Genomic DNA, 56,468 nt, shown 5'->3' on the forward strand with positions numbered 1-56,468 from the left:
TACACTGCATACGCAGAGCAAGTGTACCAATGGCAATTACCTGTAAGTCATTTTTTCGGAAAACAGAGATGAGAGGACCTGCGAAAAGAAAACCTGTAATACTGATAAAAATGAGTACCACAGTAGATACTTTTACACAGAACCAGAACGCTTCTCTTACACGGCTGAATTTTTTCGCTCCATAATTAAAACCGCATACCGGCTGAAAGCCCTGTCCAAAGCCAATTAATGCGGAAATAGCAAATTGAGAAATTCGGGACACAATGGACATAGCAGCAATGGCGGCGTCTCCATAAGGATTGGCAGCCAGATTTAAAGCCAGAATGGAGATACTTCCCAATCCCTGACGAAACAGAGAAGGAAGTCCGCCCTGGGCAATGATTTTTAAATTGGATTTTAAATATTTCATGGATTTTAGTTTCAGAGGAATACATCCTGATATTTTTATTCCCCAAAGGAGCAGAAGGAAACTGATAAACTGGCTTAAAATTGTTGCCAGAGCAGCTCCGGAAACTCCCATATTGAATTTGAAAATAAAAAGAGGGTCCAGAAAGATATTTAAAATGCCGCCGGCAGTAATGCCAATCATGGCGTAAAAAGCATTTCCCTGAAAACGAAGCTGATTATTTAAAACAAGCTGCGCTGTCATATAAGGGGCACCCAGCAAAATAATACCCAGATAATCTTTTGTATAAGGCAAAATTGTAGGGGTAGACCCTAAGAGCAGAGACAGTGGCTCTAAAAAAAGAAGACCTAAAATAGTTACGCAAAGTCCGCATAAAAATGCAGAGAAAAAACCAATCCCTGCAAGTTGTTCCGCTCTTTGGGTATCTTTAGCTCCCAGCCTTCTGGAGATGGAATTTCCGGAACCATGTCCGAAGAAAAATCCAAGAGCCTGTATAATTGCCATGACAGGGAATACAATGCCTACGGACGCAGTGGCGCTGGTTCCCAGTCTTGATACAAAAAAGGTATCGGCAATATTATAAATAGAAGTAATCAGCATACTGATTATGGTAGGAACTGCCATTTTTCCAATGAGTGAGGGAATAGGGGCAGTTGTCATCATTTGAAACTTTTCTTCTTGTATAATTTTATGCTTCAACATTATGCTCCTTCCTGTTTTGAAACGTAAGCTTGTTTTTATTATAGGCTTTTTTAAAGGAGCGGACAAGAGGAAAGTTAAGAACGGAGATAGGTGCGCATAGTCTTTAAGGCGTGTTTTTCCAGACGGCTGACCTGTGCCTGAGAAATACCGATTTCACTGGCTACTTCCATCTGCGTTTTTCCTTCGTAAAAGCGCATGGTAACAATATGCTGTTCTCTGTCATCTAGTTTTTTTAAAGCTTCTTTTAAAGAAATATTTTCAATCCAGTTATCTTCTTTGTTTTTCTTGTCACTGATTTGGTCCATCACGTAGAGTGTGTCTCCTCCTTCTGTATAGACTGGTTCGTATAAACTCACCGGACTTTGAATTGCATCAAGGGCATATACAATTTCCTCTTTATCAATACCGATTTCCTCGGCAATTTCGTTGATAGTAGGTTCTTTTAAATTTTGTTTTACATAGTTTTCTTTTGCATAGATGGCTTTGTAAGCAGTATCCCGAAGGGAACGGCTGACACGAATAGCGTTGTTGTCTCTTAAATAACGCCGTATTTCGCCGATAATCATGGGAACAGCATAAGTTGAAAATTTTACATTTAAGGTGGTGTCAAAGTTATCAATGGCTTTAATCAGTCCCACGCAGCCAATCTGAAATAAATCATCTGCATTTTCATTGCTGCTGGAAAATCGCTTGATAACGCTTAAAACCAGCCGCAGATTACCTTTAATGTATTGTTCTCTCGCTTCAGGGTCACCTTCTTTGATACGCACAAATAATGCGTCTTTTTCTTCATTTGTGAGAATAGGAAGACGTGAAGTATTTACGCCGCAAATTTCCACTTTATTAAGTGCCATAGCAAGAATCCTCCAATCATGTAATAAAAATACTGCTATGAAAAGCATTCTCCATGAAGCACCACAATATACGATAAAAGGGGAAATTTAATAAAGTTTTAGACCTTGACATTAAGAAACTGCTTTTTTGAAATAATACACGAATAAGCTAATTGAATAAATAGTATGGGCATAGTAAAATAGGTGTATCAGAAGACGTGAAATAGGAAAGAAATAGGAAAAAGGAGGAAAAGCAAATGAAGGGGAAACATATACTTTTCGCAGCAGCAGGGATTGCAGTATTGTTGTGTGCCGGATGCAAAGGGGAAGAAGGGAACAGTTCTTCTGTTGGAAATGCTCCGGAAAGTTTCTTGAAAGAGGTATTTACCACTGATTTTGAAGAACGATATACAGAATTTCAAAAGGATAATGATACAGAAAAGTATTACAATACATTTTCAGATTACGCTTCCAAGGCCTGTATAGAAGCTATGAGTGGTGACAGAATGCCGTTAAAATATGATAAGAAAGCAGATGAGGAGTCTGCGCAGACAACGGTTTCTGAAGTGAAATGTGAAGTGAATGAAGACGGTGAAGGGGAATTTGAAGTGTTTTTGAGCTATGAGAACGATGAGGCAAAAAAAGAGAAAGCCACGGGCCAAATCACCGTCATACAGGAAGATGGAAAAGAGAAGGTAGACTCCTTTTTTCTGAGTAATATTGTTGAAGTGAAGTAAAAGTGTAATTATCTGCCGGTTGGTTTAAAGGCTGAACCGGCAGATGTATTTTTTGAACGGTTACAAATTTTATTAAGAATTGTAAAAAAGGTATTGACAATTTGTCAAAAATCAGTATATAATAGCAAGGCAGTCAGCGATAAGCTGACAGGAAACGGGATCTTAGCTCAGCTGGGAGAGCATCTGCCTTACAAGCAGAGGGTCACAGGTTCGAGCCCTGTAGGTCCCATTTCTTTTGCAAAAGCAAAGGAAAAAAGATGGCGAGATAGCTCAGTTGGCTAGAGCATACGGTTCATACCCGTAGTGTCGAGGGTTCGAATCCCCCTCTCGCTACTTGTCGAAAGACAAAACATAAAATGGGATCTTAGCTCAGCTGGGAGAGCATCTGCCTTACAAGCAGAGGGTCACAGGTTCGAGCCCTGTAGGTCCCATTCTTTTGCGAAAACAAAGGAAAAAAGATGGCGAGATAGCTCAGTTGGCTAGAGCATACGGTTCATACCCGTAGTGTCGAGGGTTCGAATCCCCCTCTCGCTACTTTGTCGAAAGACAAAACATAAAATGGGATCTTAGCTCAGCTGGGAGAGCATCTGCCTTACAAGCAGAGGGTCACAGGTTCGAGCCCTGTAGGTCCCATTTCTTTTGCAAAAGCAGAGGAAGAAAGATGGCGAGATAGCTCAGTTGGCTAGAGCATACGGTTCATACCCGTAGTGTCGAGGGTTCGAATCCCCCTCTCGCTACTAAAAGAATAGTTTGCAGGAAATAGGCTGTGGCTCAGAAAGAGTCATGGCTTTATTATTTCATAGGAAATTGCGTCCTATGAAATAATAAATGCTCCACAAAGATCGCACTTCGCACTGCTGCGTAATCTTTTTTTATCAAAATGTGGTTTTCAGTAAATGGAGTTTGTGATAAAATAACAAAAAGCATTATTTTCTTTTTATTATCTATGAAGCAAAACTTTTAAAATTTTGTTTATCTAATCACAATTCTGTATTCGGGAAATTCATGCTTTTATCCACAACAACAAAGGCAGGAGCTTCCCTAAATAGAGAACCTCCTGAAAAACAAACTCGAAAAAACAAAAAGGAGGTTTTTATGACGGAAAAACTATTGCAGTGGCATCCGGCATTTTTTGCCGGTATTCAGATTGAATTTGGGGAGGAAGCAAAATATCTGGAATTTAAATCGGAATATGTACTTGGAACAAAGCCTATGATGATTGATGTGTTAATTAAAAAGAAAGAGGCACAAATACTGAAAAGAAGCATAGGGAAAATTTTCAGGAAATACAATATCGTAGAATACAAAAGCCCTGATGATTATTTATGTATTGATGATTTCTATAAAGGATATGCCTATACATATTTTTATAAGGCAGACAGAACACCTGTAAACTCAATTTTATTGGAAGAGTTGACGATTTCTTTTGTGTGTCAGAAATACCCGCGGGAACTTTTTAGACATTTGGCAAAGGAAAGAAAACTACAAATTGAGAGAATGTATGCAGGAATTTGACCAATCGCTTGGAAAGTACAAAAGATGCGGAAGAATTACTTAAAGATTATAAAAAACATAAGAAAAACTTATTATATGAGTCCGTGATGGACATTATTGTGCGGGCAAACGAAGAAAAATTTGAGGAGGCGAAAAAGATGTGTAAGGCATTAGAAGAATTAATGAAAGATGAGCTGGAAGCAAAAAAGACAGAGGGTAAGGAAATTGGAAAAGAAATCGGAGAAGAGCGTGTCAATGAACTTACTTTAAAGCTTTCTAAGCTGGGAAGAATAGAGGATATTATAAAAGCAGCTTCGGACAGAAGTTATCAGGAGCGTTTGTTTAAAGAATTTGGATTATAAGAAAATTGAAATATTTATCTATTTTATGAAGAAACGGAACATAAAATAGATAAATATTCTTTAGAGTTGTTTATAATTTTCTGGTTTTTTGAATACAGGCTCTTACAGCATCCATAACAGCGTTTCGCATTCCTTCTTTTTCCAAAATATTTACACCTTCAATGGTAGTTCCGGCGGGAGAACATACCATGTCTTTTAACTCACCGGGATGTTTTTTTGTTTCCAATACCATTTTTGCACTTCCAAGAACTGCCTGAGCGGCAAAAGCATAAGCCTGTTTTCTAGGCATTCCTTCTGCTACAGCACCATCTGCTAAAGCTTCAATGAACATGAAAACAAAGGCAGGGGAGCTTCCGCTGACAGCGCCCACAATGTCAAGGATAGGTTCTGTAACAATATCAGCCTGTCCAAAAGACTTTAAAAGTGTAAGGACATTTTCAAGCTCCTCATTTGACACCAGATTATCAGGGCATACACCTGTGACACCTTCACCTACAAGAGCAGGAGTGTTGGGCATGGTACGAATGATTTTTTTCTCATTTCCTAAATGTTCTTTCAGCCATTCCAGATTTTTTCCGGCAATAACAGAGATGATTACCTGTTCATTTGTTAAAATATCTTTTATCTGAAGAGCCACATCTGCGCAAAACTGTGGTTTTACTGCAAGAAAAAGATAATCAGCAGCTTTTGCGACTTTAAGATTATCTGTAGTACAGGAAATTCCCAAAGTAGTTTGAATTTTTTCAGCAGAACTTTGTGTTTTTACAGAAGCAAAAATATCTTCGGGTTTTGCCAGCCCTTTATTTAAAATGCCACCTATAATAGCAGAAGCCATATTGCCGCATCCTATAAAACCTAATTTCATGGTTAAAATCCTCCTTTTTCATCTATTATGCAGTTTTTTTATGTTATTTTCAAGTATTGCTTTCGTGACTGTGCTATATTAAAATGAAAAGAAGAAAAGCAGAGGAGACAAAAATTATGAGTAAAGAACTTTTTAGTGTTTATCATTGCAAAGCATGTAATAAAATTGAAGTGAGTCAATATATTTCAAAAGAACAAATGGAAGAATTAGGATTTACAGAAGAAGAATTAAAACCTATTTGTCCTTTTACCGGAAGTTCTGATTTAGAAGAATTAGGACATATGCCGGAAGATGATTTACGTCATTTTGCTTACACAGATATTGAGGGTGTTAAGAGATATTTTAAAGAAAGAGAAGGAAAGTAACAGGATTTTTCCTCAATCATAAAATAATATTGTACCCGCAGATGTGCGTGCACATTCTGCGGTAATTTTATATTTTATGGGAGGAAATATGAGGAAGGAAGTAAGTGTTTTATTTGCAATTGTGCTGGGGATTAGCACAATATTTACCGGCTGCGGTAAAGAAAAGAAGGAAGAAGCGGAATTGACACCTGTAACTCTTAACGAGGTTGCCCATTCTATATTTTACGCACCACAATATGTTGCTGTAGAGGAAGGATACTTCGTGAAAGAGGGTATTAAACTTGAATTGGTCACAGGATTTGGTGCAGATAAAGTAATGGCAGCGGTTCTTTCAGGTGATGCGGATATTGGGTTTATGGGCTCTGAGGCAAGTATTTACGCCTATCAGCAGGGCGCACAGGATCCGGTGATAAATTTTGCACAGCTTACACAGAGGGCAGGAAACTTTTTGGTGGCTAGAGAAAAAATGCCTGATTTTAAATGGGAGGATTTGAAAGGCACAGATATACTGGGAGGAAGAAAAGGTGGCGTACATATATTAATGTAAATTTGGAGAGTATTGTAATTTTATGTAACTGGGTGGATGGGATGAATAGTGCGAAAGAATTTCAGACATTGAAATAAAAAATATCCTGAAATCAAAAGAGGAGCCAGATTTCTCCGGCTCCTCCAAGTATGTGTCCGCAAACACATACCCCAATTGCTATTAATAATATACTATAATAACGAAAAATATGCAATAGATTAGATTGAATTTTTTAATATTGTCATCCGCGAAAACAAGTCTGGATGAACGGTGATTGCAGCTACGGCAGAACTAACCTGCCCCTCATATTCTTTAGTTATTTTTTCAAATTCTCTTATAAATGCTTTGATTTCAGTTTTGGACACCTTCAACAACTTTAAGAAATAACATATAAGAATGATATAATCTCCTATAGTCTTAAAATTTATGTATGGTAATCCCATTTCTGACATTAGACATTGCTTCATAGGTTTCGATGGATCCATTTTTCTAAAACGTGTATCATAAACAACATCATTATGTGCGATAGCATTTCTTAAATCTTTTAATGCATATACATATTTATAGACTAACGTACAATTGGTATCGCTGGACAAATTCAAACCAATATTTCTTGAAATTTTTTTTCTGACATCTTGTGTTAAGCAGGAAAGAAGATATCCAAAATCTCCCATTGTCAAAATTTCAAAGATTGCCCAGATTGGGACTTCATTATAATTCACAGTATTATAAAAATGTGTAATTTTCGGATTTTCTTTTCGGTATGCCGCTGCAATAGAATTTTGAATAGAACCCTGTAAATTCAATTTATTGTTCTGAAATTTTTTCTTAATGTCTTTCGAAGTTCCTGGTAAAGCATTTTTGTAACTGCTGACGGCTTTGTCATACATATCATAAATGCTGTTTGAATTAATCTCTGCCATAATGGTATTAAGGGCAATGTTTTTAAGAGCAGTTTCAATCAACATCATTTTACCGTATAACAATGATTTCAATTTTGTGTCGTATTGGATCGTAGCATTAATTTCATTGTATGAGGTAAAAGGGATTCTACGATTGGACGAAACAAAAAAACGGTATCCCTTATATCCGTGAAAATATCCTGTATTAATTAATTGTTGCTTTTGTGAACTGCCTGAAATAGCAATTCCATTATTCCGAAGATGACGCATTAGTGCATCTGTTGATTTATAATTTGACATAAATTCTCCTGTTTAACATTTAAAACTATTAATTGTGATACAATCGATTTTTAGCCTGTAATAAAGCGAATGTTTTCCTTCAGTTCATCGCTAAATTCTTCTAAATCGTTCATAGTGATTGCACCTTCATTTAAAAGTGAAACAATGTTAGAGATGCAATTAGAACGACTCATTCTTAACTGTACACCTGTATCTTTTTTATCGTTGCGAATTCGCTCTTCTAAAGCCCAGAATTTTTCAGAAGGAGTTCCTTTACCATTTAGCAATTCAATATATTCTTTATTCAACTTATCCATATAGGCTTCTTGCCAATCTGCAATTTTCTCTCTGAACAAAGCCCAATCCTTTTTAGTAAATCCGTATTCCGACATTGTCATGTTCCTCCACTTTGGCATAAGTAAATTATAGTATAAGCATTTTAGTTTCACAATACTTGTATTTAGAAAAAATATATTTGATATTTGATTTTGTATGATTGAGAATTACAATTCAAAATTGAATTTTAAAACGTCGAATGCTATAATCTTCTTATAATTCTCATTATGAGAAGTTGGACGGAATCGAGCATTGTATCGACGGTGAGATACCGTTTGATATTCCAGAATCTTGGGTATGGGTACGTTTCTTTTCAGTAATAGATATAGCAACAAACCTTGTTCGCCCTGATACATACGCTGATTATATGCATATCGCTCCAGACAATATTGAAAAAGCAACAGGAGTCCTTCTGGAATGTCGCACAGTACAGCAAGATAAGGTAGTAAGCCCAAATCACATGTTTTATAAGGGGCAAATTATTTATTCAAAAATTCGTCCGCTATTACGAAAAGCTGTAATTGCTCCGTTTGACGGATTATGTAGTGCAGATATGTATCCGTTAAATACATCAGTAAATAAAGAATATCTTTTGAGATATATACTGTCCGATACTTTCAACTTGCAAGTAGCAACTACGATGTCAAGCCGAGTTAAAATGCCTAAAATAAATCAGGATGAATTGAGTAATATACTAATTCCTATCCCGCCGATACAGGAACAAGAGCGTATCATAAGTAGAGTTAAAGAATTATTCGATAAGATCACGCTGATTTAGCGTAGAATTGTATAATATCTGGCGAAAGGAGGTCTTTCACCATGATAGAAAAAGAAAAATTTGAAAGACATTTGAGGGGGACGAACCTCTCGGAAAACACGATTTCATCGTATCAGTTTGCCATCAAACAGTATGGAGGGCAATACGATGATGTTACCCAGAAAAAGCTACGAGAGTACAAGGTATGGCTGATCGAGAATTACAAGCCCAAGACAGTTAATCTCAGACTTCGAGCTATCAACTGCTACTTAGAGTGCATTGGCAAAGAAAAATGGAAACTGCCATTTGTCCGTGTGCAACAGAAAACTTTTTTGGAAAATGTCATTAGTGAAGCAGACTACAAATACTTCAAATCTTGTCTGAAGAATGACGATGAAATGTTCTGGTATTTCGTAATCCGCTTCCTTGCCGCCACCGGAGCTAGAGTCAGCGAACTGATTCAGATTAAGGCTGAACATGTTAAGTTAGGGCATCTTGACCTGTACTCCAAAGGCGGTAAATTACGCAGAATTTACATCCCCAAAGAATTACAAAACGAGGCTCTTTCTTGGTTGGCTAAAAAGCAACAAGAAAGCGGCTTCATTTTTTTGAACAAGTATGGGGAACGTATTACCACCCGTGGCATCTCTGGACAGTTGAAGAAGCTGGCAGTGAAATATGGTATCAATCCTGTGGTTGTGTATCCACACTCATTCCGTCACAGATTTGCCAAGAGTTTCCTTGACCGCTGTAATGATATAGCATTTCTTGCTGATCTTATGGGACATGAAAGCATCGAAACTACCCGTATTTACCTCAGAAAAACAGCTACAGAACAGAGAGAAATTGTTGATACAATCGTAGATTGGTAAAAAGGAAGGCATACACTTCAACAACCCGAAGTGTATGCCTTGTTCCTTATAGATGTTCAATTTTGCTCATTGCACAAGAAATCTGATTTACGATTCTTTTCTGCTCTTGCAATGGCGGAAGTGGAAATATAAAATGTTTGAGCTTTTCAGCATTTATATTAGATTGTCCTATTGCATCGCTTCTGACATTTTGACAATAAATCCAGTAATACTGTGACTGCATAACATAATTAAGATAATCACTGTCGATTAAAAGTGGGTGCAAACGCACTAAATATCCGGCATAAATAGCTGGAATTTCACTTTTATAAATTGCTACCTTACCAACTAACTCTTTGCTGTTGGTTCGATTGAATAGCAAATCGTTATACTCTAACGGATATTTTTCGATTTCTTTCGAGTCGGATGTGTAAACTAATTTATCCAACACGATTCGTCCGTTTTGTAAATTTCCCATTCTTAACACAGCAATTTTTCCGGTCAGAGAAGATTTCTGTGAGGAACCATATTGGATATTGGTACACACTTCTCCAACCGATGTCCATGCCCAGCTGTCTGGAATATCAAACGGTATCTCACCGTCGATACAATGCTCGATTCCGTCCAACTTCTCATAATGAGAAAATTCAGAAATTCAGCTTATCAATGCGACCGAATATCTTGCTAACTTCATCAACAATTCGCTGTTGCTCATTTAGCGGCGGAAGCGGTAAGAAAAAAGTTTTCATTTTTTCCTGCGAAATATTAACCTGTGAAGCTGCCATTCCTGTCATGGCGTCAACAACAAAATATTGCATTGCAGGACTACTTAATGCAGTCATTACATAATGTGGATTCACAAAATTACGCAGATATGATAATCGGACAGTCTTGTCCGATAGAATCAAATTTTCAGGCTCTCCATCTACAACACAAATAACTCCCGTTCTATTTCGAGGGCCAGCTCTGGTGATAAGCAGATCTCCATGATGTATTACCATAGATTTCTGTAAATTGAAATCCGGGGGTAAGACTTTGTTCTCTTCAGCTAGGAAGTACCCGTCCTGAATTGCGGTAGTTTTTATAACTCCCCATTCGCCAATAGTCCGAGGGCGATTCTCACACTGAGGGCTTTTTCCTGCATCCGTGGACGTAAGTATTGTAGACAATCTAATCCATTCCCAAGAATCTGGTAGTTCAAAAGGAATAAGATCATCAATATTTTCTTCCTTAAAATCACACTTTTCATAATGAGAATTATCCCTTCTGAAAATGACGGACTCGTGCTTGTCCTTCTTGATTTTACCTTCGGCAATTAACTCTTGCTTCTCCGCACGAATACGTTCCAGAAGAACGGAAGCTGGCTCATCACCAGGATCTTGTGGAACGAGTTTTCCTTGGATTGCTTCCTGTAGAATAGATTTTTTGAGTAGATTCGGAAATGCAGAATCTAGAGAAACTCGTTTGCTTTCCTCACAACCATATTTTTCAACAAGCGGTAATATAGTTTTAATTTTAGATACTATACGCACTTGCTCTTGCAACGGTGGCAAAGGAATGAAGCATTCTTTAAGGAGTGTATAGTGACGTGCGTATCCTCTATTCCTAAGTGTTTCTGCAGCGTAAAGCATCCAGTAATAAATATACTCGGAATTACACGACAGTATTTTGTGGAACTTTGTTCCATCTGCACCAATAACAAACTCAAAATCAATATACTTAACATTTCGGGTGTGATCACCAAACATTACCAATGGCAAAACATCTATTTTCTTGGATACATCATTACAATACCCGTCTATAAGATCTTTGCCTTGACTTACAACAGGGATCTTCCCAGTAGGGAGAACTTCTTTTGATTGGATTTGATTGTTTTTATTGCCAATGGGCATTGAAATTGTTTCAATCTTTGCCCACTCCCAACTCTCAGGAATCTCAAACGGTACTTCATCCGCAATGCACACCGATTCATTCTTTCCGACTTTCTCATAAGGCAAATTATCAGAATCGTATTGTAAATACAATCATAAAAAATGCAACATACTTTGAACATCACTTATCATAAAAAATATTATTCTCAGCATTTTTTCCTTCCCATATTATTAAGAGCAAGATCCACCCCGTATTACAATATCGCCATTCTACCATATAAGTAATATTTTCGGAGTTTTATCTTGCTGGGGAACTGTTGCCTCCCCATACCCACTTTTTTATTAGCTACACCGGCGGTGTACGCAACAAAATATCATAATTAACATAATTCTATTTTGAGGTATTCAGTAAGTAACTGGATGTCTTTTTCTTTTTGAAAATACACATGGTGATGCGAACAAATTCTTTTGTAAGCCAATTATATAAGCAAGGGTATGGGGAATTGTCACTCCCCATCAAGAGAACACCCATAAGGTGAACGGGGGCGGAAACGCGATAACGTTAAACATGGGTGGATCTTGCTCTTATAAATTTTTTTCTTTGTACCCTGTAAAATGAGCCTTTTTCCTTTCGTTATATGAGGAGATATCAAAAGAGAATTTTTATAAAGCATAAAATCTCTTTGGGAAAGCCGGCATCCGTCTCCTTAATTTTTCAGAAAGGTAAAAGAAAATATGAAATTTGAATATATGATGGAAACGGAAAAGATACTTCCCTATTATCAGTTCCCTAAATTTTTATTAGAGCTACCACTCTCTCAAAATGCAAAATTACTTTATATGTTGTTATATGACAGAGCCAGAATTTCACAGAAAAACCATTGGCTCAATGAAGACGGATATGTATATTTCGTCTTTCCAATTACAGAAATTTCTTTAAGATGGGGAAAATGTTGTACTTCTGTAAAAGCTGCCATGAAGGAATTAGATGAGTATGGATTGTTGATTCGCAGTTCCGGAGGATTTTCAAAACCAAATCATTTATATATGCGAATCCCCTGTATAGAGTTGATTTCTGAACCGGATGTAAAGCAGACAGACGAAAATACAACTTCCATGAGGATGAAAAGCTGTCCTTCATTCAGTCGGAAAACAGCCTCTTCCATGGTCGGAAATGTGCCACCTAGTAAAGTAAAAGAAAAATATAATTTTAGTAATAAGATTGGAGTAAATTACGAATATGAGGAGGGCGATAGTCTATGATAAAGCAGGAAAACACATATTTAGGTGCAGATGGATTAGCATATTGCAAGATTTGTGGAGAACCTGTAGAGGCATATTTTCCTCCAGACAGTATTCTTGGTATGAAAAAACATTTCAGACAATGTGCATGTATCCGTCAAAAACGTGAAGCAGAAGAAAAGGCATATAAAGAAAGAGAACATTGCGAATTAGTGGAGAGAAATAGAAAAATCTGTTTTGAAGAATCACGAATGTATGATTGGAATTTTGAACGGGCAGAAAATACGGCTACTATAGAGAAGGCAAAAGAATACACAGCAAACTGGCATGATATGAAGAAAAAACAAATTGGTTTTCTCTTGTGGGGACCAATAGGAACAGGAAAGAGTTACATAGCTGGTTGCATTGCTAACGCACTTTTGAATCAGGAAATTACTGTGAAGATGACAAATTTTAATACGATTATTGATGAAATGTTTCCATTGGAGGATAAAACAGAATATATCAATGCTTTGGCACGATATGAACTTTTAATTTTGGATGATCTTGGTACAGAACGAAGTTCTGAGTATGCTCTAGGAATCGTGTTCAGCGTAATTGACCGAAGATACCGCTCCGGCAGACCATTGATTGTAACCACCAATCTTTTGATAAAACAATTAAAAGAAGAAACGAACATAGAAAAGAAACGAATTTATGATCGTATTTTGGAAATATGTGTTCCGTTATATGTCGGCGGTTCTAGTTATCGGAGCGATATTGCCCATGAAAAAATGGGAAAAATGAAAACCTTTTTTGCTACTGCCGAATCAAGTCAGACTGAAAATATTATAGAGCAGACAGGCACAAAAACAATCTGATATTTATATCTTAGTATAGACATCAGAAATAGAAAGAGTGTGATAACTCTGCAGAAACCTACATATTACTTGTGGCGAACAGATTATACATCTTCAGAAGACTTTGAGGCAGATAAGGAGAAATATAGGAAAATAGGTTTTCGGGTTGTCACGTTTGCGGATGGGCAGCCAGATAAAAATATACATAATGGAATAAAAGCGTTGATTCGGAATCATATAAAAGAAATCAATCAGTAATTTTTCTGGGGCGGGAGTGTTTTCCCGCTCTTATTATTTTGTTAAAAAATCATGTGTTTCTCGTTTACGAAAAGGATTTTTCGATATATAATTATATTACATTATTACACAAAAAACATTTCAGAAAGGATAAAAATATGAATGTAGGTTATGTGCGTCTTTCCAGAGATGATGACAAACGAAATTATGTTTCCATAGAAAATCAGAAGTTAATTATCAATCAGTATGCATCTGACCATGGAATGGCTATTGACCGATGGTATGAAGATGACGGAGTATCAGGCTATATTTTTGACAGACCGGGATTTCAGCAGATGATGGCTGATCTGGATAAAGATATTGATACCGTATATGTGAAAGATTTCTCTCGTCTTGGCAGACATAATGCGAAGGTTCTTTTGCTTTTGGATGAATTTCAGGAACGGGGAAAACATCTCATTGTCATTGATGATAATTACGATTCTTTCGATTCCAGCGACGACACCATTGGAATTAAAACATGGTTCAATGAGCGTTATGTAAAGGATACCAGTAAGAAAATCAAAATAGCGATCGGAGCCAGACAAAAAGAAGGCACTCTTATGACAAAACCACCTTTCGGATATTGTCGGGATGAAAAAGACAAAAGTATCATCAAAATCGTTCCCAAAGAGGCAGAATTTATAAAAATGGTTTATGACCTTTATATTTCTGGCTCCGGTTATCGTAAAATAGCAAATTATCTGACTGATCAGGGCATTCCAACGCCTTCTATGGTACAGCGGGAACGGGAAATAGAGGAAGGCCTCGTGAGTAAAAAGAAAGTTGCCACCAGTTGGTCTGACAGTATGGTGAAAGAATTATTAGATAATGATTTTTACATTGGAACCTTTCGTTTGAGAAAACGTGCCAGAAATACAGTACATGGCAAGGATAAACGTGTTCCAAAAGAAGAACAGTGTATTTTTGAAGATCATCATCCGGCAATTATTGATAAAGCAACTTTTTCTCTTGTACAGGAATTAAAGGAAAAGCGTAATCGCACAAACTATCGTGGAAGCAGGGGAGAATGGATTGGTTCAGAAATTCCCAATCCGTTTGGAAGCTGTTTGTTTTGTAAAGATTGTGGAAGTCGTCTGACACCGATTAAGCGTCAAACCTCCAGCAGAGAACGGAAATATTATATTTGTACCACCTATAATACAAAAGGCAGACGATATTGTGAAAAAGCACATCTGATTGAAGAAAATGATTTGATGGAAGATGTGCTGAATTATATTAAGATGTGCAGAGAGGCGCTTTGTGAAGTGATTTCCACGTACGATATGAGGGATTTTGAGGCAGAAAAGAAAACGCTGGCAGAAAAACGACAGGACATTCAGGAAGAAATTCAAAATCGAAAAAATCAGTTGAAGGTACTTTTGACACAGAAGATAAAAGATTTATCTGTGGCATCTGAAAATGAAGCTTTGATCCACGAAACCTATGATTCCATGCAGAAAGATTTACTGGCGCAGATTCATGGACTGGAGATGCAGGAAAAGGAACTGAACGAAACTACTATAGAAACACCGGATGTAAAGGATAAATTGAGAAACGCGTTGGATGTCGTTGATAAAATTATTGCCGGAGGATCGCTTGACCGAAGAGATATTGAACTGTTGATTGAGCGAATTGACGTAGACAAAGAGGGAATGCCGGAAATTACATTAAAATATGGTTTGTCTGATTTAATCAATTACAGTCCTGCCGACGAGATGAACCGTCGGGAGAATACCGTAATCGCTCTTGTAATGAAACTGATTATTGAAGATAGACGTGGATATACATCTGCGAAATATTTATCTGAGCATATCACAGCATTGGGATTTAAGAAAACGAAACAAAGCATCTTGCCTTATATCAATCTGATGAAAGATCTGGGGATTCTGGAAGATACGGATAATTCGCTGAAACCTTACAATATAGTGAAAACAAAAGAAGAAATTACGGAACTGATACGTCAATATCTGCCGGATTTACCGGCTCAAATGACTGCCAAACAGCTATCGAACGATTATTTACATTATAATACTGGCGACAGGTGGTATGCCAGAAATGGTATTTGAGTATATTTTGAAACAAAATGGCATTGATCCGGAAAAGGACGTAAATATTGACAGAAGTATTGATTTTGGTTCTACAGCGGCAGCTTTTATGGGCGGTCAGGGAGATTTCAGTGTGGAATTTGAACCGTCTGCTACAGCTTTAGAACAGGAGGAAGCAGGTTATGTAGTAGCTTCCTGCGGTGTTGACTCCGGTTATGTACCATACACTGCCTATAGCGCTAAAGACAGTTTCATACAGGAAAATCCGCAAATTATTCAGGGCTTTACCAATGCGCTGCAAAAAGGTATGGACTACGTGAATACGCATACACCGGAAGAAATTGCTAAAATCATTAAACCACAATTTCCGGAAAATGATTTAAAAACCATTGAAACCATTGCAAAACGTTATCAGGAACAGGATACATGGAAAGAAAATCTTGTGTTTGAGAAAGAAAGCTTTGAGCTTCTGGAAAATATTTTAGAAGATGCAAAAGAATTGGAAAAAAGAGTTCCGTATGAGGAATTAGTGAACACAGAATTTGCAGAAAAAGCAGCAAAAGAATAACAGGATAGGAGGAGCTGTTGCTCATATTCCTGATTACTGCTTAGTGCGACAGCTCCGTTTTTTTATAGCTTTAAAGAAAGTGTACTGTTTTGATATTCTGTGGAAAATGTGACATCTTCCCCAAACCATGGTGGAGGGAGGAAACGTTCTGCTTCTTCTTTGGAGGAAAATTCTACTTCTGCAAGCCATAGATTTTCGTAAGGTGCATCAAAAACGTCAAGTTCAATAGTAAGTGTATTAGAAAGAGGAAGCAGGTAGCGTGTTTTTGATAAAATAATGCCGTCTGCTTTCTTTTTTAAATGCAGGTAAGCAGTTTCTGTGAGAGGAAGGTTGTATTCTTCCCGGACAAGCAGACCTTTTCCCTTGTAAGTAAGAAAATAGTCCTGATCCTGTTTGCGTATGCGGACAACAGGATCTGTGCATAAATATGCCTGTTCTATTTTTTTATATGGATAAGTATCTAAATTTTCGGGTAATTTGTGGATAAGATACTTTCTTTCTATTTCCATAAGAAATCCTCCGTTTTTCGTTGAATAAAAAGTAAATGTATCATATAATTTTTTCAGAGAAAAAGCAAGTAAAATTAAAGAGAGGCACAAGATGGAATTTATATTTGAAAAAGCCGTTCAAGAAGATAAAAATGAAATCTGGGCAGTCATGGAAGAAGCAGAGCAGACTGTAAAGAAAAAGGAATGGTTTGCAGCAGGAGATGAAAAGTATATCAAAGAAATACTGGAAGGAGACGGGTTCATCATTCTGGCAAGAGAGGAAAAGAGCAGAGAATTGGCGGGCTTTTTTATTGTGGTTATTCCGGGAGAGGAAGATTATATGGGTATCTATGCAGACATTCCAAAAGAAGATACAGATAAAATTGTCCACATGGATACAGCTGCAGTAAAAAGTTGTTTTCGGGGAAATAAATTACAGGAAAAGATGCTGGAAAAGGCAGAAGAAGAATTAGTTGTGAGAATGAAAGAAGAGCATCATACCATACAATATCGCTTGTGTTCTGTGCATCCTGAAAACACATTCAGCCTTTTGAATATGACGAAAAATGGATACGAAATTAAGGCGAGAACTCAGTTGTACGGGGGATTGGAACGTTTGGTATTATGTAAAAAAGTAGTTTTAATTTAGAAAAAAGACAGAAAAAGTTTACAGATAAAACAGAAAGTTTGTGTTATACTTAACGTCATGAACAGAAAACAGAAAAGAGGGATAAAATGGCAAAAGTATGTGTATTTACAGCAGATGGATTTGAAGAAATTGAAGGACTTACAGTTGTAGATTTACTCCGCAGAGCAGGAGCAGAGGTTCTTATGGTATCTGTAGGCGAAGGGCTTACTGTTAGAGGATCTCACGATATAGAATTAAAAGCAGACGTACTTTTTGAAGAAGCAGAGTATGGGGATGCAGATATCCTTGTACTTCCGGGAGGAATGCCTGGAACTTTAAATTTGAGAAATCATGAAAAACTTTGTGCTCTTTTAAAAGAATTTGCGGCAAAAGATAAAAAAATAGCTGCAATTTGCGCTGCCCCTATGATTTTAGGTGAACTTGGAATATTAAAAGGAAAGAGGGCAACCTGTTATCCCGGATTTGAAGAAAAACTTTTCGGGGCAGAGGTGTGCACGGAGCGGGTGGTAAGAGATGGAAATCTTACTACCAGCAGGGGATTGGGTACAGCAATCTCCTTTGCATTGGAGCTGATTTCTCAGCTTTACGGAGAAGAAAAAGCTGAAGAAATAAAAAAATCAGTGATTTACGGTCATTGATTAAAAAATACTGGCGTTTTCAATATCCTTGTGTTATACTGTGTAAATGACTGCAAGTATGAAAGAAGCGCTGTTTAATCTTATTTATTAAACAGAGTGCATATAGAATTCAAGGAGGAATTATTTACAATGAGTGTACAGGTAGAAAACTTAGAAAAAAACATGGCGAAACTTACAATTGAAGTTTCCGCAGAAGAATTTGAAAAAGCAGTACAGAATGCTTACCTCAGAAGCAAAGGAAAAATTACAATCCCAGGTTTCCGTAAGGGTAAAGCACCTCGTGTTATGATTGAAAAAATGTACGGAGCAGGTATCTTCTTCGAAGATGCAGCAAACGCTTTAATTCAGGCAGAATATCCAAAGGCAGCAGATGAAAGTGGTCTTGAAATTGTTTCTCAGCCTGAAATCGATGTTGTTCAGATTGAAAAAGGAAAATCTTTCATCTTCACAGCAGAAGTAGCTGTAAAACCTGAAGTTACATTAGGCGAATATAAAGGACTTGAAGTAGAAGTAGCACCAGCTGATGTTACAGAAGAAGAAGTCGCTGCTGAATTAAAGAGAGAACAGGAAAACAACTCCAGAACAATTGATGTAGATGACAGAGCAGTAGCTGATGGCGACATGGTAACTTTAGACTTCGAAGGATTTATTGATGGTGTTGCATTTGAAGGTGGAAAAGGAACAGATTATCCTCTGACAATTGGTTCTAATTCCTTTATTCCAGGATTTGAAGAACAGTTAGTAGGCGCTGAAATCGGTGTTGAAAAAGAAGTAAATGTTACATTCCCGGAAACTTATCATGCAAATGATTTAGCTGGAAAAGCTGCTGTATTCAAATGCACAGTAAAAGCAATTAAAGTGAAAGAACTTCCAGAATTAGATGATGAGTTTGCAAAAGATGTTTCTGAGTTCGATACTTTAGATGCATACAAAGCAGATATTGAAAAGAAATTAAAAGAACGTAAAGAAGCTGTTGCAAAACGCGAAAGAGAAGATAAAGCAGTAGATGCTGTAATCGAAAATGCGCAGATGGATATTCCGGAAGCTATGATCCAGAACCAAATTCAGCAGTTAATGCAGGATTTCATTCGTAGAATGCAGGCTCAGGGATTATCTATTGACCAGTACTATCAGTTCACAGGTCTTGATAATGCAAAAATTCAGGAGCAGATGCGTCCACAGGCATTAAAGAGAATTCAGAGCCGTCTTGTATTAGAAAAGATTGCTGAAACAGAAAATATTCAGATTTCTGATGAAAAATTTGAAGAAGAATTAAAAACAATGGCTGACATGTACAAAATGGAAGTTGAAAAATTAAAAGAAGTAATGGGCGATTACGAAAAAGAACAGATTAAGAAAGATATGGCTGTTCAGGAAGCAGTTACTTTAGTAGCAGAGTCAGCAAAAGTAGTAGAAAAAAAAGAAGAAACAGCTGAATAAGAAACAGCGTTGCTGTATTCGGTAAGAATAGGAGGAGTTTCATGAGTTTAGTACCATACGTCATTGAACAGACAAGCCGCGGTGAAAGAAACTACGACATCTATTCCAGATTATTAAAAGATAGAATTATTTTTCTGGGAGAAGAAGTAACAGATGTATCTGCAAACTTAATTGCAGCACAGCTTCTTTTTCTGGAGTCTGAAGATCCTGGAAAGGATATTCATTTATACATTAACAGTCCTGGCGGTTCTGTAACGGCAGGAATGGTAATTTATGATACCATGCAGTATATCAAGTGTGATGTATCTACAATTTGTATGGGATTGGCAGCCAGTATGGGAGCATTCCTTCTGGCAGGCGGTACAAAAGGAAAGAGAATGGCCCTTCCGAATGCGGAAATTATGATCCACCAGCCTTCCGGCGGTGCACAGGGACAGGCAACAGAGATTGATATTGTAGCGCAGCAGATTTTGAAGACAAGACATAAACTGAATTCAATTCTGGCGCAGAATACAGGTCAGACTCTGGAAACCATTGCAAGAGATACTGAAAGAGACAACTATATGACAGCGCAGGAAGCTATGGCTTATGGTTTAATCGACTCAGTAATCGAGCATAGATAGCGACAGAAGATAAGACTCCTGCATATAGTTGCGGGAGTCTTTTACCATTAAGAAAGATTTGAAATTAGAAACAGAAAGGAAAGAAAAGATGGCAAATAAAGGGAATGATACAAGAATTCGATGTTCCTTTTGCGGAAAAACAGACGACCAGGTAAGAAAGTTGATTGCAGGTCCTGATGATACATTTATTTGTGATGAATGTATTGGGCTTTGCGCAGAAATCATAAATGAAGAATTGAAACAGCCATACGATGAAGCTCTGACAGGAGAAATTAACTTATTAAAACCTCAGGAAATCAAAGAAATTTTAGATGAGTATGTAATCGGACAGGATGAAGCAAAAAAAGTGCTTTCTGTTGCAGTATATAATCATTATAAAAGAGTCCTTTCCGGAGGAAATACAGATGTAGAACTGCAAAAAAGTAATATTTTAATGCTGGGGCCTACCGGTTCCGGAAAAACGCTCCTTGCACAGACACTTGCAAGACTGTTAAATGTTCCCTTTGCTATTGCAGATGCAACAACGCTGACAGAGGCAGGGTATGTAGGTGAAGATGTTGAAAATATTCTGCTGAAGATTATTCAGGCGGCAGATTACGATATTGAAAGGGCGCAGTACGGAATTATCTATATTGATGAGATTGATAAGATTACAAGAAAATCAGAAAATGCGTCTATTACAAGAGATGTTTCCGGTGAAGGTGTTCAGCAGGCATTGTTGAAAATTGTAGAGGGAACAGTTGCAAGCGTACCGCCACAGGGTGGCAGAAAGCATCCTCAGCAGGAATTTATTCAGATTGATACTACGAATATCCTCTTTATCTGCGGCGGCGCTTTTGAAGGATTGGATAAAATTATTGAAACCAGAAAAGATACAAAAGCCATTGGATTTAATGCTCAGGTTCAGACAAAAGAGGAAAAGAATGTAGGCGAGCTTTTAAAGGAAGTAATGCCGCAGGACCTTGTAAAATTCGGCTTAATTCCTGAATTTGTAGGACGTGTTCCTGTTGTAGTTTCTTTAAATGCTCTTGATAAAGATGCTCTTGTAAAAATTCTTACAGAACCAAAAAATTCACTTGTACGTCAGTATCAGACTTTATTTAATCTTGATGGAATTAATCTGGAATTTGAAGGAGAAGCTTTAGAAGCGATTGCAGATAAATCCATGGAAAGAAAAACGGGAGCCAGAGGTTTGCGGGCAATTATGGAAAATTCCATGATGGATTTGATGTATACGGCGCCTTCTGATGAGAGCATTGTCAGCTGTACAATTACCAAAGATGTGGTAGATGGAACAGGAGAAGCTTTGGTAGAGCGCAGAGAGTTACCTGTATCTTCAAGAAGAAATAAAGGAAATAAAAATAACCGCAAGAAAAAAGAAACACCGGAAATTGCATAAAAGACCGGTTACAGTATGAAGGAGGAGCGAGAATGAGTGACATGATACAGCATTTACCAGCAATCGCCCTTAGAGGTACAACCATTCTTCCTGATATGATTGTTCATTTTGATGTAAGCCGGGAAAAGTCTATAAAAGCCATAGAAAAAGCCATGGTTCAAGATCAGAGAGTTTTCCTGATTACCCAAAGAGATCCACAGACGGAAGAACCTTCGCAGGAAGATTTATATACAGTAGGTACAATTGGGGAAATTAAGCAGTTAGTGAAGAACAGAAAAAATATGATCCAAGTGCTGGTAGAAGGAAAGCAAAGAGCGGAACTTGTACATTTTGAAAGTGAAGATGTGTATTTAGAAGCAGAGGTGGCACTTTTTGAAGAGGAAGAAGTTTCTCTGGATAATAATGTAAAAGAAGCCATGCTCCGCGGCATAAAAGAATTGTTTGTACGTTACTGTAATGAAAATACAAAAATGAGTAAAGATTTGGCAGGACAAATTCTGGAAATTGAAGAAATTGAGAAGGTTATTGACCAGATTGCAGTAAATCTGCCAATGAAATATGAAGATAAACAAAAGATTTTAGAGTCTGTTTCTTTAGAAGAAAGATATGAAACTTTGGGAATGATTTTAAGTAATGAAATTGAAATCATGCAAATTCGTATAGATTTAAGCAATAAAGTAAAAGAGCGTGTGGATAAAAATCAGCGTGAATACATTTTGCGTGAGCAGATGAAAGTCATTCGTGAAGAGTTAGGAGATCAGGATACTGTTTCTGAGGCAGACCGTTTTAAAGAGCAGACAGACAAATTGAAAGCTTCCAAGGAAGTCAAAGAAAAAATTTATAAAGAAATCCAGCGTTTTCAAAATGCAGCGGGAGTTCAGGCGGAAGCAGGTGTGGCACGCAGCTATATTGAAACGCTGCTGTCACTTCCTTGGGATAAAACTTCCAGAGATAATAAAAACCTGAAGAAAGCAAATAAAATTTTAGAGGAAGATCATTACGGGCTGGAAAAAGTAAAAGAAAGAATTATGGAGTTCCTGGCTGTACGTACTTTGACCAGAAAAGGAGAAAGCCCTATTTTATGTCTTGTAGGACCTCCGGGAACAGGAAAGACTTCCATTGCCCGCTCTGTAGCCAGGGCATTAGATAAAGAGTATGTGCGTATTTCTCTGGGCGGCGTCAGGGACGAAGCGGAAATCAGAGGACACAGAAGAACTTACATCGGAGCAATGCCGGGACGAATTGCCAACGGTTTAATTCAGGCAGGGGTAAAAAATCCTCTGGTACTTTTGGACGAAATCGACAAGGTAAGCAGTGATTATAAAGGTGATACCTCTTCTGCATTATTAGAGGTTTTAGACGCTGAACAGAATAAGAAATTCAGAGATCACTATGTGGAAATCCCTCTGGATTTGTCGGAAGTGTTGTTTATTGCAACTGCCAATGATTTGCAGACAATTCCAAGACCGCTTTTAGACCGTATGGAAATTATTGAAGTAAGCAGTTATACAGAAAATGAGAAGTGCCATATTGCGTCAGAGCATTTAATTCCAAAGCAAGTGAAAAAGCATGGATTAAAAAAGGAACAGCTTTGTATTGAAGAAGATACTCTCCATGAAATTATAACGGGTTATACAAAAGAAGCCGGTGTAAGAAGTCTGGAAAGAAAGATTGGGGAAATTTGCAGAAAGACAGCCCGAAAAATTTTAGAAGAAAAAGAAGAAACAGTTACTGTGAACAAGGAAAATTTGGAAAATTTCTTAGGAAGGGCACGTTATACTTATCAGAAGAAAAATGAAACAGATGAAATCGGTATTGTAAGAGGTTTAGCTTGGACAAGCGTAGGTGGAGATACTCTTCAGATTGAAGTAAACCTCATGCCGGGCAAAGGAGACTTTCTTTTAACAGGACAGTTAGGTGATGTAATGAAAGAGTCTGCACAGACAGGAATTAGTTATATTCGTTCTGTTGCACCGAAATATCATATTGATGCAGACTTTTTTAAAGAACATGATATACATATTCATATTCCGGAAGGAGCTGTACCAAAGGATGGACCATCAGCAGGTATTACCATGGCAACGGCTATGTTTTCTGCAATAACAGAAGTTCCTGTAAAAGCAGATGTGGCAATGACAGGAGAAATTACCTTGCGGGGCAGGGTTCTTCCAATCGGAGGATTAAAAGAAAAACTGCTGGCTGCCAAAAGTGCAGGAATTGAAAAGGTATTAATTCCTTTTGAAAATCAGGCTGATGTTGAAGAAATGGAAAAAGAAATTACGGACGGTCTTGAAATTGTACCGGTAAAAACAATGGAAGAAGTATTGGAGCAAGCTTTAACAGAAAAAAAGTAAAATGGAGGAACACACATGGTCATTAAACATGTAGCACTGGATATTGTCTGTGGTATTACCAGCACCCTTCCTGAAAACGAGGTGCCTGAAATCGCATTTGCAGGAAAATCCAATGTTGGGAAGTCATCCTTGATCAATGCACTGATGAACAGAAAATCACTGGCACGTACCAGTGCATCTCCGGGAAAAACCCAGACCATCAATTTTTATAATGTCAATCATGAAATGTATCTGGTGGATTTACCGGGATATGGTTATGCAAAAGTATCCCAGTCAGTAAAAGAACAGTGGGGAAAATTGATTGAGAGATATCTTCACAAGTCAAAGCAGTTAAAGGCAGTTTTTCTGCTGATTGATATTCGTCATAAGCCCTCAGAAAATGATAAGACCATGTATGATTGGATTGTATATAATGGATATCAGCCAATTATTATTGCGACAAAATCAGATAAGCTGAAAAGAAGCCAAATTCAAAAACAGTTAAAAATTATTAAAGAGGGACTGGAATTGCCGAAGGGAGCTCAAATTATACCGTTTTCCGCACAGACAAAGCAGGGCAGAGAAGAAATATGGGCTCTTGCCGAAGAACTTTTATTCTCAGATGCTCAGCCGGAAGCATAGAAATCAGGCGAGAGGGGATAGTATGTTAAAAGGTATTATATTTGATATGGATGGGGTTTTAATTAACAGCGAACCTTTTCATTTTAAAGTCTGGGAGGAAACATTAAAAAGACGTGGGATACAGATAGACTATGAGATTTATAAACCTTGTATCGGCTCAACCATTGAATTTTTGATGAACTTACTCCATGAACATTATGGAATTTGCAGAAATGATAAAGGTTTAATTAAAGAAATGAAGGAAGTTAAGGAGGAAATGATGGAAAAGCAGGGATTTCCTCCTTTAATTCCCCATGTGAGGGAATTTCTACATAGACTTTTTGAGTCCGGCTATGATATGGCAGTGGCGTCATCTTCGCCTTTGGAATATATTGAAGCTGTAACAGCACATTGGGGAATACGACAATATTTTAAATATCTTGTGAGCGGAGAGTCTGTAGATAATCCTAAGCCGGCGCCGGATGTGTTTTTGAAAACGGCAGAACTTATGGATATTACTCCAAAAGAATGTCTTGTAGTAGAGGACTCCCAAAATGGATGTAAAGCGGCAAAAGCAGCAGAAATGACATGTATGGCTTTTTATAATCCGGACTCAGGAAAACAGGATTTAGGAACGGCTTCTGTTGTTGTTGAAGGATTTGAAGAAATCGATAAGAGCTTTGTGGAAAAAATATATTGTCATAGTCATCATATCCCGGCAACAATTTGCGAAACACCACGACTTCTTATTCGTGAAATGAAGAAAGAGGATATACCGCGGCTTATGGAAATCTGTGCGCAGGAAACTTCCAAGAATGCCTGTGAAGGCGTAGCAAGACCATTGACAGAAGAGTTGGAAGGTTTTGAGGCATATAGAACATATATGTATGAGTTATGCGATATGGGATATTGGTGTGTGGTTAAAAAAGATACAGGAGAAATTATAGGCAGGGCAGGTGTAGAACCTAAATTTTGGAATGACAATAAGACGGTGGTAGAATTAGGGTATGTTATTGATGAAAATTTCAGAAGGCAGGGTTTTGCCCATGAAGCCTGTAAGGCAATTTTAAAAGTGGCCTGTGAAAGAGGCGCTGTTTATTTATATTGCAGAATAAAGAATGTGAATATTCCATCTTTAAATCTGGCAAGAAGATTGGGATTTGAAAAAATAGATTATCATTTGCAAGATGACAGCCAGGATATGGAAGTGTGGAGATATGCTTGCAGAGAAATGGAAAATCAGCTACAATAAGAGAAATTTAAAGAAAGGTTTTTCATACTAGTACAGTGAAGAATAAGAGATTTTTTGCTGTACCGGGAAAAGGAATTATGATGGAAATTATAAAATCCAGAAAATTAAAATATGAATATATAAAATATGATGATAACGGACAGCCCTGTGAAAGCTATACAGCAGTGAAAGATGTAGATTTAGACGTAAAAGCGGGACAGTTTATTTCAATATTAGGACATAATGGTTCGGGAAAATCTACACTGGCAAAGCATATTAATGCTTTGCTGCTTCCTACAGAAGGAAGTATATGGATTGATGGGACAGACACGAAGTCTGTAGAGGAACTTTGGAAAATTCGCCAGAAGGCAGGAATGGTTTTTCAAAATCCGGATAATCAGATTATCGGTACTGTAGTAGAAGAAGATGTAGGATTTGGACCTGAAAATATGGGAATTCCTACAGGAAAAATCTGGAAAAGAGTAGATAAAAGTTTAGAGTCTGTGGGAATGACAGCTTTTCGTCATCGTTCTCCTAACAAACTCTCAGGAGGACAAAAGCAGCGAGTTGCCATTGCGGGAGTACTGGCAATGCATCCGAAATGTATTATTTTAGATGAACCTACAGCAATGCTGGATCCAAATGGAAGAAAAGAGGTTTTGGCGGCAGTCCATGAGCTGAACAAAACAGAAGGTATTACAGTAATCTTAATTACTCATTATATGGAAGAAGTCATTGACTCAGACAAGGTTTTTGTCATGGATCAGGGACAGGTTGTTATGGAAGGAACCCCAAGAGAAATCTTCTCAAGGGTAGAGGAATTAAAGAAATATCGTCTTGATGTACCTCAGGTGACACTTCTTGCTCATGAATTAAAGAAGGCTGGAGTAGATCTTCCAGATGGAATACTTACGACAAAGGAATTGGTGGATAAGCTATGTCATTAAAATTAGAACATGTCACATACACTTATAATCCGGGAACTGCATACGAAATGCATGCCTTAAAAGATATTTCCTTAGAAATTCCCGCAGGACAATTTGTGGGGATTATCGGACATACAGGCAGCGGAAAATCTACATTGATCCAGCATTTTAATGGATTGATGTGCCCCACTTCAGGAGTGGTATCTTATAAAGAGGAAAATATATGGCAGGAAGGGTATTCATTAAAGCGCCTGCGCAGTCAGGTAGGGTTGGTTTTCCAATATCCGGAACATCAGCTTTTTGAGGCAGATGTTTTATCTGATGTGTGTTTTGGCCCGAAAAATCAGGGACTTTCCAATGAGGAAGCAGAGAAAAAGGCAATAGAGGCATTACAGCAGGTAGGATTGAAAGAAAAATATTATAAAAGTTCACCGTTTGAGTTATCAGGGGGACAGAAACGGCGAGTTGCCATTGCAGGAGTTTTGGCAATGGAGCCGGAGGTTCTTATTTTAGATGAACCGACTGCAGGACTTGATCCTAAAGGGCGAGATGAGATATTAGACCAGATTGCTTATCTTCATGAACAGAGGAAAATTACGGTTATTCTGGTTTCTCATAGCATGGAGGATATTGCCAGATATGTAGACCGTATTCTGGTAATGAATAAAGGCGAGAAAGCCTTTGACGGTACACCAAAGGAAGTTTTTGCCCATTATAAAGAGCTGGAACAGATTGGTCTTGCGGCTCCTCAGATTACCTATATTATGAACGAGCTACAGGCAGCAGGGCTTCCCTGTGACTGCTCTGCAATTACCGTGGAGGAAGCAAAGGCAAGTATTTTAAAGGCACTGGAGAGAAGAAAAAATGATTAGAGATATTACCATAGGACAATACTATCCGGCAGACTCTGTTCTGCACCGTCTGGATCCCAGAACGAAATTTATTGGTACATTTATTTACTTGGTTTCTCTTTTTGTAGCAGACTCTTTCTGGGGATATGTAATTGCTACCTGCTTTTTAGCCGGACTGATTATTTTATCCAAAGTACCGGTAAAATTTATGCTCAAAGGTTTGAAACCGTTGTTTATTATTCTGTTAATTACAGTAGTATTTAATTTGTTTTTAGTGCCTGGGGAAGTTATTTGGAGTTTCGGATTTTTGAAACTTACCAAAGAAGGTATTGCACAGGCAATTAAAATCGGTATTCGCCTGATTTACCTGGTTATTGGCTCTTCGATTATGACACTGACAACCACACCAAATCAGCTTACAGACGGATTGGAAAGAATTTTACACCCGTTAAATAAAATTCATGTGCCGGTACATGAAATTTCCATGATGATGTCTATTGCGCTGCGTTTTATTCCTATCTTGTTAGAAGAAACAGATAAGATTATGAAAGCACAGATTGCCCGTGGAGCAGATTTTGAAAGCGGTAATTTAATCCAAAAGGCGAAGGGATTAATTCCACTTTTAGTTCCATTGTTTATTTCTGCTTTTCGACGTGCAGATGATTTGGCAATGGCTATGGAAGCAAGATGCTACCATGGAGGTGATGACAGAACACAGATGAAACCGCTGGTATATAAGTCCAGAGATTATGTGGCTTATGGAATTGTGATTGTGTATCTGGGGATTGACATTGCTGTGCGTGTGCTTCTGTAGGAAAAGGAGTATGTTATGAAACGTGTGAAGCTGACTGTGGCTTATGATGGGACAAATTATTGTGGCTGGCAGGTGCAGCCAAATGGCATAACGGTTCAGGAAATTTTAAATCAGTGCTTGTCTGAGTTTACAGGAGAGAAAATAGAAACCATTGGAGCCAGTCGGACAGATGCCGGTGTACATGCTCTGGGGAATGTGGCAGTATTTGATACAGAAATGAGAATGCCGGGAGATAAATTTTCTTTTGCATTAAATCAAAGACTGCCGGAGGATATACGCATTCAGAAATCAGAAGAAGTAGAAATGGATTTCCATCCTCGCTATGTAAAAAGCGAAAAAACTTATGAATACCATATTTTAAACCGTCGTTTCCCAATTCCTACGGAGCGGTTTTATTCTCATTTTACCTACATTCCTTTAGATATAGAAAGAATGAGAGAGGCGGCATCCTATCTGATAGGAGAACATGATTTTAAAAGCTTTTGCGGTACAGGAGCACAGGTAAAAACCACGGTACGAACAGTAAAAGAAATTCAAATTGAGAAAAATGAAGATAAAATTACTATTCGCATTACTGGAGAAGGCTTTCTGTATAATATGGTTCGAATTATAGCCGGAACTCTTATGGACATTGGAGGAGGGCTGTATCCACCGGAAAAAATGCAGGAAATTTTAGCTGCAAAAGACAGAAAAAAAGCAGGGCCTACAGCACCTGCAAGGGGACTTACTTTAATAGGAATTCAATATTTTTAAAAAATTAAGAACCTCTCATAGAATATTAAGTGTTGAAAAACACGAAATTCTATGGGAGGTTCTTGTGAATATTTAATGAGGTTTAAAGCCCTCGCCCAGTACTTCATTAGACTCCATAATGATAATAAAGGCTTTGGGATCGATTTCTTTTACAGCATTGCGAATACTGTACATCTGTTTGTTGTTACATGCACACATAACTACATCTTTTTTTTCACCGGAATAACTTCCTTCAGCCTTCAGGAAAGTAGCTCCACGGGCTGTGACTTCATCAATTTTCTGTGCTACTTCTTTGGCATAGTCGGTGACAATCAATGTCATCTTTCCGGCATCAATTCCATACATTACCTTGTCTACAACAGTTGATAAAAGGAAACTGATAATCATACCGTAAATTAAACTGTCGATATCTTTAGAAACAATGGCAGTTCCTAAAAGAACAATCAAAGCGTCCATAACAAATGCGATTTTTCCTAAAGTGAGATGAGGATTTAAAGCTTTTAAAGTAAGCATAACAAAATCAGCACCTCCTGTAGAAGAGTCACGCATATAAATCAGGGCAAATCCCAAACCGGATAAAACACCGGTGCAGATTGCTGCCAGCATTCGGTCACCTTGATAGACGGGAAACAGGGGCGCGGTGTAATCCATAAGGAAAGAGGTAATAATAATTGTACGTATAGAACGTAAAAAGAAATCACGTCCTAAAATACGAAAACAGCAAAGTGCAATGGGAATATTTAAGAGTAAAGCTACTTTACCAATGGGCAATCCCCAAAGATGGTAGAAAATTAAGGCAATTCCGTTGAGACCGACAACTGGGAATTCCGATGCTGCGGCGAAGTTATAAGTGGCAAGTGCAATCAGTACGCCGCCTAAAATATCGATAGAAATGTCTATGCTCCATTTCTTTACATACCACATAGTTGGATGATTTTTTTTCATAATGATGCCCTCCTTTGGCTGAAAAGAAAAAGCGTGTACGAATTATACAAATATAATCCGCAAACGCTCTTTTCCACTACTAGTATACACAGAAAAAGTGAAAAAGGTCAAGTGTTTGAAAAAATTAGTACAGAAAAGGGGAGAAAGTGTGGAGAAAATATTATTTGTTTGCTATACTGTATTTTATAGAATTCCTCTGTAAAGTGGAGGAAAACTGTAAGGGATTTTTGGAACGTGTGCTTCCTATTAAAATTAATTATGTGGAAATCAACACAGAGAAAAATATTGTTTACCATCCGGAGTATAAAGGCGTTCGTCTGGATGTTTATGCAAAAGATGAAAACAATACACGTTACAATATAGAGATGCAGGTATTAAAACAACCGGCATTAGGACGCAGAAGTCGTTACTATCAAAGCCAGATGGATATGGAGCTTTTGGCAAAAGGATGTGAATATGAAGAACTTCCTGATAGCTATGTAATTTTTCTCTGCGACTTTGATCCTTTTGGTGAAAGGAAATACCGATATACTTTTCGTACAATCTGTGAGGAAACGGAGAAAGCTTCTCTAAAAGACGGGCGGTGTATTGTGTTTTTAAATACTTGCGGAAAAAATGAAGAAAATATACCACAGGAATTACTTTCTTTTCTGAAATTTGTGCATGCAGACTTAAAAGAAAGCCAGAAAGACTTTCAAGATGATTATGTAAGACAGGTACAGAAATCAGTTACAGATATTAAAGCAAGCAGGGAAATGGAGGAGAGATTTATGCTTTTAGAAGAACTGCTGAAAGACGAACACAGGCAAGGCGTTCAGGAGGGTATTCAAAAAGGTGAATTGAAAGCGACAAGAGAGATACTCGAGATGACACTGGAAAGATTTGGACAATTACCGAAAAGTTTTTTAACAACATTATATGAACAGCAGGATATTGAGTTAATCAGAAACTGGATACAGACAGCATTAACCGTGAAGTCCTTGGATGAATTTATTTCTAATATACACTAGTCAAAAATCAAGTCAAAATACCTGCAAATCTTTGCAATTTATTTATCACAGAAGATTTGCAGGAAAATCAAAAACATTTCAAAGCCATTTCAGGCAAAAATTCAAAAAAAACAGAGGAATTCTATTTTAAATTTTATTGTTTAATATAAGAAGTATGAGAGAAAAAGAAAGATTATTGTAAAAGATTTAGAAGATGTGGTATAATAATTGCACGATGTGCAATTCAAGCCAAAGGAATTGGCTTGCCGCCACAAGAGTGGCGGATTATACCGTCAAGCTAATAAAAATATTTTTGTAAGGAGATTTTAACATGAGTCAGGAAAAAGTAGATAGATATAAAAAAGAGAAAGCAAACCGTGCCAAAATCCAAAAGAAGGAGAAAAGGGTTTTATTTTTAGAAAAGTGTGCGATTGCAGCAGTTTGTGTAGTTGCAATAGGCTGGATTGGATATTCTGCATATAATTTGGCAATGAGACCGGATCCAAATGAAGCACAGGAAGTTGTTACAACAGAAATGGATGTTACAGCTTTAAATGATTATTTAGCAGGACTTTCCACAGAGGAAGCGGAATAAATAAAAGGGTGAGTTTATGGAAAACCGTACAATACAAGAACTTTTTTTAAGAAAATCCGTAAGAGTATTTTCTGATGAAAAGATTACAGAAGAGGAAAAGAGATTAATTTTAGAAGCAGCAATACAGGCACCCACAGCAGGGAATATGTCTTTGTTTACTATTCTGGATATTCAGTCACAGGAGGTTAAAAATATTCTTGCAAAGAGATGTGATAATCAAAATTTTATTGCAGAAGCCCCTGTAGTACTGGTGTTTCTGGCCGATTATCAGAGATGGTGTGATGTATTAGAAAGTTATGAAATGAAAATTTCTCCAATGGGCGAAGGTGATTTGTTCTTAGCAATGCAGGATTGTATCATTGCAGCACAGAATGCAGTTGTGGCAGCAGAGTCTATGGGAATAGGTTCCTGTTATATTGGAGATATTCTGGAAAATTACGAGGAAAATCAAAAACTTCTGAATTTACCCAAATATGTGCTGCCTATTTCCATGCTGGTTTTGGGAAGACCTACGAAACAGCAGAAAAATCGAACAAAGCCGGAACGTTTTAAAGTGGAAGATATAGTTTTTACAGATACTTATCCAGATAAAGACACAAAAGAAACAAGGGAAGCATTTAAGCGAAAACTAAATGTAAGCGATATGGAATTGAAGGAGCGTCTTGAGAGATACAGTAAAAGAAAATTTGAAGCTGAGTTTCGTATGGAAATGAACCGTTCATCAAAGGCAATGATAGACAGCTGGAATAAGTAAAGACTACAAAAAATAGCACCGCATAAGCGGTGCCTTTTTCTCATTAGAATATTCTAAATGCCGAAAAATTATAATTTTTCAACGTTAGCAGCCTGCATTCCGCGAGCGCCTTCTGTTAAATCATAACTTACAGCCTGACCTTCTTCTAAAGATTTGAAGCCTTCTCCATTGATTGCAGAGAAATGTACGAAAACGTCCTGTCCGTCTTCTCCTGTAATAAATCCGTATCCTTTTTCTGCGTTGAACCATTTAACAGTTCCCTTGTTCATAGTGTTACCTCCATAAAAATAAAAATGGCTGGATAAAAAATTAAATGGTCTTTAGAGATAATATTATGTATAAAAATGATAATATTCTCTCTAAAAACCATTTAATACTAATATCCAATATATCTTTGACATAGTAAGTATATTCCTTTGATGTGTAAAAGTCAAGGGAAAAGTGTAATTGACGAAAGAAAATGTGTGTGTTACTATTTATATAATAATCAGAAAGGATATGGAAATCTATGAAAATACTGATTAAAAGAGGACGTATTTTAAACCCATCAGATCAGACTGATAAAGTCGGTGATATTCTTGTTGAAGATGGTGTAATTAAGGAAATTAAAGAAAAAATAGAATGTCAGGAAACACCTGAAAAAGTTATTGATGCAAAAGGCTGCTATGTAATGCCGGGACTGATTGATTTACATGTACATTTACGTGATCCGGGGCTGACTTATAAAGAAGATGTTGTAACAGGTGCAAAAGCAGGTGCAAAAGGTGGATTTACTACAATTTTGGCAATGCCCAATACAAAGCCTGTAATTGATTGCGCTGACAGAGTAAATTATGTACACAACAAAGCAAAAGAACTTGCGCCTATTCATGTTCTTCAGATTGGAGCTGTGACAAAACAGCAAAAAGGAGAGGAACTTGCAGAGATTGAGGATATGATTAAGGCGGGAATTCCTGCAATCAGTGAAGACGGAAAGTCTGTAATGAACACGAAGCTTTATAAAGAAGCAATGAAAATTGCTGCAAAATACAATATTCCGGTTTTTGCCCATTGTGAGGATCAGAATATGGTAAATGGCGGCTGTGTAAATGAAGATGAAAAGTCAAAAGAACTGGGACTTCCGGGTATCAGCAACGCAGTAGAAGATATTATTGTGGCAAGAGATATTGTGCTTGCAAAAGAAACAGGGGCAAGTCTGCATTTATGTCATTGTTCTACGAAAGACAGTGTGCGTATGATTGAACTGGCAAAAGAAGAAAATCTTCCTGTTACAGGTGAAGTTTGTCCACATCATTTTATTCTTACATCTGATGATATGATTGCGGGTGACACTAATTATAAAATGAACCCTCCACTGCGTACAAAGGAAGACAGAGATGCACTTGTAAAAGGTTTAAAAGATGGTGTTTTTGATGTGATCAGTACAGATCATGCACCCCACAGCAGAGAAGAAAAACAGCGTTCCATGACAGAAGCACCATTTGGTATAGTAGGATTGGAAACAGCAGCAGCTCTTACTATGACAGAACTGGTACACAAGGGAATTTTAACACCATTGCAGATGGCAGAAAAAATGAGCTATAATCCGGCAAAGATTATTCATTCAGACAGAGGTCGCTTAGAAGTGGGAAGACCTGCAGATATTACGATTATTGATCCTGAGAGAGAATATGTAATTGACAGTAATAAATTTGAGTCAAAAGGAAAAAATACACCATTTAATGGAAGAAAAGTAAAAGGTATGGTAAAAGTAACAATCTGTGATGGTGAAATTGCATATATAGAAGAGTAAAAGAAAAGAGTAAGAAAGAAGAATTATTGGAGGAAAAATCATGATTAACAAACTGACTGCGAAAATTCAGAAAACAAAGGCACCGATTGTGGTAGGATTAGATCCAATGTTAAATTACATTCCAAAACACATTCAGGAAAAAGCATTTAAAGAATTTGGGGAAACTTTGGAAGGAGCTGCAGAAGCAATCTGGCAGTTTAATAAAGAAATTGTAGATAAAACCTATGATTTAATTCCGGCAGTAAAGCCACAGATTGCTATGTATGAACAGTTTGGTATTCCGGGAATTATGGCTTTTAAGAAAACAGTAGATTATTGTAAATCTAAAGACCTTGTGGTGATTGGAGACATTAAGCGTGGAGATATCGGTTCTACTTCAGCTGCTTATGCAACCGGTCATATTGGAAAAGTACAGATTGGAGCAAATAAAATTGCCCCATTTGACGAAGACTTTGTTACATTAAATCCATATATGGGAGCAGACAGTATTACACCATTTATTGATGTATGTAAAGAAGAAAAGAAAGGTCTTTTTATTCTTGTAAAAACATCCAACCCTTCCAGTGGAGATTTTCAGGATCAGATGGTAGGTGACAGACCTGTATATGAATTAGTAGGAGAGAAAGTTGCACAGTGGGGAGAAACCTGCATGGGTGACGATTATAGTTATGTAGGTGCTGTTGTTGGCGCTACTTATCCTGAAATGGGCAAAACACTCAGAAAGATTATGCCAAAGGCTTATATTCTTGTTCCCGGTTATGGTGCTCAGGGTGGACAGGGTAAAGATTTAGTTCATTTCTTTAATGAAGATGGTTTAGGCGCTATTGTAAATTCTTCCCGTGGAATTATTGCAGCTTATAAACAGGAAAAATATGCAAAATTCGGAGAAGAAAACTTTGCAGATGCGTCAAGAGCAGCAGCAGAGGATATGATTGCAGATATTACAGGAGCGTTGGAAGCTGCAAAATAAGGAGAAGGAACATGGCAAAATTAAAGATGACAAGTACAGTGGTAAGTCAGGAAATGATAGCAACAGATATATATAGTTTGTGGCTTCGTGCGGAGGAAATCGCAGTACAGGCAAAACCTGGACAGTTTATTTCTGTATACTGTAAAGACTCCGGAAAAATTCTTCCAAGACCAATCAGTATTTGTGAAATTGATAAAGAAAAGGGAATGCTTCGTATTGTATATAGAATTGCAGGAGAAGGAACAAAGGAATTTTCTTCTCTTGTAAGCGGAGATACGGTAGATATTTTAGGACCATTGGGAAATGGCTTTCCTATGGAAGAAATTAAAGGAAAAAAGGTGTTTATGATGGGTGGAGGAATTGGGGTTCCTCCTATGGTGCAGACTGCCAAAGAAGCAGAAGCAGATGTGACAATCATTGCAGGTTATCGTAACAGTGAGATTTTCCTGAAAGAAGATTTGGAAAAGAATGGTCGTCTTGTAGTTGCTACAGAGGATGGAAGCGTAGGAACAAAAGGAAATGTTATGGATGCTATTCGTGAAAATAATCTTACTGCAGATGTGATTTTTGCCTGTGGTCCAACACCAATGTTGCGGGCAATTAAAAATTATGCGGAGGAAAACAATATCCTTTGCTATATTTCCATGGAAGAAAAAATGGCATGCGGAGTGGGTGCGTGTCTGGCATGTGTATGTAAATCAAAAGAGGTAGACCATCATTCTCATGTACATAATAAGCGAATTTGCAAGGACGGACCGGTCTTTTTAAGTACGGAGGTGGAATTGTAATGAATACAAAAGTAAAAATTGCCGGGATTGAACTGAAAAATCCTGTTATGACAGCCTCCGGTACTTTTGGCTCAGGAGCAGAGTACAGCGAGTTTGTGGACTTAAATGAACTGGGCGCAGTAGTGACAAAGGGTGTTGCCAATGTTGCGTGGCCGGGAAATCCTACACCTAGAATTGCAGAAATTCACAGCGGTATGATGAATGCCATCGGGCTTCAAAATCCGGGAATGGAAGTATTTTGTGAAAGAGATTTACCTTATCTGCAGCAGTTTGATACAAAAGTAATTGTAAATGTATGCGGACATGCGCCGGAAGAATATCTGGCAGTGGTAGAACGTCTGGCAGATGAACCGGCAGATATGCTGGAAATCAATATTTCCTGTCCAAATGTAAATGCAAATTTCCTTGCTTTTGGTCAGGACCCAAAGCATGTGGAAGAACTTACGGCACAGATTAAAAAGGTTGCAAAACAGCCGGTGATTATGAAACTGACACCGAATGTTACGGATATTGCGGAAATTGCAAGAGCAGCAGAAGCAGGTGGAGCAGATGCAGTTTCACTTATTAATACGCTGACAGGTATGAAAATTGATATTAATAAAAGAACCTTTGCTCTTGCCAATAAAACAGGTGGGGTTTCCGGTCCATGTGTGAAACCAATTGCAGTGCGTATGGTTTATCAGGTTGCACAGGCTGTCAACATTCCGATTATTGGAATGGGCGGTATTCAGAATGCAGAGGATGCGCTGGAATTTATTATGGCAGGCGCTACGGCAGTATCAATCGGAACTGCAAACTTTACAAATCCTTATGCTACTGTAGAAACAATCAGAGGCATTGAGGCTTATATGGAGAAAAATAAAATTGAAGATATCCGGGATTTAATCGGAATTGTAAAATAAAAATGAGGGAGGCTGTAACCTGTGAATACACAGGCAGCCTCCTATTGCTATAAAAAGGGTGGTGAAATACAGGCGAGAAATTTGGGACTTTGGACAGCACATTCTTATCATGTGGCAGATGCAGCAGAATTGATTGCAGAAGCCTGTGGAAATTTAGATACAGAAAAGGCTTTTGCATGTGGCTTGCTTCATGATATCGGAAGACGAACAGGAATTGCACAGATGAGACATACCATTGACGGCTATGATTATGCTATTTCCAAGGGATGGGATGAGGTGGCAAGAGTATGTCTGACACATTCCTTTCCGGTAAAAGATATTGAAGCGGATATCGGAAAGAAAGATATACGCCCGGAGCAATATGAATTTATAAAAAATTATCTGGAACAGATTGAGTATGATGATTATGATAAACTGATTATTTTATGTGATGCTCTGGCAGATGCAAAAGGCTTTTGCATTTTAGAAAAGAGATTTGTTGACACGGCAAGACGATATGGATTTTATCCTTTTTCTCTGGACAGGTGGAATAATACCTACAAATTTAAGGAATATTTTGAAGAACGTATGGGCAAATCCATTTATACTGTGCTGCCGGAGATTGAGAAATGTATTTATATGTAAAGGAGAAAAGCGTATGTGGATAATTTTAGGAATTAGTGCCGTAATTACAGCGTTGCTTAATTTGATTTTTTCATTCATGGGAAAATCAGTACGTTGGTTAGGATTTTTAAGTTTTTCACTTACAGCATTGACTGTGTGTGCAATTTATCAGGTAGCAGCAGGTTCAGTGATACAGGAGGATTGGAGTGCATTAGCGGATACAGTGCCTACTATGGAAAAATTCACATGGATATTTACAGTATTATCTATGGCAATCAACGGAATTTCATTATGGAAATCAGGTGTTAAAAAGTGAGAGACTTTATAGATTTTGTTAAAGATATAGTAACCATACTAGTCGGCGGTGTAATTGAGAACCGGGCAGAAATAAAAGTCAGTGAAAAAAGAAGGGAGTTCTTTAAACATAAGGGTAATAAAATATCGGCGTTTTTCTTTTACGGTTCAGTGATAGCAGCCGTGGTACTGGCAATCTTTGGACTTATTGAACTTGTAAAAGGAAAAGTGTTGGGAGATATATTCCTTGTTGGCGGAATTATTTTAGGCTTGTTTTTAATAGTAGAATGGGGAGCAGCAGAATAAAATGGTTGTTTTAATTACAGGGGCATCTCATACGGGAAAAACTTTATTGGCACAAAAGCTATTGGAAAAATATAAGTATTCGGTTCTTTCGATTGACTTGTTAAAAATGGGATTAATTCGGAGCAAAAATACAGATTTGACACCGGAAGATGACGAAAAATTGGAATTTTATCTATGGAAAATTGTTAAGGAAATTGTAAAAACCGCAATAGAAAATAAACAAAATTTGATTGTAGAGGGCTGCTATATTCCGTTTATGTGGAAACAGGATTTTACAGAGGAGTATTTAAAAGATATTCTGTATCAAGTATGGAAAAATAGGAAGTTATTATAAGAAAAATGGGAAAATAAATAGGAAATCCTTCTAAAATCTGATATAATAAAATTAGAAAAAGAGTTTTTTGCAGCAGGTGAAAGGAGGAAAACAGATGCGTAAAAGAAAAAGCAGACAAAAAATATTTTGTATAGGCTTCGCATTTTGTCTATGGATTTCCGGTTTTACAATGGTATCAGCAGATAATGCTTCCGGGATGGATAAGAGCTATATAAAAAACTTTACATGCACAAACAATATTGGAAATACAAAAATAGAGCTAAATGTTTCGGCGGATGTCTGGTCTGATGGATCTTATGCACAAATTAACAAAATTATAGGAAATGACTTAAATGTAACATCAGATATTCCTTACATAGAATTTGAAGATTATAATATAGATGTCTGGAGTGCCGAGGGTACTTATCCAACGACAAGACTTTTTTATACTTATAACGGGACATTAAAGGTCAAAGTGACAGCTGCTACACCAACAGCTGTAATAGAAGCATTAGAGAAAGAAGGTTTTTGCGGTGGTGAACCTGTTTCTGGCATTACAGATTATATAAAGAATATTGATGAATGTGGAGAAATCCAGTTATATCAGTAAAGGAAGTCTGAATATATGAAAACTTCAAAATAAGAATATAAAAGAAAGATTGGGAGATTATCGTTTGTAAACAGGATAATCTCCTTTTTGAATGTTTTTGTTTATTTTTGAAAAATATGAAGTATACTTCATAAAAATCTTGACAGTTTGAGAAAGCAATAATATGATGAAGTTAACTTCATGAGAAGTACACTTCATATTGGAGGGAAAAATGAAAACAAAAGTGAAAGAATTGCGTACAGAAGGCAAAATGACACAACAACAGTTGGCAGATTTGGTTCATGTATCATCAAGGACTATCATTTCTATTGAGAAAGGACAATATAATCCTTCATTAATGCTTGCATATCGTATGGCAATGGTTTTTGGAGTAAGCGTAGAAGAATTGTGTTGCTTAAAAGAAAACAAAGAATTGGAGGATAAGGAGTATGAAGATTTATAATAAAAAGACATTTGTGTCCGGAGTATTCCTGATAGTTTTAGGTGTGTCGAACTTTAAATAAATATAATGGATTTATTGTAGGCATTTTTAAGCCTGTTCTTTGATTGAAATAACAGGAAATATGTGATAGAATTGAGAAGATTTAAAAGTTCTTTTTTATGGTGTAAAAATGGTGTACTAAGGGATAAAAATAGAAAATAAGGGCGAGAAAGGTCCATAAATACAGGAGGTTTTAAGAAAGATGGAACAGTATAAACAGGAATTTATTGAATTTATGGTAGAGAGTGATGTTTTAAAATTCGGAGAATTTACCCTGAAAAGCGGTAGAAAGTCTCCTTTCTTTATGAATGCAGGAGCTTATGTAACAGGCTCTCAGTTAAAAAGATTAGGTGAATACTATGCAAAAGCTATTCATGACAAATACGGAGATGATTTTGACGTATTATTCGGACCGGCTTACAAAGGAATTCCAATCAGTGTTGTAACAGCTATTGCATATAGTGAATTATACGGTAAAGAAGTACGCTACTGCTCAGACCGTAAGGAAGAAAAAGACCACGGTGCAGATAAAGGAAGTTTCTTGGGAAGTAAGCTGCAGGATGGAGACAGAGTTGTTATGATTGAAGACGTAACAACCTCCGGAAAATCTATGGAAGAAACCGTTCCAAAGGTGAAAGGTGCAGCGAATGTGGAAATCGTAGGTTTGATGGTTTCTTTAAATCGTATGGAAAAAGGAAAGGGCGATAAGAGCGCACTTGCTGAAATCAAAGAAACTTACGGATTTGAGACAAATGCCATTGTAACAATGGAGGAAGTAGTAGAGCATTTATACAACAGAGAATGTAATGGTAAAGTTGTAATTGACGATAAAACAAAAGAAGCGATTGATGCATACTACGAAATCTACGGAGTAAAATAATCAGAAAAGGAAGTGTTCCTAAATGAATGAAAAGGTTTATAAAACCATGACACGATGCGGTGCAGGAAGTATTGCAGTGGGAATTATTGTGCTGGTTACAGGCATTACTACGGGGATTTTAATGCTGGTAAGCGGAGCAAGATTATTAAAAAGAAAGTCAGAAATTACATTTTAATGTGTAAGGCAAAAGAGGGCGGGGGAAAGGGTTCTCCCGTCTTTATGTTATTTAAGAAAGAATAAGGGGTTAAAATTGAATAAAAATGTGAAGAAGAAAATCAAAACAGTCAGTACTATGCTATTTGTGCTGTATCTGTTATTGTTGATTTATTTTCTCTTTTTTGCAGAGCGTTTTGGGGTATTGCGTTTTGAAGAAAGAGAATATCATTATAATCTGGTATTTCTTCAGGAGATTAAGCGATTTTGGACGTATAGGGAACAGTTGGGTGTGTGGCCGGTTGTATTGAACTTGTTGGGGAATGTTGTGGGATTTATTCCTTTTGGATTTATTCTTCCGATTATTAAAAAGGATACAAGAAGATTTTTATTTATCACATTTTCAGGGTTTACCTTGAGCCTTTGCGTAGAAATCATTCAGCTGGTTACAAAGCTGGGTTGTTTTGATGTAGATGATTTGATTATGAATACACTGGGTGCGGCACTTGGCTATCTGCTTTTTGCCGTTATCTATTTCGTTTATAAAAGAAAAAAAGGAGAAACAAGTAATGGCAAAAAAGAAAAATAAATATTCTTTTGCAAAAAAGAAACATTCCGGACAGGGAATAGCCTCAACGGTTTTTGCCGGAATTTCTCTGGGGATTTTTTGTGCCGCCGCATTATGCGCTTTGATTTTTCATGGAAAGGGCGGGATGTATTTGGGAGCATTGGGGCTGATTGCCATTGTTCTTTCCATTTATGGATTTATTACCGGATTGAAGAGCTTTTCCGAGAAAAACAGGGATCAGCTTTTTTGTAAAATCGGAGCAGTGGGAAATGGAGTACTTATGGTTATCTGGCTGGCACTTTTCTTAGTTGGAATTTCTTAATAACAGAAAGGCAGGATAAAGATATGGAAGAACGATTGAAAAAACAGATGGATTTTTTGCTGGAAGCAGATAAGGCAAAGTTTATTGGCCGGCAGACTTATTTATCAGATGGCATCAGAAAAGAAAATGATGCAGAGCATTCCTGGCATCTGGCTTTAATGGCAGCACTTTTGGCAGAATATTCTGAGGAAAAGATTGATTTAGCAAAGACGATGCTTATGGTATTAGTGCATGATTTAGTAGAAATTGACGCGGGTGATACTTATGCCTATGACGCAGTTGGAAACCAGACAAAGAGGGAAAGAGAGCTAAAAGCAGCAGAGCGAATTTTTAACATTCTTCCAAAAGACCAGGCAGAACAACTGAGAACATTGTGGGATGAGTTTGAAGAATATCAGACACCAGAGGCTAAATTTGCCCATGTTTGTGATAATATTCAACCTTTAATGTTAAATCACGCCACTGGTGGAAAATCATGGAGAGAGCGTGGAATAAAGAAATCACAGGTATTAAAGAGAAATGAGCGCACAGGAGAAGGCTCAAAAATTATGGAGTCTTATGTGCATGAAATATTAGACTTAAATGTGGAAAAGGGGAATTTGAAAGATGAATGATGTATTTTTTGAAGAACGCTATACTTTAATGCGTGAGAGAATTCAGGAAATTCAAAAAGAAGAGGTTGTAAAAGAACCTTATGGTGAATATTTCAGAAAAACAGCAGAATTTATTCTGATGGTGGATGAACTGTACGGAAAGATACAAAAAGGCTGGATAGAAACCGCTTCACAGAAAGAATTGGAAGAAAACAACTATGCTTTGTATCAGGATATTTTACCGGAAAATTATGATAGTTCTTATGGAAATCCTGCTTATGCACAAAAAATGCTGGGAGAAGAGTTTGGTGCATTATTAAGTTTTCTATATACAGAAATTCGTGGAATGATTGTTTTTGCTTATGAAAAGCGTCTTTTTGACATGACTGTTGTTTTAGAACTTTTTGTGCAGATTTATAATCTTTTTGAGGAAGAGGAGATATCTGCAAAGGATGTAAAGGATGCTATTTACTGGTATATCAGCGATTACAGTGATGAAATGGTAGGATACAGAGTCAGAGAAGGAATTGATCCGTCTTTAGATTTTGCTGCAAAAATCATCTGTGACAGTGACTTAACAGATCTTCGTTATTTGTACAAATTTGGGGAATATATTACAGAAAATGAAATCGGTATGGCAAATTTCCTGAATACTCTGCCGGAAGAAAAAATTCAGGCAATGGCAAGAACATTTACAGAAGGATATAGAGAAGGATTTGTTTTAGGCGGTAAAGATATTACAAAGAAGAAGACTGTAAATATTCGTTTCCAGCTGGGGTTTGAGCGAATTGTAAAAGAGGAAATCAGACAGTTTGCGGAAATGGGATTACAGCCTGTTATCTATCGAAGTGCTGTTCATTCGGTAAATAAAAAACAGCATCATAGAATTGGATATTATGGGGCAGTTCCTAATCAGCAGTTTGAATACGACCATAAGGATGATGCCGCACTGTATTTAGACCATGAGTTTATTCAGAGAAAACTGAGAGTTTTACAGGTGGCTTATGAGCAGGTGAAGGAGCTGGCGGCTGTTCACGGAGGTCCTGCATGTATGGAAATCTTTGGAGAAACACCTTTTGTACCTGAAAAGACAGAGGAAGCCTGTGTTTTAACACCACATCAGCAGAAATTGCAGGTGTCTTATGACAATGAGTCAGGTCAGATCGTAAATCGTTATATTAAGGGTGAAGAAAGAAGCTTTACCATTATTGCATATCCGGTAAAAGAAATCGGAGAAAAATTCGAGGAAATTTTTGAAGAAACTGTGAAATTAAATACATTGGATAATGAATTATACAGAAAAATCCAGCAGAGTATCATTGATGCATTAGATAAGGGGACTTGCGTACATATTCTGGGAAAAGGGGAAAATGAAACAGATTTAACCGTTTCTCTTCATACACTGGAAAATCCGGACAAGCAGACTAATTTCGAAAACTGTGTAGCAGATGTAAATATTCCAGTGGGCGAAGTCTTTACATCACCAGTGCTCAAGGGAACAAATGGTACTTTGGCAGTATCCAGAGTATTTTTAAACGGTTTGGAATATAGAGGGCTGAAACTTCTTTTTAAAGACGGAAAGATTGCAGAGTATACTTGTAAAAACTTTGAAAAGGAAGAGGAGAATAAGAGCTTTTTAAAAGAAAATCTTCTTCATCATCATGAGACGCTTCCATTGGGAGAATTTGCAATCGGAACGAACACTACGGCTTATGTAATGGCACAGAAATATGAAATTGCGCATTTGCTGCCGATTTTAATTGCAGAAAAAATGGGACCACACTTTGCAGTAGGGGATACCTGCTATAGTTGGGGAGAAGATACGGCTGTTTATAATCCGGATGGAAAGGAAATTATTGCAAGAGACAACGAGGTTTCTATTTTAAGAAAAGAAGATATTAGTAAGGCTTATATGGGGTGTCACACAGATATTACCATTCCTTATGATGAATTGGATAAAATTTGGGTAGAAACAGAAAAAAATGAGAAAATCATGATTATCAGCGATGGAAGATTTGTATTAGAGGGTACAGAAAAATTAAACGAGCCTTTCTGTGAATAATATAAAGAAAAAGGGTTTTGCGGTTGACATTATTTGTAACAATATGTAAAATTGTGCTGTACAATAAAATATACAGCATAAGCTGAATTTAATTTAAAGGAGAACAATCATGGCAAAAGTTGGAATTGTTATGGGCAGCGACTCAGATATGCCTGTTATGAGTAAAGCGGCAGATATGTTAGAGAAATTCGGAATTGAATACGAAATGACGATTATTTCTGCCCACAGAGAACCGGATGTATTCTTTGAATATGCGAAAACAGCAGAAGAAAAGGGATTTAAAGTCATTATTGCAGGAGCAGGTATGGCAGCACACCTTCCAGGTATGTGTGCAGCAATTTTCCCAATGCCGGTTATCGGTATCCCAATGCATACAACTTCTTTAGGAGGAAGGGACTCTCTGTATTCTATTGTTCAGATGCCTTCCGGTATTCCTGTTGCAACTGTTGCAATTAACGGAGGAGCAAACGCAGCAATTCTGGCAGCCAAGATTTTAGCTACTTCAGATGAAGCATTATTGCAGAAATTAAAAGATTATAAAGAAGAATTAAAAGATCAGGTTGTTGCAAAAGATGCAAAATTACAGGAAGTAGGATATAAAAACTATAAATAAAAGCAGGGAAATGAAACGGAGGAAGAAAGAAAATGGATTACAAGAAAGCTGGCGTAGATATTGAAGCTGGATATAAATCAGTAGAATTGATGAAAGAACATGTAAAGAAAACAATGCGTGAAGAAGTTCTTGGCGGATTAGGCGGTTTCTCCGGTGCTTTTTCTCTGGCAAAAATTAAAGAGATGGAAGAACCAGTATTGTTATCCGGTACAGATGGATGTGGAACAAAGGTGAAACTGGCAATGGTAATGGACAAACACGATACAATTGGTATTGATGCAGTTGCAATGTGTGTAAACGATATTGCATGTGCAGGTGGAGAACCATTATTTTTCTTAGATTATATTGCATGTGGAAAAAATTATCCTGAAAAAATTGCTACTATCGTAAAAGGTGTTGCAGAAGGATGCTTACAGTCTGAAGCAGCTTTAATCGGTGGCGAAACAGCAGAACATCCTGGACTTATGCCGGAAGATGATTACGATTTAGCAGGTTTTGCAGTTGGTGTTTGTGACAAGAAAGATATGATCACCGGAGAAAACTTAAAAGCAGGTGATGTTTTAATCGGTATGGCATCTTCCGGTGTTCACAGCAATGGTTTTTCATTAGTAAGAAAAGTATTTGAAATTACAAAAGAGTCTTTAGATACTTATTATGAAGAATTAGGAACAACTTTAGGAGAAGCTTTACTTGCTCCTACAAGAATTTATGTAAAAGCATTGAAAAAAGTAAAAGAAGCAGGTATTACCGTAAAAGCCTGCAGCCACATCACAGGCGGCGGATTTTATGAAAATATTCCACGTATGTTAAAAGATGGTGTATGTGCAGTTGTAGAAAAAGACAGCTACCCAATTCCTCCAATTTTTACATTAATGGCAAAAACAGGAAATATTGAAGAGCAGATGATGTATAATACTTATAACATGGGTATTGGTATGATTGTAGCAGTAGATCCGGCAGACGTTGACAAAACAATGGAAGCTATGAAGGCAGCAGGAGATACTCCTTATGTAATCGGTAAGATTGAAGATGGAGAAAAAGGTGTTAAATTAGTATAAGATAGGGAAATCAGGGTTGCAAGAGCAGCCCTTTTCCTGTTTATAAAGAAAGGCTGAATGAATATGATGAAAATGGCAGTGTTGGTGTCCGGTGGAGGAACAAATCTTCAGGCGATTATGGATGCAATGGACAGGGGCGAAATTACCAATGCGGAAATTGCTGTAGTAATCAGTAATAACGCAAATGCGTATGCTTTGGAAAGAGCAAGAATGAAGGGAATAGAGGCAATCTGCGTCTCTCCGAAAGCGTATGCTTCCAGAGCGGAATTTAATCAGGCTTTACTTGAAACAATCCAATCCTATCATGTAGATCTCGTTGTTCTGGCAGGTTGTCTTGTAGTTATTCCGGAAATTATGGTAAAGGCTTATCCAAATAAGATTATCAATATTCATCCGGCGCTTATTCCATCTTTCTGCGGTACAGGTTATTATGGACTGAAGGTGCATGAGGGTGTACTGGAAAGAGGAGTAAAAGTAACCGGAGCAACGGTACATTTTGTAGATGAAGGTACGGATACAGGTCCGATTATTTTACAGAAAGCAGTGGAAGTTCGTCAGGGAGATACACCGGAAATTCTTCAGCGCAGAGTTATGGAAGAGGCAGAGTGGAAAATTATGCCGAGAGCCATTGATTTAATTGCAAATGATAAAATTGAAGTTGTGGATGGACTGGTAAAATTTAAAGAATAAGAAGGGAGCATAAGAGGATGAAAGTATTAATTATAGGAAGCGGCGGCAGAGAACACGCGATTGCATGGAAAGTTGCAAAAAGTCCAAAGGTAGATAAAATTTACTGTGCGCCGGGAAATGCAGGAATTGCAGAATTTGCAGAATGTGTACCAATCGGCGCTATGGAATTTGAGAAGCTGGCAGCTTTTGCAAAAGAAAACAAAGTAGACTTAACGGTTGTTGGTATGGATGATCCTTTAGTTGGCGGTGTTGTGGATGTTTTTGAAAAAGAAGGATTGCGTGTATTCGGACCAAGAAAGAATGCGGCAATTCTGGAAGGCTCAAAAGCATTTTCTAAAGATTTGATGAAGAAATATAATATCCCTACAGCAGCTTATGAAAATTTTGAAGATGCGGATAAGGCACTTGCTTATCTTCGTGAGAAAGCTGAATTTCCTATTGTATTAAAAGCAGACGGACTGGCTCTTGGGAAAGGTGTTTTAATCTGTAATACATTGGAAGAGGCAGAAGAAGGCGTTCGCACAATTATGCTGGATAAAAAATTCGGTTCTGCAGGAAATACTTTAGTTATTGAAGAGTTTATGACAGGACGTGAAGTATCTGTACTTTCTTTTGTAGATGGAAAAACGATTAAAACTATGACTTCTGCACAGGACCATAAGCGTGCAAAAGACGGAGACGAAGGTTTGAATACAGGGGGAATGGGAACATTCTCACCAAGTCCTTTCTATACAAAAGAAGTGGATGAATTTTGCGAAAAATATGTATATCAGGCAACCGTAGACGCTATGGCAGCAGAAGGCAGAGAATTTAAAGGGATTATTTTCTTTGGTCTGATGCTTACAGAAAAAGGTCCAAAAGTGTTAGAATATAATGCACGTTTCGGTGATCCGGAAGCACAGGTTGTTATTCCAAGACTGAAAAACGACATTGTGGAAGTTTTTGAAGCCTGTGTAGATGGAAAGTTAGATGAAATCGATTTGCAGTTTGAAGATAATGCAGCAGTATGTGTTGTTTTGGCTTCTGATGGTTATCCGGTTTCTTATGAAAAAGGATATCCAATTGAAGGTCTAGAAAACTTTAAGGACAAAGACGGTTACTATGTTTTCCATGCGGGAACAGCTTTTAAAGATGGAAAGATCGTAACAAATGGCGGGCGTGTCTTAGGTGTTACTGCAAAAGGCGCTGACTTAAAAGAAGCAAGAGCCAACGCTTATGAGGCAACAAAATGGATTGACTTCGAAAATAAATATATGCGAAACGATATTGGAAAAGCCATTGATGAAGCATAGGAAGAAGCTGCGAAAGCAGCTTCTTTTTTCTATTCTTTACTAAAAATTCTATTTATGCTATATTAGATATAACAATCTGGAAAGAAGGTGAAGGCATGCTGATTGAAATTGATTTTAACAGTGATGAAGCAATTTATGTACAGCTTTGTAATCAGATTATTATGGGAATTGCCACAGACCAGCTGAAGGTAGGGGAGACGCTTCCTTCTGTAAGACAGCTGGCAGATACCATAGGAATTAACATGCACACAGTAAATAAAGCATATTCTGTATTGAGGCAGGAGGGATTTCTCAGTATAGACAGACGCAGAGGCGCAGTCATTTCCATTGATGTAGATAAAATCAGAGCATTGGAGGAAATGAAGGAAAATCTTTTGCCGGTTCTGGCGAAGGGTTGCTGTAAGAATATTACAAGAGATGAAGTGCATGCCTTAATTGATGAAATTTTTGAAGAATATAAATAGAATAGGAGAGATACATGAAAACGCAATACTCAAAGTGGGCATTAAAGGCTTTGAAGCTGGCAGAAGAGACTGCCAGAAAATGCAGCCATAATTATATTGGAACTGAACACATATTAGCAGGACTTTTGGCTGTGAAAGATGGTACAGCAGGAGAAATCTTAGCAGAAGCAGGTATTACACAAAGTAAATTGATGGAACTTATGGAGAAACTGGTTGTACCTTCTTCAGAGGTATTATTAGAAGAACCCCAGGGATATACGCCTAGAAGCAGAAGGGTACTTGCTAAAGCAGAGGAAGAAGCCCAGAATATGGAGAGTGCAGAGATTGGCACAGAACATATTTTAATTGCAATGTTAAAAGAAAGCGACTGTGTGGGGGCAAGACTTTTGCATACTATGGGAGCCGGTAATCAGAAGCTGTATGCAGAGCTTATGAAAGTTATGGGAAGAGAAGGTACTTTGACAAAAGAAGAGCGGAGTGCCACGCCAATGCTGGATCAGTATGGCAGAGATTTAACAGAAATGGCGGCCATGGGCAAATTAGACCCTGTTGTGGGGAGAGAAAAAGAAATTAATCGTATTATTCAGATTTTGAGCAGAAGAACAAAGAATAATCCTTGTCTGATAGGAGAGCCGGGAGTAGGAAAAACAGCTATTACAGAGGGACTTGCACAGAAAATTGTAAGTGGAATGGTTCCTGAAAATATAGCAGATAAACGTATTCTTGTATTAGATTTGTCTGCAATGGTAGCTGGTTCTAAATATCGAGGAGAATTTGAGGAGAGAATTAAACGTGTTGTTTGGGAGGCTTCTAATGATAAAAGAATTCTTTTATTTTTGGATGAACTTCATACACTTATTGGAGCAGGTGGGGCAGAAGGAGCGTTAGATGCTTCCAATATTTTAAAACCATCTCTTTCCAGAGGAGAAATTCAGCTTATCGGTGCAACAACCATTGAAGAATATCGAAAACATATTGAAAAAGATCCTGCTTTAGAGCGAAGATTTCAGCCGATAATGGTGGAAGAACCGACGAAGGAAGAAGCTGAAGAAATTTTAAAAGGATTAGTACCTTATTACGAAAAACATCATGGTGTTGTTATTGAAGAAGGAGCAGTAAAAGCAGCTGTTTCCATGGGTATACGTTATATTAATGACAGATTTCTTCCTGATAAGGCATTAGATTTATTAGATGAGGCATGTTCAAAAGTGCAGATTTCCGGTTATAAGGTGCCTGATGGACTGATGGAAGCAGAGCTCCGCTTAAGAGATATCTGCGAAGAAAAGGAAGAAGCAGTGAAAAATCAGGACTTCCTTCTTGCAGGAAAGCTGCAGGAGGAGCAGAAGGAAACAGAGGAAACGGTAGAAAAAGCGAGAAAACGCTTTGAAAGACAGCGCAAGAATAAAAAATTGTTTGTTACAGAAGATGATATTGCCTTAGTGGTTGCTCAATGGACGAAAATACCGGTGAAAAAGCTTACAGAAGGTGAGTCTAAAAGGCTGGCAAAATTAGAAAATCAGCTCCATAAACGTGTAATTGGACAGGATGAGGCAGTTACCGCAGTGGCAAAGGCGATTAAACGAGGAAGAGTAGGATTAAAAGATCCCAAGCGTCCTATTGGTTCTTTCCTTTTATTAGGACCTACGGGAGTGGGAAAAACAGAGCTTTCCAAAGCTTTGGCAGAAGCTGTCTTTGGCAGTGAAGATGCGATGATCCGTGTGGATATGTCAGAGTATATGGAAAAACACAGTGTCTCTAAACTGATTGGATCACCTCCGGGATATGTGGGATATGAAGAGGGCGGTCAGTTAAGTGAAAAGGTAAGACGAAGCCCTTATAGTGTTTTACTCTTTGATGAAATTGAGAAAGCACATCCAGATGTATTCAATATTCTTCTTCAGGTACTTGATGACGGTCATATTACTGATGCTCAAGGCAGAAAAGTAGACTTTAAGGAAACTATTATTATTATGACTTCCAATGCAGGAGCGCAGGCGATTGTAGAGCCGAAAAAGCTGGGATTTGGAACAGTAGATGATGCACAGGCTGATTACAGGAAAATGAAAGACAGTGTAATGGAAGAAGTAAAGAGACTCTTTAAGCCGGAGTTTTTAAACCGTATTGATGACATTATCGTATTCCATACTTTGAATAAGGAAGAAATTAAAAAGATTGTAGGACTTCTTTTAAAAGAATTTACAAAACGCTGTAAAACCCAGTTGAATATTGATGTGAAAATTCGCGAGAGTGTGAAAGAATTTATTGGAAAAGAAGGATTTGATCCAAAATATGGAGCACGTCCTTTAAAGAGAGCTATTCAGAGTAAAATAGAAGATGCAATGGCAGAGGAAATTTTAGAAGGCAGGATAAAAGCGGGAGACAGTGTTACCATCAGCTTGTCTAAAGAAAAGGTAAATTTTATTATAAATGTACAAAATGACTAGCAAAATAATAAAATATATGGTAATATTGTTATACCAATACAAGATGCCTGGCAGGCAAAGAAAAAAGTCTGAAAAGACGGAACAATGAAAGACATAAGCGGGAGGACATAACTATGTCAGTAGTAAAAGAATTAATTCGTACAGAAGAAAATGGTAAAATCAGCTTTGGTAACTATGAGTTAGCGCAGAAGTCAAAAGTATCCGACTTTGAGTACGATGGGGATATATACAAAGTAAAAACATATAAGGAAATTACAAAGCTGGAGAGAAACGGTATGTTTGTATATGAATCTGTACCAGGTACTACAGTTTTAGACTTAGATGAAAAAGAAGACAGAATGAACTTTACAGTAGAAGGTCCTCAGGATGCTCAGATTACTGTAGAAATGGAAGAGGATGCCGAGTACAAAATTGTAATCGATGGAGAAGAAGCCGGACAGATGAAGACAAATCTGGGTGGAAAGCTTTCATTTAGTGTGGAACTGGAGCAGGCAGAACAGGTAGCTGTAAGCATTGAAAGAATTTAAGTTTCAGATAAGTAAGAACAAGTAAGACAGGGCTGTCGCACTAAGCAGTATTCGAAATAGGTGAAATATTCGAATATGCACTTAATGCGGCAGCCTCGTTTGTTGGAAAAAGAAAGGGAAAATATGGCAAAAGGGAAAAAAACATTATTTTTCTGTCAAAATTGTGGGTATGAGTCGCCAAAATGGTTGGGACAGTGTCCGGGCTGCAGAGAATGGAATTCTTTTGTAGAGGAAACCGTATCTGTAGCAACAAAAGGAAAAACAACAGCATCTTCAAGCGGTTCAGCAGGAAAGAAGAATGAGCCGGTTATTCTTGCAGATATTTCTATACAGGAAAATGACAGGATAAAAACAGAGATAGAAGAACTGGACAGAGTACTGGGAGGCGGTATTGTTCCCGGCTCTATGGTTCTGGTAGGAGGCGATCCGGGTATTGGAAAGTCTACGCTTCTTCTTCAGGTATGCAGACAGCTTACGGGAAAGGGACATAAAGTTTTATATGTTTCCGGTGAGGAGTCCTTGGGACAGATAAAGCTGAGAGCAAAGAGAATAGGAGAATTTAATGAAAATTTGTTGCTCTTATGTGAGACAAATTTAGAAAGTATTCGCAGTGTGATTGAAAGAGTGAAACCGGAAATGGTAGTAATCGACTCTATTCAGACTATGTATAATGAAGAAGTTTCCTCTGCACCGGGCAGTGTTTCTCAGGTGAGGGAGTCTACAGGTGTTCTCATGCAGATTGCTAAAGGAATGGGGATTTCTGTTTTTATTGTAGGGCATGTTACAAAGGATGGAAGTGTGGCAGGCCCCAGAGTGTTGGAACACATGGTCGACACGGTACTGTATTTCGAAGGGGACAGACAGGTGATTTACCGGATTTTAAGAGGAGTAAAGAACCGATTTGGCTCAACAAATGAAATCGGTGTGTTTGAAATGCGGGAAAAAGGACTTATGGAAGTGAAGAACCCATCTCAGGTTATGCTAAATGGAAGGCCCACCGATGCTTCCGGTACAGCAGTTGTTTGTTCTATAGAAGGTACACGCCCTATTTTAATCGAAATACAGGCCCTTGTTACCAGAACCAATTTTGGATTGCCAAGGAGAACATCAGTAGGGATAGATTATAATCGCGTGAACCTGCTTATGGCAGTTCTGGAAAAAAGAGCAGGGCTTCATCTGGGAGACTGTGATGCCTATGTCAATCTGGCAGGTGGTATGAAACTGGGAGAACCGGCCATTGATTTAGGGGTTGTTCTGGCTATTGTATCCAGTTATAAAAATAAGGTGATTGATGAACAGACTTTGATTTTCGGTGAAGTGGGACTTTCCGGGGAAGTACGTGGTGTCAGTATGGCGGAAAGCAGAGTCAGGGAGGCAGAAAAACTGGGCTTTACTTCCTGTATTATGCCAAAAACAAATGTGGAAAGCTTACAGGGGAAATATAGTATTAAACTTATTGGTGTGGCTAATATTAAAGAGGCAATGAACTATCTTTAAGAGGTAAAATTGAACAAAAATTTTTTTCTGGAAGAAAACTATTTTTACTTTATTTCTCAGAAAAAATGGTGTATTATACTTGAGTAAATGAAATGGATTCCAATATTACAGGAGGAATAGAAGATGGTAAAAGCCGTAGTAGGAGCGAACTGGGGAGACGAAGGCAAAGGTAAAATAACGGATATGCTGGCAAAAGAGGCAGATATTGTAGTACGATTTCAGGGTGGAGCAAATGCCGGACATACAATCGTAAACAATTATGGAAAGTTTGCCCTGCATAGTCTGCCGTCAGGTGTATTTAATGAAAATACAACAAGTATTATCGGAAATGGTGTGGCGTTGAACATACCTGTGCTGTTCCACGAACTTCAGTCAATTGTAGAACAGGGCGTTCCTATGCCTGATATTAAAATATCAGACAGAGCGCAGATTGTGATGTCCTATCATATTAAGTTTGATGAATATGAAGAAGAAAGACTGGCTGGAAAATCTTTTGGCTCTACCAAGTCAGGAATTGCACCATTTTATTCTGATAAATTTGCAAAAATCGGTTTTCAGGTTAGTGAGCTTTTTGAAGATGAGGCTGCTCTTATGGAAAAAGCAGAAAATATCTGTCAGAAGAAAAATGTGGATTTAGAGTATTTATATCACAAACCTCTTTTAAATCCGGTGGATATTGTAAAAGAATTAAAAGAATACAAAGAAATGATTGCACCTTATGTATGTGATGTTTCTCTGCTTTTATGGAATGCTTTAAAAGAAGGTAAAGAAATTTTACTGGAAGGTCAGTTAGGTTCTTTGAAAGATCCGGATCATGGTATTTATCCTATGGTAACATCTTCTTCCACGCTGGCAGCTTATGGGGCAGTGGGTGCAGGAATACCTCCTTATGAAATAAAGAAAATTATTACAGTGTGTAAAGCATATTCCAGCGCAGTAGGTGCAGGGGCTTTTGTATCTGAAATTTTCGGAGAAGAAGCAGATGAACTTCGACGCAGAGGTGGTGACGGCGGTGAATATGGCGCTACTACAGGTCGTCCAAGACGTATGGGCTGGTTTGACTGTGTGGCATCGAAATACGGATGCCGTATTCAGGGAACAACAGATGTTGCTTTTACGGTACTTGATGTTTTGGGATATTTAAAAGAAATTCCTGTATGTGTGGCATATGATATTGACGGAGAAATTACAACAGAATTTCCAACAACAAGTCTTCTGGAAAAGGCAAAACCGGTCATTGAAGTGCTTCCGGGATGGAATTGTGATATCCGTGGTATTAAAAAATATGAGGATTTACCGGAAAACTGCCGTAAATATATTGAATTTGTAGAGGAAAAAATCGGATTTCCGATTACAATGGTTTCTAACGGACCGGGACGTGAAGATATTATTTACAGAGAGAGCAAATAGAGTAAAGAAAAGGAAGCAATGGAAAAATCCACGGCTTCCTTTTTCGTAGTCAACTTATTTTGCGTAGTTGTCAAAATATCCCTGAATATAGATAATTGGAGTTCCCTTATCGCCGGAACCGGAAGTAAGGTCAGCTAAAGAACCTAAAAGGTCGGTAAGACGTCTTGGTGTAGTACCCTGTGTTACCATAGTACCTTTTAAACTTGCTGCTTTCTCATCTTTTTCTGTAATATAATTTTTAATTGCGTCTTTTAATTCGTTTCCTGACAAATCAGCAAAATCATTATCAGCCAGATATTTTAATTTTACTTCGTTTGGAGTACCTTCCAAACCTGCAGTGTAAGCGGGAGATACAACCGGATCAGCCAGTTCCCAGATTTTTCCTACCGGATCTTTAAAGGCACCGTCACCGTATACCATAACTTCTACATTTTTTCCGGTTTTTTCCAACATAGAATTGTGAATAGCAGTAACAACTTCTTCACATTTAATTGGGAAGAGCTTTACAGTATCTTCTGTCGCTTTGTTGGAACCCAGAAGTCCGTAAGCATCATTATAACCGCTGCCGTTGATACTCTTTGTCATAATGTCGTCAAGAGCATATACTTTTTCAGCACCATTTGCTTTTAAAATACGTTTTGTTCTCTGGCGAGTATGAATGTCACAAGCAAGAACGCTTTTTGTGTAGGAGAGGATAGCTTTTGGATTGTTAGCGAAAATAATTTCAACTTCAGCTCCGGCCTCCTGAATAAGCTGTTTGTAATATTCTACATAGTCAACACCTGTAAATACATGTTTTTCATATCCAAACAGTTCTCTGTATTTTTCTTCTGTTAAAACATCAGACCATGGATTTACATTTTTTTCGTCCATAACATCTAAGTCAATGAGGTGATTTCCTACTTCATCAGATGGGTAGCTTAACATGAGCACAATTTTTTTACAGCCCATAGCAATACCTTTTAAACAGATGGAAAAACGATTACGGCTTAAAATAGGGAAAATCACGCCTACGGTATCATCACCGAATTTTTCTTTTACATCAACAGCGATATCTTTTACATTTGCATAGTTACCCTGAGCTCTGGCAACAACTGCTTCTGTAACAGCAATGACGTCTTTATCTTGAATTTCGAAGTTGGCATTTTCAGATGCTTTTAATACACAGTCTACTACGATTTCAGGAAGGTTGTCTCCTTCGCGGATAATCGGTGCACGAACACCTCTTGATATTGTTCCAACCATGCGGTCTATATTTTTCATAACTTTATGTACCTCCATTGGTTTCTTGCAAATTTGCGGGCAAAATTGCCACCTACTTTATAATACGTTGAAATCACTCTGTATGCAAGGGGAATATATGGGTTTTCTGAAAAAATATAGGAAAATCCTGCTATTTTTCTTTCTCTTTTAAGTTTCGAAGGTGCATATATACGGTATTTTTGGAAATTTCCAAAAGTGAGGCCACTTTTAAAACAGCATCTTTGATATTAAAAATTCCCCGTTGGTAAAGCTGAGTAATAATTTCTTTATTTTTATTTTGGACGGAAATAGTAATATCATTCAATACCTGATGTTGGATTTTGTATAAAACATTTTCAATAAGTTCATCTGTGTTGTCTGCAAAGTTTTCTGTGGCAGAGGTACTTTCAGTGAAACTATCAGGCATTTCAGGATAAAATTTTGCCAGTAGGGAGGACAGGGGAATATCGGTATAAAAATTGATGCAGATCAGTCCGATAATACGTTCTCCTTCTCCTGTAATGGGAATAGTACAGGAACGAAGGGGAACTCCTCTTTTGGAATGGTTCATGTAACAGACTGCAGGCTGAGAAGGTTCTTCTTTTATCTGGCTGAGCATAGAAAGGGCTAAATCGGTAATCGGTGCGCCGTTTTTTCTACCGGAATAATGACCATTCACATTTTCGATAACAGAGTGCTGAAGATTTTCAAGACTGTGGAGAATAATTTCATATCCGTCTCCCAGATATTCCCCCAGACTTAAAATCATTTTTTTATAAGAGTTTAAAATAAGCTGCTCTGTTTTTGTAAGTTTTATATAAGGTTTATCATTTGACATAATAATCTCCCAAAGGTTTTGTTTTCTATAATTAAGGTTATTATATTTTGAATTTATGTCTTGTGCAAGAGTGAAAAAAAATTCATTAAAATATATTTACTAAAATATTGTTTAGTGATATGATAAGAAAAAATAAGAAATGCAAAGGAGATTAAGATTATGTTGAAAACAATTTATACACCAAAGGCACCTGCAGCAATTGGACCATATTCACAGGCAGTAGTATGCGGCGATATGCTTTTTACTTCCGGTCAAATTCCGGTAAATCCTGAAACAGGAGAAATTGCAGGAGAAACAATTTCTGAACAGGCTGAACAGGTAATGAAAAATATTGGAGCTGTTTTAGAAGAAGCAGGAACAAATTTTGAAAATGCAGTGAAGACAACTTGCTTTTTGGCAGATATGGGAGATTTTCAGGTGTTTAATGAAATTTATGCAAAGTATTTTG

At 37.6% G+C, this 56,468-nt stretch carries 62 protein-coding genes, 6 tRNA genes and 2 pseudogenes (2 of these 70 only partly in view); 58 read left to right on the plus strand and 12 right to left on the minus strand.

What is annotated here, in order from left to right:
• Window positions 1-1,108, minus strand: partial view of an MATE family efflux transporter gene (locus BQ7352_RS07730; protein ID WP_072448378.1) — the 5' portion only. The gene continues 263 nt to the left of window position 1, outside the view; 1,108 of the gene's 1,371 nt are visible here — the first part of the coding sequence; it begins with the start codon at window positions 1,106-1,108; its stop codon lies off the left edge, out of view.
• A 74-nt stretch (window positions 1,109-1,182) separates the two neighbouring features.
• Window positions 1,183-1,962 (minus strand): RNA polymerase sporulation sigma factor SigG, encoded by a 780-nt coding sequence (gene sigG, locus BQ7352_RS07735; protein WP_072448380.1) that lies wholly within the window; start codon window positions 1,960-1,962, stop codon window positions 1,183-1,185.
• 236 nt (window positions 1,963-2,198) lie between these two features.
• Between sigG and BQ7352_RS07740 the strand changes: the two genes are divergently transcribed.
• The 9 genes from BQ7352_RS07740 (at window position 2,199) to BQ7352_RS14810 (ending at window position 4,534) form a co-directional block, all read left to right on the plus strand.
• On the plus strand, window positions 2,199-2,678 hold the full coding sequence (locus BQ7352_RS07740; RefSeq protein ID WP_072448382.1) for a hypothetical protein: 480 nt from the start codon (window positions 2,199-2,201) through the stop codon (window positions 2,676-2,678).
• 156 nt (window positions 2,679-2,834) lie between these two features.
• A tRNA-Val gene (locus BQ7352_RS07745) sits at window positions 2,835-2,907 on the plus strand.
• A 30-nt stretch (window positions 2,908-2,937) separates the two neighbouring features.
• Window positions 2,938-3,011 (plus strand) — tRNA-Met (locus BQ7352_RS07750).
• Window positions 3,012-3,036: 25 nt separating this feature from the next.
• A tRNA-Val gene (locus BQ7352_RS07755) sits at window positions 3,037-3,109 on the plus strand.
• A gap of 29 nt (window positions 3,110-3,138) precedes the next feature.
• A tRNA-Met gene (locus BQ7352_RS07760) sits at window positions 3,139-3,212 on the plus strand.
• Window positions 3,213-3,238: 26 nt separating this feature from the next.
• Window positions 3,239-3,311 (plus strand) — tRNA-Val (locus BQ7352_RS07765).
• A 30-nt stretch (window positions 3,312-3,341) separates the two neighbouring features.
• Window positions 3,342-3,415: transfer RNA gene (locus BQ7352_RS07770), tRNA-Met, on the plus strand.
• A gap of 358 nt (window positions 3,416-3,773) precedes the next feature.
• Window positions 3,774-4,193, plus strand: coding sequence for a hypothetical protein (locus BQ7352_RS14805; protein ID WP_242948553.1), 420 nt, complete (start codon window positions 3,774-3,776; stop codon window positions 4,191-4,193).
• A gap of 8 nt (window positions 4,194-4,201) precedes the next feature.
• On the plus strand, window positions 4,202-4,534 hold the full coding sequence (locus tag BQ7352_RS14810) for a hypothetical protein (protein WP_242948554.1): 333 nt from the start codon (window positions 4,202-4,204) through the stop codon (window positions 4,532-4,534).
• A 70-nt stretch (window positions 4,535-4,604) separates the two neighbouring features.
• On the opposite strand, the gene proC is transcribed toward BQ7352_RS14810, so the two are convergent.
• Window positions 4,605-5,399, minus strand: coding sequence for a pyrroline-5-carboxylate reductase (gene proC, locus BQ7352_RS07780; RefSeq protein WP_072448385.1), 795 nt, complete (start codon window positions 5,397-5,399; stop codon window positions 4,605-4,607).
• Between the two features lie 116 nt (window positions 5,400-5,515).
• On the opposite strand from proC, the gene BQ7352_RS07785 reads away from it, so the two are divergent.
• Both BQ7352_RS07785 and BQ7352_RS07790 read left to right on the plus strand, forming a co-directional pair.
• Window positions 5,516-5,764: a toxin PIN gene (locus BQ7352_RS07785; RefSeq protein WP_072448387.1), complete on the plus strand. Its 249-nt coding sequence runs from the start codon at window positions 5,516-5,518 to the stop codon at window positions 5,762-5,764.
• An 88-nt stretch (window positions 5,765-5,852) separates the two neighbouring features.
• A complete protein-coding gene (locus tag BQ7352_RS07790; protein WP_072448389.1) occupies window positions 5,853-6,311 on the plus strand; it encodes an ABC transporter substrate-binding protein in 459 nt (152 codons plus the stop codon).
• Window positions 6,312-6,508: 197 nt separating this feature from the next.
• Here BQ7352_RS07790 and BQ7352_RS07795 read toward each other — a convergent pair whose 3' ends face one another.
• Window positions 6,509-7,492 (minus strand): Abi family protein, encoded by a 984-nt coding sequence (locus BQ7352_RS07795; RefSeq protein ID WP_083429879.1) that lies wholly within the window; start codon window positions 7,490-7,492, stop codon window positions 6,509-6,511.
• 50 nt (window positions 7,493-7,542) lie between these two features.
• A complete protein-coding gene (locus BQ7352_RS07800; RefSeq protein WP_200791375.1) occupies window positions 7,543-7,863 on the minus strand; it encodes a multidrug transporter in 321 nt (106 codons plus the stop codon).
• A 179-nt stretch (window positions 7,864-8,042) separates the two neighbouring features.
• Here BQ7352_RS07800 and BQ7352_RS07805 point away from each other — a divergent pair, with 179 nt between their 5' ends.
• Complete coding sequence (locus tag BQ7352_RS07805; RefSeq protein ID WP_055159167.1) at window positions 8,043-8,585, plus strand: restriction endonuclease subunit S; 543 nt, start codon at window positions 8,043-8,045, stop codon at window positions 8,583-8,585.
• A gap of 41 nt (window positions 8,586-8,626) precedes the next feature.
• Window positions 8,627-9,436 (plus strand): tyrosine-type recombinase/integrase, encoded by an 810-nt coding sequence (locus BQ7352_RS07810; protein WP_055159165.1) that lies wholly within the window; start codon window positions 8,627-8,629, stop codon window positions 9,434-9,436.
• A 46-nt stretch (window positions 9,437-9,482) separates the two neighbouring features.
• Here BQ7352_RS07810 and BQ7352_RS07815 read toward each other — a convergent pair whose 3' ends face one another.
• Both BQ7352_RS07815 and BQ7352_RS07820 read right to left on the minus strand, forming a co-directional pair.
• Window positions 9,483-10,043 carry a restriction endonuclease subunit S gene (locus tag BQ7352_RS07815; protein ID WP_072448394.1) on the minus strand — a complete coding sequence of 187 codons (561 nt, stop codon included), beginning with the start codon at window positions 10,041-10,043 and terminating at the stop codon, window positions 9,483-9,485.
• A gap of 19 nt (window positions 10,044-10,062) precedes the next feature.
• Window positions 10,063-11,412 (minus strand): restriction endonuclease subunit S, encoded by a 1,350-nt coding sequence (locus BQ7352_RS07820; protein WP_159430642.1) that lies wholly within the window; start codon window positions 11,410-11,412, stop codon window positions 10,063-10,065.
• Window positions 11,413-12,021: 609 nt separating this feature from the next.
• Between BQ7352_RS07820 and BQ7352_RS07825 the strand changes: the two genes are divergently transcribed.
• The 4 genes and pseudogenes from BQ7352_RS07825 to BQ7352_RS07845 form a co-directional block, all read left to right on the plus strand.
• Window positions 12,022-12,549 (plus strand): replication initiator protein A, encoded by a 528-nt coding sequence (locus BQ7352_RS07825; RefSeq protein WP_055159161.1) that lies wholly within the window; start codon window positions 12,022-12,024, stop codon window positions 12,547-12,549.
• Window positions 12,546-13,388, plus strand: a complete 843-nt coding sequence (locus BQ7352_RS07830) for an ATP-binding protein (protein ID WP_072448398.1) — start codon at window positions 12,546-12,548, stop codon at window positions 13,386-13,388. Before BQ7352_RS07825 ends, BQ7352_RS07830 begins: the two co-directional genes overlap by 4 nt.
• Window positions 13,389-13,762: 374 nt before the next feature.
• Window positions 13,763-15,712 (plus strand): recombinase family protein, encoded by a 1,950-nt coding sequence (locus BQ7352_RS07840; RefSeq protein WP_072448403.1) that lies wholly within the window; start codon window positions 13,763-13,765, stop codon window positions 15,710-15,712.
• A pseudogene (locus BQ7352_RS07845) lies at window positions 15,687-16,259 on the plus strand (ABC transporter substrate-binding protein); the annotation flags it as partial. The gene BQ7352_RS07840 and the pseudogene BQ7352_RS07845, both read left to right, overlap by 26 nt.
• A 62-nt stretch (window positions 16,260-16,321) precedes the next feature.
• Here the strand turns inward: BQ7352_RS07845 and BQ7352_RS07850 are convergent.
• The gene (locus tag BQ7352_RS07850) at window positions 16,322-16,768 is read right to left on the minus strand and encodes a CYTH domain-containing protein (RefSeq protein ID WP_072448405.1); all 447 of its coding nucleotides are present in this window, start codon (window positions 16,766-16,768) and stop codon (window positions 16,322-16,324) included.
• A gap of 91 nt (window positions 16,769-16,859) precedes the next feature.
• Here BQ7352_RS07850 and BQ7352_RS07855 point away from each other — a divergent pair, with 91 nt between their 5' ends.
• The 12 genes from BQ7352_RS07855 to truA all read left to right on the plus strand — a co-directional run bounded on the left by BQ7352_RS07855 (window position 16,860) and on the right by truA (window position 29,025).
• Window positions 16,860-17,396 (plus strand): hypothetical protein, encoded by a 537-nt coding sequence (locus tag BQ7352_RS07855; RefSeq protein WP_072448407.1) that lies wholly within the window; start codon window positions 16,860-16,862, stop codon window positions 17,394-17,396.
• Between the two features lie 86 nt (window positions 17,397-17,482).
• On the plus strand, window positions 17,483-18,034 hold the full coding sequence (locus tag BQ7352_RS07860) for a DJ-1 family glyoxalase III (RefSeq protein WP_072448409.1): 552 nt from the start codon (window positions 17,483-17,485) through the stop codon (window positions 18,032-18,034).
• 129 nt (window positions 18,035-18,163) lie between these two features.
• The gene (gene tig, locus BQ7352_RS07865) at window positions 18,164-19,474 is read left to right on the plus strand and encodes a trigger factor (RefSeq protein ID WP_072448412.1); all 1,311 of its coding nucleotides are present in this window, start codon (window positions 18,164-18,166) and stop codon (window positions 19,472-19,474) included.
• Between the two features lie 41 nt (window positions 19,475-19,515).
• Window positions 19,516-20,097 (plus strand): ATP-dependent Clp endopeptidase proteolytic subunit ClpP, encoded by a 582-nt coding sequence (gene clpP / locus BQ7352_RS07870; RefSeq protein WP_072448415.1) that lies wholly within the window; start codon window positions 19,516-19,518, stop codon window positions 20,095-20,097.
• Between the two features lie 88 nt (window positions 20,098-20,185).
• Window positions 20,186-21,496, plus strand: coding sequence for an ATP-dependent Clp protease ATP-binding subunit ClpX (gene clpX / locus BQ7352_RS07875; protein WP_072448677.1), 1,311 nt, complete (start codon window positions 20,186-20,188; stop codon window positions 21,494-21,496).
• 32 nt (window positions 21,497-21,528) lie between these two features.
• Window positions 21,529-23,850 carry an endopeptidase La gene (gene lon / locus BQ7352_RS07880; protein WP_072448417.1) on the plus strand — a complete coding sequence of 774 codons (2,322 nt, stop codon included), beginning with the start codon at window positions 21,529-21,531 and terminating at the stop codon, window positions 23,848-23,850.
• A gap of 15 nt (window positions 23,851-23,865) precedes the next feature.
• On the plus strand, window positions 23,866-24,471 hold the full coding sequence (gene yihA / locus BQ7352_RS07885) for a ribosome biogenesis GTP-binding protein YihA/YsxC (RefSeq protein ID WP_072448419.1): 606 nt from the start codon (window positions 23,866-23,868) through the stop codon (window positions 24,469-24,471).
• Between the two features lie 22 nt (window positions 24,472-24,493).
• Window positions 24,494-25,702 carry a GNAT family N-acetyltransferase gene (locus BQ7352_RS07890; protein WP_072448422.1) on the plus strand — a complete coding sequence of 403 codons (1,209 nt, stop codon included), beginning with the start codon at window positions 24,494-24,496 and terminating at the stop codon, window positions 25,700-25,702.
• An 80-nt stretch (window positions 25,703-25,782) separates the two neighbouring features.
• Window positions 25,783-26,628, plus strand: a complete 846-nt coding sequence (locus tag BQ7352_RS07895; protein ID WP_072448679.1) for an energy-coupling factor transporter ATPase — start codon at window positions 25,783-25,785, stop codon at window positions 26,626-26,628.
• Window positions 26,619-27,479, plus strand: coding sequence for an energy-coupling factor transporter ATPase (locus tag BQ7352_RS07900; RefSeq protein ID WP_072448426.1), 861 nt, complete (start codon window positions 26,619-26,621; stop codon window positions 27,477-27,479). The genes BQ7352_RS07895 and BQ7352_RS07900 overlap by 10 nt, the downstream gene beginning before the upstream one ends.
• The gene (locus BQ7352_RS07905) at window positions 27,472-28,272 is read left to right on the plus strand and encodes an energy-coupling factor transporter transmembrane component T family protein (RefSeq protein WP_072448427.1); all 801 of its coding nucleotides are present in this window, start codon (window positions 27,472-27,474) and stop codon (window positions 28,270-28,272) included. The genes BQ7352_RS07900 and BQ7352_RS07905 overlap by 8 nt, the downstream gene beginning before the upstream one ends.
• A gap of 15 nt (window positions 28,273-28,287) precedes the next feature.
• Window positions 28,288-29,025 (plus strand): tRNA pseudouridine(38-40) synthase TruA, encoded by a 738-nt coding sequence (gene truA / locus BQ7352_RS07910; RefSeq protein ID WP_072448428.1) that lies wholly within the window; start codon window positions 28,288-28,290, stop codon window positions 29,023-29,025.
• A gap of 72 nt (window positions 29,026-29,097) precedes the next feature.
• Here the strand turns inward: truA and BQ7352_RS07915 are convergent, their stop codons facing one another.
• On the minus strand, window positions 29,098-29,970 hold the full coding sequence (locus BQ7352_RS07915) for a YitT family protein (RefSeq protein WP_072448429.1): 873 nt from the start codon (window positions 29,968-29,970) through the stop codon (window positions 29,098-29,100).
• Between the two features lie 146 nt (window positions 29,971-30,116).
• Between BQ7352_RS07915 and BQ7352_RS07920 the strand changes: the two genes are divergently transcribed.
• The 3 genes from BQ7352_RS07920 (at window position 30,117) to BQ7352_RS07930 (ending at window position 32,308) form a co-directional block, all read left to right on the plus strand.
• On the plus strand, window positions 30,117-30,980 hold the full coding sequence (locus BQ7352_RS07920; protein ID WP_072448430.1) for an Rpn family recombination-promoting nuclease/putative transposase: 864 nt from the start codon (window positions 30,117-30,119) through the stop codon (window positions 30,978-30,980).
• Between the two features lie 310 nt (window positions 30,981-31,290).
• Complete coding sequence (locus tag BQ7352_RS07925; protein WP_072448431.1) at window positions 31,291-31,554, plus strand: hypothetical protein; 264 nt, start codon at window positions 31,291-31,293, stop codon at window positions 31,552-31,554.
• A 16-nt stretch (window positions 31,555-31,570) separates the two neighbouring features.
• Window positions 31,571-32,308 carry a nitroreductase family protein gene (locus tag BQ7352_RS07930; protein WP_072448432.1) on the plus strand — a complete coding sequence of 246 codons (738 nt, stop codon included), beginning with the start codon at window positions 31,571-31,573 and terminating at the stop codon, window positions 32,306-32,308.
• Window positions 32,309-32,376: 68 nt separating this feature from the next.
• Here the strand turns inward: BQ7352_RS07930 and BQ7352_RS07935 are convergent, their stop codons facing one another.
• Window positions 32,377-32,577: a cold-shock protein gene (locus BQ7352_RS07935; protein ID WP_003022537.1), complete on the minus strand. Its 201-nt coding sequence runs from the start codon at window positions 32,575-32,577 to the stop codon at window positions 32,377-32,379.
• Window positions 32,578-32,816: 239 nt separating this feature from the next.
• Here BQ7352_RS07935 and BQ7352_RS07940 point away from each other — a divergent pair, with 239 nt between their 5' ends.
• From BQ7352_RS07940 to BQ7352_RS08055, 25 genes and pseudogenes are all read left to right on the plus strand, one after another.
• Window positions 32,817-34,100: a dihydroorotase gene (locus tag BQ7352_RS07940; RefSeq protein ID WP_072448442.1), complete on the plus strand. Its 1,284-nt coding sequence runs from the start codon at window positions 32,817-32,819 to the stop codon at window positions 34,098-34,100.
• A gap of 40 nt (window positions 34,101-34,140) precedes the next feature.
• Window positions 34,141-35,070: an orotidine-5'-phosphate decarboxylase gene (gene pyrF, locus BQ7352_RS07945; RefSeq protein ID WP_072448444.1), complete on the plus strand. Its 930-nt coding sequence runs from the start codon at window positions 34,141-34,143 to the stop codon at window positions 35,068-35,070.
• An 11-nt stretch (window positions 35,071-35,081) separates the two neighbouring features.
• Window positions 35,082-35,858, plus strand: a complete 777-nt coding sequence (locus BQ7352_RS07950; RefSeq protein ID WP_072448446.1) for a dihydroorotate dehydrogenase electron transfer subunit — start codon at window positions 35,082-35,084, stop codon at window positions 35,856-35,858.
• The gene (locus tag BQ7352_RS07955; RefSeq protein WP_072448448.1) at window positions 35,858-36,760 is read left to right on the plus strand and encodes a dihydroorotate dehydrogenase; all 903 of its coding nucleotides are present in this window, start codon (window positions 35,858-35,860) and stop codon (window positions 36,758-36,760) included. Before BQ7352_RS07950 ends, BQ7352_RS07955 begins: the two co-directional genes overlap by 1 nt.
• 21 nt (window positions 36,761-36,781) lie before the next feature.
• On the plus strand, window positions 36,782-37,384 hold the full coding sequence (locus BQ7352_RS07960; RefSeq protein WP_072448456.1) for an HD domain-containing protein: 603 nt from the start codon (window positions 36,782-36,784) through the stop codon (window positions 37,382-37,384).
• Between the two features lie 13 nt (window positions 37,385-37,397).
• Window positions 37,398-37,679: a hypothetical protein gene (locus BQ7352_RS07965; protein ID WP_072448490.1), complete on the plus strand. Its 282-nt coding sequence runs from the start codon at window positions 37,398-37,400 to the stop codon at window positions 37,677-37,679.
• On the plus strand, window positions 37,676-37,963 hold the full coding sequence (locus tag BQ7352_RS07970) for a hypothetical protein (RefSeq protein ID WP_072448492.1): 288 nt from the start codon (window positions 37,676-37,678) through the stop codon (window positions 37,961-37,963). The genes BQ7352_RS07965 and BQ7352_RS07970 overlap by 4 nt, the downstream gene beginning before the upstream one ends.
• Before the next feature lies 1 nt (window position 37,964).
• Window positions 37,965-38,267, plus strand: a pseudogene (locus tag BQ7352_RS07975) (AAA family ATPase); the annotation flags it as partial.
• Window positions 38,268-38,391: 124 nt separating this feature from the next.
• Window positions 38,392-38,886 (plus strand): hypothetical protein, encoded by a 495-nt coding sequence (locus BQ7352_RS07980; RefSeq protein ID WP_072448495.1) that lies wholly within the window; start codon window positions 38,392-38,394, stop codon window positions 38,884-38,886.
• Between the two features lie 211 nt (window positions 38,887-39,097).
• Entirely contained in the window at window positions 39,098-39,328 is a 231-nt protein-coding gene (locus tag BQ7352_RS07985; RefSeq protein ID WP_003022518.1) for a helix-turn-helix transcriptional regulator, read from the plus strand.
• Between the two features lie 241 nt (window positions 39,329-39,569).
• Complete coding sequence (pyrE, locus tag BQ7352_RS07990; protein ID WP_072448502.1) at window positions 39,570-40,247, plus strand: orotate phosphoribosyltransferase; 678 nt, start codon at window positions 39,570-39,572, stop codon at window positions 40,245-40,247.
• A 22-nt stretch (window positions 40,248-40,269) separates the two neighbouring features.
• A complete protein-coding gene (locus BQ7352_RS14635) occupies window positions 40,270-40,422 on the plus strand; it encodes a hypothetical protein (protein WP_003022510.1) in 153 nt (50 codons plus the stop codon).
• 75 nt (window positions 40,423-40,497) lie between these two features.
• On the plus strand, window positions 40,498-40,989 hold the full coding sequence (locus BQ7352_RS07995) for a VanZ family protein (protein WP_242948555.1): 492 nt from the start codon (window positions 40,498-40,500) through the stop codon (window positions 40,987-40,989).
• Window positions 40,970-41,290 carry a DUF6142 family protein gene (locus tag BQ7352_RS08000; RefSeq protein ID WP_072448505.1) on the plus strand — a complete coding sequence of 107 codons (321 nt, stop codon included), beginning with the start codon at window positions 40,970-40,972 and terminating at the stop codon, window positions 41,288-41,290. Before BQ7352_RS07995 ends, BQ7352_RS08000 begins: the two co-directional genes overlap by 20 nt.
• 23 nt (window positions 41,291-41,313) lie before the next feature.
• Window positions 41,314-41,904 (plus strand): HD domain-containing protein, encoded by a 591-nt coding sequence (locus BQ7352_RS08005; RefSeq protein ID WP_072448506.1) that lies wholly within the window; start codon window positions 41,314-41,316, stop codon window positions 41,902-41,904.
• Entirely contained in the window at window positions 41,897-43,945 is a 2,049-nt protein-coding gene (locus BQ7352_RS08010; protein ID WP_072448507.1) for an aminopeptidase, read from the plus strand. Before BQ7352_RS08005 ends, BQ7352_RS08010 begins: the two co-directional genes overlap by 8 nt.
• Window positions 43,946-44,054: 109 nt before the next feature.
• Window positions 44,055-44,558, plus strand: coding sequence for a 5-(carboxyamino)imidazole ribonucleotide mutase (purE, locus tag BQ7352_RS08015; RefSeq protein ID WP_003022499.1), 504 nt, complete (start codon window positions 44,055-44,057; stop codon window positions 44,556-44,558).
• Between the two features lie 32 nt (window positions 44,559-44,590).
• Window positions 44,591-45,616 (plus strand): phosphoribosylformylglycinamidine cyclo-ligase, encoded by a 1,026-nt coding sequence (purM, locus tag BQ7352_RS08020; RefSeq protein WP_072448515.1) that lies wholly within the window; start codon window positions 44,591-44,593, stop codon window positions 45,614-45,616.
• 63 nt (window positions 45,617-45,679) lie between these two features.
• Complete coding sequence (gene purN, locus BQ7352_RS08025) at window positions 45,680-46,306, plus strand: phosphoribosylglycinamide formyltransferase (RefSeq protein ID WP_072448683.1); 627 nt, start codon at window positions 45,680-45,682, stop codon at window positions 46,304-46,306.
• Window positions 46,307-46,323: 17 nt separating this feature from the next.
• Complete coding sequence (gene purD / locus BQ7352_RS08030) at window positions 46,324-47,598, plus strand: phosphoribosylamine--glycine ligase (protein ID WP_072448517.1); 1,275 nt, start codon at window positions 46,324-46,326, stop codon at window positions 47,596-47,598.
• A gap of 95 nt (window positions 47,599-47,693) precedes the next feature.
• The gene (locus BQ7352_RS08035) at window positions 47,694-48,062 is read left to right on the plus strand and encodes a GntR family transcriptional regulator (RefSeq protein WP_072448520.1); all 369 of its coding nucleotides are present in this window, start codon (window positions 47,694-47,696) and stop codon (window positions 48,060-48,062) included.
• Window positions 48,063-48,076: 14 nt separating this feature from the next.
• Window positions 48,077-50,506 carry an ATP-dependent Clp protease ATP-binding subunit gene (locus tag BQ7352_RS08040; RefSeq protein ID WP_072448523.1) on the plus strand — a complete coding sequence of 810 codons (2,430 nt, stop codon included), beginning with the start codon at window positions 48,077-48,079 and terminating at the stop codon, window positions 50,504-50,506.
• A 113-nt stretch (window positions 50,507-50,619) separates the two neighbouring features.
• Window positions 50,620-51,033 (plus strand): endosialidase, encoded by a 414-nt coding sequence (locus tag BQ7352_RS08045; protein WP_072448526.1) that lies wholly within the window; start codon window positions 50,620-50,622, stop codon window positions 51,031-51,033.
• Window positions 51,034-51,156: 123 nt separating this feature from the next.
• On the plus strand, window positions 51,157-52,530 hold the full coding sequence (radA, locus tag BQ7352_RS08050) for a DNA repair protein RadA (protein ID WP_072448685.1): 1,374 nt from the start codon (window positions 51,157-51,159) through the stop codon (window positions 52,528-52,530).
• Between the two features lie 123 nt (window positions 52,531-52,653).
• Complete coding sequence (locus BQ7352_RS08055) at window positions 52,654-53,940, plus strand: adenylosuccinate synthase (protein ID WP_072448529.1); 1,287 nt, start codon at window positions 52,654-52,656, stop codon at window positions 53,938-53,940.
• Window positions 53,941-53,994: 54 nt separating this feature from the next.
• Here the strand turns inward: BQ7352_RS08055 and BQ7352_RS08060 are convergent, their stop codons facing one another.
• Together BQ7352_RS08060 and BQ7352_RS08065 are read right to left on the minus strand one after the other, a co-directional pair.
• Window positions 53,995-55,194 (minus strand): coenzyme F420-0:L-glutamate ligase, encoded by a 1,200-nt coding sequence (locus BQ7352_RS08060; RefSeq protein ID WP_143143388.1) that lies wholly within the window; start codon window positions 55,192-55,194, stop codon window positions 53,995-53,997.
• A gap of 139 nt (window positions 55,195-55,333) precedes the next feature.
• Window positions 55,334-56,020: a helix-turn-helix transcriptional regulator gene (locus BQ7352_RS08065; protein WP_072448532.1), complete on the minus strand. Its 687-nt coding sequence runs from the start codon at window positions 56,018-56,020 to the stop codon at window positions 55,334-55,336.
• Between the two features lie 159 nt (window positions 56,021-56,179).
• Between BQ7352_RS08065 and BQ7352_RS08070 the strand changes: the two genes are divergently transcribed.
• Window positions 56,180-56,468: the 5' portion of a RidA family protein gene (locus BQ7352_RS08070; protein WP_072448535.1), read on the plus strand. It continues 86 nt past the right edge of the window; only the first 289 of its 375 coding nucleotides appear in the window; it begins with the start codon at window positions 56,180-56,182; its stop codon lies off the right edge, out of view.

Source organism: Blautia sp. Marseille-P3201T (genome assembly GCF_900120295.1).
Taxonomy (GTDB): domain Bacteria; phylum Bacillota; class Clostridia; order Lachnospirales; family Lachnospiraceae; genus Blautia.

Excerpts from the sequence above, each read along its gene's own strand:
- sigG (WP_072448380.1), bottom strand. The coding sequence starts at position 1,962 with ATGGCACTTAATAAAGTGGAAATTTGCGGCGTAAATACTTCACGTCTT.
- BQ7352_RS07740 (WP_072448382.1), top strand. The coding sequence starts at position 2,199 with ATGAAGGGGAAACATATACTTTTCGCAGCAGCAGGGATTGCAGTATTG.
- BQ7352_RS14805 (WP_242948553.1), top strand. The coding sequence starts at position 3,774 with ATGACGGAAAAACTATTGCAGTGGCATCCGGCATTTTTTGCCGGTATT.
- proC (WP_072448385.1), bottom strand. The coding sequence starts at position 5,399 with ATGAAATTAGGTTTTATAGGATGCGGCAATATGGCTTCTGCTATTATA.
- BQ7352_RS07785 (WP_072448387.1), top strand. The coding sequence starts at position 5,516 with ATGAGTAAAGAACTTTTTAGTGTTTATCATTGCAAAGCATGTAATAAA.
- BQ7352_RS07790 (WP_072448389.1), top strand. The coding sequence starts at position 5,853 with ATGAGGAAGGAAGTAAGTGTTTTATTTGCAATTGTGCTGGGGATTAGC.
- BQ7352_RS07795 (WP_083429879.1), bottom strand. The coding sequence starts at position 7,492 with ATGTCAAATTATAAATCAACAGATGCACTAATGCGTCATCTTCGGAAT.
- BQ7352_RS07800 (WP_200791375.1), bottom strand. The coding sequence starts at position 7,863 with ATGTCGGAATACGGATTTACTAAAAAGGATTGGGCTTTGTTCAGAGAG.
- BQ7352_RS07810 (WP_055159165.1), top strand. The coding sequence starts at position 8,627 with ATGATAGAAAAAGAAAAATTTGAAAGACATTTGAGGGGGACGAACCTC.
- BQ7352_RS07825 (WP_055159161.1), top strand. The coding sequence starts at position 12,022 with ATGAAATTTGAATATATGATGGAAACGGAAAAGATACTTCCCTATTAT.
- BQ7352_RS07830 (WP_072448398.1), top strand. The coding sequence starts at position 12,546 with ATGATAAAGCAGGAAAACACATATTTAGGTGCAGATGGATTAGCATAT.
- BQ7352_RS07840 (WP_072448403.1), top strand. The coding sequence starts at position 13,763 with ATGAATGTAGGTTATGTGCGTCTTTCCAGAGATGATGACAAACGAAAT.
- BQ7352_RS07850 (WP_072448405.1), bottom strand. The coding sequence starts at position 16,768 with ATGGAAATAGAAAGAAAGTATCTTATCCACAAATTACCCGAAAATTTA.
- BQ7352_RS07855 (WP_072448407.1), top strand. The coding sequence starts at position 16,860 with ATGGAATTTATATTTGAAAAAGCCGTTCAAGAAGATAAAAATGAAATC.
- BQ7352_RS07860 (WP_072448409.1), top strand. The coding sequence starts at position 17,483 with ATGGCAAAAGTATGTGTATTTACAGCAGATGGATTTGAAGAAATTGAA.
- tig (WP_072448412.1), top strand. The coding sequence starts at position 18,164 with ATGAGTGTACAGGTAGAAAACTTAGAAAAAAACATGGCGAAACTTACA.
- clpP (WP_072448415.1), top strand. The coding sequence starts at position 19,516 with ATGAGTTTAGTACCATACGTCATTGAACAGACAAGCCGCGGTGAAAGA.
- clpX (WP_072448677.1), top strand. The coding sequence starts at position 20,186 with ATGGCAAATAAAGGGAATGATACAAGAATTCGATGTTCCTTTTGCGGA.
- lon (WP_072448417.1), top strand. The coding sequence starts at position 21,529 with ATGAGTGACATGATACAGCATTTACCAGCAATCGCCCTTAGAGGTACA.
- yihA (WP_072448419.1), top strand. The coding sequence starts at position 23,866 with ATGGTCATTAAACATGTAGCACTGGATATTGTCTGTGGTATTACCAGC.
- BQ7352_RS07890 (WP_072448422.1), top strand. The coding sequence starts at position 24,494 with ATGTTAAAAGGTATTATATTTGATATGGATGGGGTTTTAATTAACAGC.
- BQ7352_RS07895 (WP_072448679.1), top strand. The coding sequence starts at position 25,783 with ATGGAAATTATAAAATCCAGAAAATTAAAATATGAATATATAAAATAT.
- BQ7352_RS07900 (WP_072448426.1), top strand. The coding sequence starts at position 26,619 with ATGTCATTAAAATTAGAACATGTCACATACACTTATAATCCGGGAACT.
- BQ7352_RS07905 (WP_072448427.1), top strand. The coding sequence starts at position 27,472 with ATGATTAGAGATATTACCATAGGACAATACTATCCGGCAGACTCTGTT.
- truA (WP_072448428.1), top strand. The coding sequence starts at position 28,288 with ATGAAACGTGTGAAGCTGACTGTGGCTTATGATGGGACAAATTATTGT.
- BQ7352_RS07915 (WP_072448429.1), bottom strand. The coding sequence starts at position 29,970 with ATGAAAAAAAATCATCCAACTATGTGGTATGTAAAGAAATGGAGCATA.
- BQ7352_RS07925 (WP_072448431.1), top strand. The coding sequence starts at position 31,291 with ATGAGTCAGGAAAAAGTAGATAGATATAAAAAAGAGAAAGCAAACCGT.
- BQ7352_RS07930 (WP_072448432.1), top strand. The coding sequence starts at position 31,571 with ATGGAAAACCGTACAATACAAGAACTTTTTTTAAGAAAATCCGTAAGA.
- BQ7352_RS07935 (WP_003022537.1), bottom strand. The coding sequence starts at position 32,577 with ATGAACAAGGGAACTGTTAAATGGTTCAACGCAGAAAAAGGATACGGA.
- BQ7352_RS07940 (WP_072448442.1), top strand. The coding sequence starts at position 32,817 with ATGAAAATACTGATTAAAAGAGGACGTATTTTAAACCCATCAGATCAG.
- pyrF (WP_072448444.1), top strand. The coding sequence starts at position 34,141 with ATGATTAACAAACTGACTGCGAAAATTCAGAAAACAAAGGCACCGATT.
- BQ7352_RS07950 (WP_072448446.1), top strand. The coding sequence starts at position 35,082 with ATGGCAAAATTAAAGATGACAAGTACAGTGGTAAGTCAGGAAATGATA.
- BQ7352_RS07955 (WP_072448448.1), top strand. The coding sequence starts at position 35,858 with ATGAATACAAAAGTAAAAATTGCCGGGATTGAACTGAAAAATCCTGTT.
- BQ7352_RS07965 (WP_072448490.1), top strand. The coding sequence starts at position 37,398 with ATGTGGATAATTTTAGGAATTAGTGCCGTAATTACAGCGTTGCTTAAT.
- BQ7352_RS07980 (WP_072448495.1), top strand. The coding sequence starts at position 38,392 with ATGCGTAAAAGAAAAAGCAGACAAAAAATATTTTGTATAGGCTTCGCA.
- BQ7352_RS07985 (WP_003022518.1), top strand. The coding sequence starts at position 39,098 with ATGAAAACAAAAGTGAAAGAATTGCGTACAGAAGGCAAAATGACACAA.
- pyrE (WP_072448502.1), top strand. The coding sequence starts at position 39,570 with ATGGAACAGTATAAACAGGAATTTATTGAATTTATGGTAGAGAGTGAT.
- BQ7352_RS14635 (WP_003022510.1), top strand. The coding sequence starts at position 40,270 with ATGAATGAAAAGGTTTATAAAACCATGACACGATGCGGTGCAGGAAGT.
- BQ7352_RS08000 (WP_072448505.1), top strand. The coding sequence starts at position 40,970 with ATGGCAAAAAAGAAAAATAAATATTCTTTTGCAAAAAAGAAACATTCC.
- BQ7352_RS08005 (WP_072448506.1), top strand. The coding sequence starts at position 41,314 with ATGGAAGAACGATTGAAAAAACAGATGGATTTTTTGCTGGAAGCAGAT.
- BQ7352_RS08010 (WP_072448507.1), top strand. The coding sequence starts at position 41,897 with ATGAATGATGTATTTTTTGAAGAACGCTATACTTTAATGCGTGAGAGA.
- purE (WP_003022499.1), top strand. The coding sequence starts at position 44,055 with ATGGCAAAAGTTGGAATTGTTATGGGCAGCGACTCAGATATGCCTGTT.
- purM (WP_072448515.1), top strand. The coding sequence starts at position 44,591 with ATGGATTACAAGAAAGCTGGCGTAGATATTGAAGCTGGATATAAATCA.
- purN (WP_072448683.1), top strand. The coding sequence starts at position 45,680 with ATGATGAAAATGGCAGTGTTGGTGTCCGGTGGAGGAACAAATCTTCAG.
- purD (WP_072448517.1), top strand. The coding sequence starts at position 46,324 with ATGAAAGTATTAATTATAGGAAGCGGCGGCAGAGAACACGCGATTGCA.
- BQ7352_RS08035 (WP_072448520.1), top strand. The coding sequence starts at position 47,694 with ATGCTGATTGAAATTGATTTTAACAGTGATGAAGCAATTTATGTACAG.
- BQ7352_RS08040 (WP_072448523.1), top strand. The coding sequence starts at position 48,077 with ATGAAAACGCAATACTCAAAGTGGGCATTAAAGGCTTTGAAGCTGGCA.
- BQ7352_RS08045 (WP_072448526.1), top strand. The coding sequence starts at position 50,620 with ATGTCAGTAGTAAAAGAATTAATTCGTACAGAAGAAAATGGTAAAATC.
- radA (WP_072448685.1), top strand. The coding sequence starts at position 51,157 with ATGGCAAAAGGGAAAAAAACATTATTTTTCTGTCAAAATTGTGGGTAT.
- BQ7352_RS08055 (WP_072448529.1), top strand. The coding sequence starts at position 52,654 with ATGGTAAAAGCCGTAGTAGGAGCGAACTGGGGAGACGAAGGCAAAGGT.
- BQ7352_RS08065 (WP_072448532.1), bottom strand. The coding sequence starts at position 56,020 with ATGTCAAATGATAAACCTTATATAAAACTTACAAAAACAGAGCAGCTT.